Raw genomic sequence first — 55,630 nt, 5'->3', positions numbered from 1 at the left:
TCCCTCGGCGCCTACGTGGAGCTCGACGGCACCAACCGCATCAAGTACGTGCCGGACAACGCCCGCGTCAACCTCATCAAGACCCTGGGGGACAAGGGTTACGGCAAGCAGATCCTGCTGGGCACCGACTCCGGCAAGGCCTCCTACCAGAAGGCCTACGGCTCGGTCTCCGGCATCGACTACGACCCGGCCGTCTTCTGCCCGCGCCTCATCGACGACGAGGGGGTCGACCCCGCCTACGTCCAGGACCTCCTGGTGAACAACGCGGCGACCTTCTTCGCCTTCGAGCCCCTCGCCGGCTGAACGGGGGAGAGAACCATGTCACCTGCACCCGGGCTGCAGATCGCCCTGGATACCTTCGACCTGCCCAGCGCGCTCGGGCCGCTTCAGAAGGCGGCGCCCCACGTCGACGTCATCGAGTGCGGCACCATCCTCGTCCTCGCCGAGGGATTCCACGCCGTCAGGGCCGTGCGGGCCCTCTTCCCGGACAAGGAGATCCTCGCCGACGTGCGCATCGCGGAGGCCGGCTCCAAGATCGCCCGCATGGCCTTCGAGGCGGGAGCCTCACTGGTCAGCTGCGTCGCGGGGGCCTCCATGGCCACGATCGAGCAGGTCTGCGCCGGCGCCGCCGAGTTCGACGGCGAGGTCCAGGTCGAGCTCGCTGACGAGTGGTACGACGCCGACCGCGCCCGCGCCTGGCGCCAGGCCGGGGTCCAGCACGTCATCGTCAAGCGCTCCCGGGACCGCGAGGCCGCCGGGAATCTGTCCTGGAAGCCCGAGGACCTGGGGCGTGTCGATGAGCTCGCCGGCATGGGATTCACCGTGACGATCACCGGCGGGGTCACCCCCACCGACCTTCCGGCCTTCGCCGGCCACCCGGTCGGCATCGTCATCGCCGGGCGCTCCATCGTGGCCGCCGCCGACCCCGCCGCCGCGGCGGCAGAGCTCAAGCGGGCCATCGAGGAGGTGTGGCCATGAGCGCGAGCATTCTGGCGCCGTCGGCGCCCTCGGTCGGCGGCTCCAGCGCCGCGCGGCCCAACGGCTCGCCCCGAGCCGACGATCCCCTGGCCGAGGGCCTCATCCTGGGGATCTACGAGAAGGCCCTGCGCGGCCCCGCCCCCGTCACGCCCCCGCAGTGGCGGGACTTCCTCACCCAGGTCGCGCAGGGCGGATTCTCCTTCCTGGACCTGTCCATCGATGAGTCCCCCGAGAGGGAGGCCCGCCTGGACTGGTCCCCCGAGCAGTGGCGCGCCGTGCGCCGCGCCGCCGAGGACGTCGGGGCGATGATCGGCGGGATCTGCCTATCCATCCACCGGCGCATCGCGCCGGGCTCCGCGGATCCTGCCACGCGACGGCGCGCCCGTGAGGTCATGGCCCAGGGCCTGCGAGCCTGCCACGAGGTGGGCGCCCCGGTCCTCCAGATCGCCGGCTACTACTGCTTCTACGAGGAGCCCGGACCGGATTCGGCGCGCTGGTACACCGATCTCCTCACCGACTCCGTCCCCCTGGCCGCCCGGCTCGGGGTGGTCATGGGCATCGAGAACGTCGACGGTGTCGGCGTCACCTCCATCACCCGCGCCATGGAGCTCGTTGAGGAGATCGACTCCCCCTTCCTCCAGATCTACCCGGACCTCGGCAATATCGCCGAGCAGGGCCTTGACCCGCGCGTCGAGGTCCCCGCAGGGCGCGGCCATATGGTCGCCATGCATGCCAAGGACGTGCGCCGAGGGGAGCCGCGCCGCGTCGACATGGGCACCGGGATCGTCGACTGGGACCTCTCCCTCTCCCTCCTGGCCGACCAGGGCTGGGCCGGGCGCCTCATGATCGAGATGTGGAACGACGACGCCCCCGACTCCGTTGCCAGATGCATGGCAGCCCGGGCCTTCATCGAGGAGCGGGCCCGCGCGGCGGGCATTGCCATCATAGGGCCCGAGGCCTCCTGACCCTCCGAGCCGATCGGCCCGGAGCCCTTCCACCAGTCCCTGCTCATACGCGGTCAGCACCGCACGACCCCATCACTCTCACGATTCGTACCACTGCACCACCCGGGCCGGACCCTGGCCAGCCCGGAGAACGAAGGAGATCGCCATGACCTATGACCTATCAACCATCGGTGAGGGGCAGATCCGCCTCACCTGCGAGCGGGGCGACCGGCTCATCACCGCCCGCACCCTGCGCATGACCGCCGCCGGCTCCGAGGCCAACGTGGCCGGCCTGCTCTCCGAGCTCGGCCGCTCCACCACCTGGGCATCCAAGCTGCCGAAGGGGGAGCTCGCCGACCGCATCGCCCTGGAGTACTCCGCCGTCGGCGTCGATATGAGCCATGTGGTGCTCACCGAGGAGGGACGGGTGGCGCTCTACTTCCTGGAGCCCGGCGAATTCCCCCTGCCCGGCAAGGTCACCTACGACCGGCAGTACACGCCCTTCCGCTCCATCACGCCCGCCGACTTCGACTGGGACAGTCTGCTCGATACCCGAGTCGTCTTCCTCACCGGCATCACGGCGGCGCTCACCCCCGAGACCGCCGGCGTCGTGCGTCACTTCGCCGATGCCGCCCGCGAGCGCGGCGTCGATATCGCCCTCGACGTCAACTTCCGCTCCCTTCTGTGGAGCGGGGAGCAGGCGCGCGAGGTCCTCGAGCCCATCGCCAGAATGTCGTCGATCCTCTTCTGCTCGTGCACCGACGCCCGCATCGTCTTCGGCATCGACGGCGAGGGCGTCGAGGCCTGCCGCAACCTGCGCGAGGCCATGGGCGTGCCCACCGTGGTCTCCACCGATGGGCGCGCCGGCACCTACCTCTCCTCCGAGAGCGGTGAGAGGGTCTTCGACATCAAATCCGTCACCGTCGTCGACCGCCCCGGCGCAGGCGACTCCTTCGTCGCCGGCACCCTCCACGGCTGGCTCGACGGCGACGTCGTCGCCGGCATCGAGATGGGCACGCGGGTGGCCCAGCTGGCCCTCACCCACCACGGCGACCTCACGCACGTGCGTCCCGGCGAGCTCGCCCTGCTGGGCGGCTCCGACATCCTCCGCTGAGGCGCCCCGGGGCCGGGCGGGCCCCGGGCCTGAGCGCCCGGCTCCGGCGGCGCCTCCCACACGCATCGGTTCAGCAAGGTACAGATAGGTTCAATGATGAGCGCATCGACTCCCACCCCTCCGCGCGGGGCCACTGCCGCGGAGCAGATCGACAACCACCGCCTCACCGGCCATCAGAAGTCCCTCATCTCGATGGCGATCGTCGGCAACGTGTCGGAGTTCTTCGACATGTTCCTCATCGGCTTCATCATCAACATGCTCTCCAGCGCCCCGGGCTGGAACCTGACGGGGATCCAGTCCGGCATCATCCTGGCCGGGGCCGGCCTGGGAACGGTCCTCGGCGCGATCATCTGGGGGCGCCTGGCGGACAGGATCGGCCGCAAGCAGTCCTTCATCTGGTGCATCGTCGTACTCGTCATCTTCACGGCGGCCTCGGCGCTCACCCCCGTCAACGGCTGGCTCCTCCTGGCCGTCCTGCGCACCGGCGTGGGATTCGGTGTCGGCGGCCTCAACATCACTTCCGTGCCCTACGTCCAGGAGTTCGTTCCCGCCAAGCAGCGCGGGCTCCTGTCCGGCTTGACCAGTGTGTTCATCCCGGGGGGCATCCTGCTGGGCAGCCTGGTGACGAAGTACTTCGGGGACGACCTGGGCTGGCGCGGCCTCATCGCGGTGGGCTGCATCCCCATCGTCCTGCTCGCCTGGACGCGAGTGGTGCCTGAGTCGCCGCGCTTCTACCAGACCCACGGCCGTGAGGCCGAGGCGCGGCAGGCCTACGCCTGGGCGATGGAGATCCCCGTGGAACAGGTGGCCGCCCTGCCGGAGATCCCCCAGGGGACCTCGGTGGCGTACTCCACCATCCTGAGGCGCTACCCGCGCCAGCTGCTCGTCGTGTCGCTGGGCTCCTTCTGCTTCATCCTGGGCTCGTTCACCGTGCAGTCCTGGGGACAGACGCTGCTCGGGCAGTCCTTCAAGTTCGACGGCGGGATGGTGGCCACCCTGTTCATCCTCGTCTCGCTCGGCGACCTGCTGGGGCGCCTGGGCTCCGCGTGGATCTCCGACCGCATCGGACGGCGCCTGACCATGCTCGGCTGCGGCATCATCGGCGGCAGCGGCGCTCTCATCGCGGCGCTGTCGACGAGGATGGGAGGCGACGGCGGCGCCGCGAGCGCCGGTTGGGTGTTCTTCATTGGGATCCTCATCATCATGACCTTCGGCGACGGCGCTTTCGGGATCCTCAACGCCTTCGGCGGCGAGCAGTTCCCGACATCCGCGCGCTCCACCGGCCTGGGGCTGGGCTACGGGATCGGCGCGATCGCGAAGGTGGCGGGGCCCTACCTCGTGGGAGCCCTCATCGGTGGGGACAGACCCACCAGCGCCGACGTCGTCTTCGTGCCCTTCCTCATCTTCGCCGTGCTGCTCGTGCTCGGCGGGGTGACCTACATGTTCGCCACCGAGACCAAGGGCGCCTCCCTCGACGACATCTGACCTCTCTCCCCTCCCCCCTCGCCGAGACCGGTCGAAAACAAGAACGAAACCGGTCGGGGACTCCGTATGGAGCGCTCCCGACCGGTTTCGTTCGTCATATCGACCGGTCTCGCATATTAGAAGGGGTGATGGGTCAGTGCTGGCCGTAGACGTTCTGGTAGCGGTCGTTGAGGCTGTCGATGGCCGCCCGGTCGATCGGGACCGGGGCGCCGCCGTCGCGTGCGATGTGAACGGTGCGCGCCACCTCTTCGCACATCGCCGCGGCCTTGACCGCCGCCAGCCCATCGGTGCCGATGGTGAAGGGGCCGTGGTTGGCCATGAGCACCGCCGGCGAGCGCGATCCCGACAGCGTCTCCACGATGCCCCGGCCGATCGAGTCATCCCCGATGAGTGCGAAGGGCCCCACCGGGATCTCGCCGCCGAACTCGTCGGCCATCATCGTCAGCACGCAGGGGATCGGCTCGCGCCTGGCCGCCCATGCCGTCGCGTACGTCGAGTGCGTGTGCACCACCCCGCCCACGTGCTCCATGTGCCGGTAGACGTAGGCGTGTGCGGCCGTGTCCGACGACGGCGAGAGCGAGGCGGGAGTTCCGTCGTCGATCTTGGTCCCATCCAGGGAGCACACGACCATCGTCTCGGGTGAGAGCCGGTCGTAGGTGACGCCCGAGGGCTTGATGACGAACAGGTCCGTCCTCTCCGGTCCGTCGCCGCGATCCACGACCACCCTCTCGGAGACGTTGCCCGCTGTCCACACCACGAGGCCCCATCGGGGCAACTCGGCGTGCAGTGCGGCCACCCGTTCCCGGGTGGCGGCGACGGCGGAGCGCAGCTCCTCATCCAGCTCGGCCAGGACGATCCGGTGGCCTGGGGGGGTGTTCGATGGCGTTGTCGGCATGTCGGTTCTCCTCACTGAGATAACTGGTGGGCCGGTGGGGACGCGGGCGCCCGGTGACGGCCCGGTCGGGGTTCGCGAGTCTGCTCACATGCTGATTCGGTACTTTCCCTGACGGCTGCCGATTGTCACACTGATGGGGAGGGGATCTCATCGCGCGGAGCGCACATCGGTGCAGGCACGCGCACGATCGCCGTGAGGCGCAGCGACGCGTTCGCCGTGCAGTCCCACTCATCCAAGGGAGAAGAGTCCATGACTTTGGTTGCTGGTGTTGATTCGTCGACGCAGTCGTGCAAGATCGTTGTTCGTGATGCTGATAGCGGTGTTCTGGTGCGTGAGGCGAGGGCCTCGCACCCTGATGGCACCGAGGTCCACCCTGATCAGTGGTGGCGGGCTCTGGGACAGGCGGTGGACGCTGCTGGTGGGCTCGCTGATGTGGCGGCCCTGAGTGTGAGCGGCCAGCAGCACGGCATGGTGCTGCTCGACGCCGGTGGTGAGGTGATCCGCCCGGCCCTGCTGTGGAATGACACCCGCTCGGCGGGCGCGGCGGTCGATCTGATCACCGAGCTGGGCGGCGGCGACCGGGCCGCCGGGCGCGCGGCGTGGGCCCGGGCGGTGGGGTCGGTGCCGGTGGCCTCGCTGACCATCACCAAGCTGCGCTGGGTGGCCGATCACGAACCCGAGGCGGTCGCCCGCATCGCCGCCATCTGCCTGCCCCATGACTGGCTGACCTGGCGCCTGCGGGGCACAGGGCGCTTGGAGGACCTGGTTACGGATCGCTCCGATGCCTCAGGCACGGGCTACTTCGATCCGGTGTCCAACACCTACCGGCGCGATCTGCTGGCCCTGGCCCTGCACCGCAGCCAGGAGGACGTCGAGGCCATTATCCTGCCGCGCGTGCTGGGGCCCCACCAGAGCGCGGGCCGGGGCGGGGCGGATGGCGCGGGCCGCGACCTGTCCCACCTGGTGCTGGGTCCGGGATGCGGGGACAACGCCGGGGCGGCCCTGGGCCTGGGCCTGGGGGTGGGGCAGACCAGCGTGTCCCTGGGCACCAGCGGCGTGGTCGCGGCGGTCTCGAGCGCGCCCACCCACGACCCCACGGGCCTGGTGACCGGCTTCGCCGACGCCACCGGGGCGTTCCTGCCACTGGCGTGCACGCTCAACGGTGCCCGGGTACTGGACGCGGCCAAGACGGTGCTGGGCGTGGGCTACGAGGAGTTCGATGCCCTGGCCCTGTCCGCCGCCCCCGGGGCAGGCGGCCTGGTGCACGTGCCCTACCTGCAGGGCGAGCGCACCCCCAACCTGCCCGACGCCACCGGGATCCTGACCGGCATGACCCTGACCAACCTGACCCCGGCCAACTACGCGCGCGCTGCCGTGGAAGGCCTTTTGTGCCTCATGGCCGACGCCCTGGACGCCGTGCGCGCCCAGGGCGTGGACATCGCAGAGGTCACCCTGACCGGCGGTGGAGCCAAATGGGCCTGCGCCAAGACCCTGGCCCCCGCCATCCTGGGCCTACCGGTGGACGCCCCCGCCCCGGCTGAATACGTCGCCAACGGCGCCGCCAAACAAGCCGCCTGGACCCTCACCGGTGCCGACCACCCCCCCACATGGATCTCCACCATCCCCGACCGCCTCACCACCACCGCCCAACCACACATCCGCACCGCCTACAACAACGCACGGAGACTCCTGGAACGAGGGATGAGAGAGGAGGAGTGAGGGAAACGGGGCGGGCCGAGCGCGCCCGGGGAGGGTCGGCCCGGGGCGGACGCGGGCAGGTCCCAGGGCCCGGGGCGTCGAACCGATAAGACATCTGATGATCAGCCGTCGGCTGAAGGCGCGGGCCACGTGCTCACCCCTGTGCCGCGCGGCCCGGGATCGCGCCGAATCCACCTGCGCGTCGGGCATGGGAGGAGTAGCGTCAGCGTTATGAAGAAACTCATCAACGCCGTTGACGCCGTTGTCCCTGAAGCCCTGGCCGGAATGGCCGCCGCCCACCCGGGTCTGCTCCGGGTCGATCCCGAGCACCGCGTGGTCTATCGCGCTGCCCCGAAGGCCGAGGGCAGGGTCGCGCTCGTCTCCGGAGGCGGAAGCGGCCACGAGCCCCTTCACGGGGGCTTCGTCGGCACCGGGATGCTCGATGCCGCCTGCGCCGGGGAGATCTTCACCTCTCCCGTTCCCGACCAGATCGTCGCCGCCACCACCGAGGTCGACCGCGGTGCCGGGGTCCTGCATATCGTCAAGAACTACACCGGCGACGTCATGAACTTCGAGATGGCCGCTGAGATCGTGGATATGGAGTCCGGCATCGAGGTCGCCACCGTCGTCACCAACGACGACGTCGCCGTCGAGGACTCCCTCTACACCGCCGGGCGCCGCGGCGTGGGCGTGACCGTCCTGGTGGAGAAGATCGCCGGCGCCGCCGCCGAGGAGGGCCGGCCGCTGGAGGAGGTCGCCCGGATCGCCGGCGCGGTCAACGCCGCGGGTCGCTCCATGGGCATGGCCCTGACCTCCTGCACCGTCCCCGCCAACGGCAAGCCCTCCTTCGATCTTCCCGAGAACGAGATGGAGATCGGCATCGGCATCCACGGGGAGCCCGGACGCCACCGCGAGCCCATCGCGCCCGCCGCCGAGATCGCCAAGAGGCTCGTCGAGCCGGTCATCGCCGAGCTGCCCGCCGCCGATGGCGAGGACCGGGGCGTCATCGCCTTCCTCAACGGCATGGGCGCCACGCCCCTGCTCGAGCTCTACCTCATGTACGGCGAGATCGCGAAGCTCCTCGATACCGCCGGCATCACCGTGGCGCGCAGCCTCGTGGGCGACTACATCACCAGCCTCGACATGGCAGGGTGCTCGCTCACCCTCGTGCGCGCCACCGACGAGATGCTGCGCCTGTGGGACGCCCCCGCCATCACCCCCGGTCTGAGGATGGGCGCATGAGCGCCATTCCCGCCGGATCCTCGGGGGCGGCCGCTCCCGCCGCCCCGCTGTCCCGGCTCACCGTGGAGGAACTGAAGTCCTGGGTGCGGGTGACCGCGGCGCGCATCGCCGAGCGCGCCGATGAACTCACCGAGCTCGACGCCGCCATCGGCGACGCCGACCACGGCGCCAATATGCGGCGGGGCATGGCCGCCGTCGTCAAGGCCATCGATGCGGCGAACGGGGTCGACGGCGCCCCGGCGCTCACCACCATCGACGCGCTGCTGAAGAAGACCGGCATGACGCTCGTTTCCTCGGTCGGCGGGGCCTCCGGCCCCCTGTACGGCAGCTTCTTCATGCGCATGGGCGCTTCCCAGGCGGGTGCCACCGAGCTCGGCGCCACCGAGCTCTCGGATGCCTTCGACGCCGGGGTCGCCGGCATCGTGGCCCGCGGCAAGGCGAGAGCTGGGGAGAAGACCATGCTCGACGCCTGGTACCCCGCCCTGGAGGCCCTGCGCGCCCAGGGCGATGACCTGGTCGCGGCGACGGCCGCCGCCGCGAGCGCCGCCGCCGAGGGCCGCGAGGCCACCAAGCCGATGATCGCCACGAAGGGCCGCGCCTCCTATCTGGGCGAGCGCTCGCAGGGGCATATCGACCCGGGCGCCGCCTCGACGGCGATCATCCTGGGGGCGCTGGCCGACGTCGTCGCCGGGACTGCCGAGGCCCCCGGGGCTGAGGCCACGACGCCAGTGGTGCAGCCGGTCCCCGCTCCCGCCGCTGAGGAGGGGGGCGGCGCCGTCGGCGCCGGTACGGCGGGCGCCGTCGGCATCGTCCTGGTCTCGCACTCCCGAGCCCTGGCCGAGGCCGCCCGCGACCTGGCCACCGGGCTCATGGCCTCGGTGAGCGCGCCGATCGGGATCGCCGCTGGCCTGGAGGACGGAGGGCTTGGAACCGACGCCGCGGTCGTCGTCGCCGCCATCGAGCGCTTGGCCGCCCAGCCGGGCAATCAGGGCGTGCTCGTCATCGCGGATCTCGGCAGCGGCATCATGAGCGCCGAGGCCGCCCTGGAACGGCTCGGCCCGGATACGGCCTCCCGCGCCCGCCTGAGCCCGGCTCCCTTCGTCGAGGGGCTCATCGGCGCCTACGGCGCCGCCGGGATCGGCCTCGACCTGGAGGCGGTGGCCGCTGAAGCCGCCAAGGCCGCCCCCGCCAAGGCCGCTCAGATCTCCTGAGCCCCGCCTGGATCATGGCCCGCCCCGGCAGTGCCTGTGTCTCCGCCTACGGACCCGCCCCGCCAGCATCTGCGGCGTGCGCCTTCAAGCCGCAGAAACCGTCTCAGCCCGCCCTTGCGCCCTCAAACTACGAGAATGAGGGCGCAAGGGCGGGCTGAGACGGTATATCGGGGGTGAGGGCGCAAGGGGGTGAGACGGTGGGGAACGGACGAGACCCCTGCTCGCGCGCCGACGACTGCATGATCCTGCGTAGGATGGGAGGCGACCGGCGCGCGGAATGCAGCGGCACATGCGGGGAGGAACACCGATGATCAACGGAGAGCTCATCGACGTGCGGGCGGGCGATTACACCGCGCGCATCGCCACCGCGGGGGCCACCCTCGTCAACGCGCGCCGTGGAGGCCGCGACCTCGTCCTCCCCTTCGACGCGGCCTCCGAGCTCCCCCCGGGCTGGCAGGGCAAGACCCTCGCCCCGTGGCCCAATCGGACTGCCGGCGCCGCTTACGCCTACGGGGGCACCGACTACCTCCTGCCCCGCAATGAGCCGGGGACGGACTCCGCCCTCCACGGGCTGGTCGGCTGGCTCGACTGGCAGGTGGCAGGGATCGCCGAGGACTGCGTCACCCTCGAGGTGCTGCTGCCCGCCTCCTACGCCTACCCCTGGGCCCTCGAGCTCTCCAGCCGCTGGGAGCTCGACGCCGAGGCCGGCCTCACGATGACGCTCACCACCACCTGCGTCGGCGCGGCGCGGCCCTCCGACGCCGTCGTCGGCGCCCCGCTGGCCGACGGCGCCCTCCTCCCCGCCCCCTACGGCGCTGCCTTCCACCCCTACCTCCTGCGCGGCGCGGGCGCCGACGACTGCACTCTCACGGTCCCGGCCGCCGCGGTGCTCATGGCCGATGAGCGGATGGTGCCCAGCGCCCTCGCGGACGTGGCCGGCACCGACTGGGACTTCCGCGCCGGGCGCCCCATGGCCGGCGTAAGCGTGGACAACGCCTTCACCGGCCTTCCCGAGGGCACCTGGCAGGCGCGCGTCGAAGGGGAGGGGGGCGCCGTCGTGCTGACCTCCGACGCCCCCTGGGCGCAGGTCTACACCGACGACGGCCTCGGCCGCCGCGCGATCGCCGTGGAGCCGATGACCTGCCCGCCCAACGCCCTCAACTCCGGCGACGGCCTCCTCACCCTGGCCGTCGGCCAGTCCCACGCCCTCGCCTGCTCCCTGCGCGAGGAGCGCTGAGGGACGCGCTCGGAGATCGCGCGGGGGCGCCGCGCTCAGGAGCGCGGGCTCGCCGGTGGAAGCACCCGCATGCCGGAGCGGCGGCGCACCACGGGACCGGTGGGGATGAGGACGGCGAGCGCGGCCGGGGCGAGCAGCGTCCGCCCCGGCGCCCGCTGTCAGGCCCGGTTGGCGAAGCGCTCCAGGAGGCTGGCGTCCCCGCCGACCACGAGCACGTCATCGGCGGAGACGAGGGTATCGGTGCGGGCGTATTCGAAGGGCTCGCCGGGGCTCATGAGGCCGAAGACCGTCACCCCGTAGCGGGAGCGGATGCGGGCCTCGCCGATGGTGAAGCCGTGCAGCTCGGCCGGTGGGCGCATCTTGACGATCGTGAAGCCGTTCTTCTCCATCTCGATGTAGTCGAGCATCCGGCCCGAGACGAGGTGCGCGGCGCGCTGCCCGGCGTCGAACTCGGGGTAGACCACGTGGTGCGCGCCGATGCGGCGCAGGATGCGGCCGTGCGCCCGGGAGATCGCCTTGGCCCAGATCTGGGGGGTCTCGAGGTCGACGAGGTTGCCGGCGATGAGCACGGAGGTCTCCACTGAGGAGCCGACGCCGACGACGGCCGTGCCGAACTCGGTGGCGCCCAGCTGCTCGAGGGCCTCGGCATCGGTGGCGTCGGCCTCGACCAGGGGAATGCGGCCGGTCCACTGGCGCACGATGCCCGGGTCGCTCTCCACGGCCAGGACCTCGCGGCCCAGACGATCGAGGGTGGCGGCGACGGCCGAGCCGAATCGGCCCAGGCCGATGACGAGGGTTGAGTCCGTTCGTGAGGCGGCGGGTGCCATGTCTGCTCCTGAGGAAGATCGTCGGCGGGATGCCCTGCCCGCGTCCCACGTTAGCGGCTCAGCCGATGAGGGGGCGCTCCTCGGGCATGCGGATGACGCGCCTCCGCTCGCGCATGGCCAGGGCGGAGGCCGCCGTCATCGTCCCGACGCGCCCCACGAACATGAGCGCGATGATGACGTACTTCCCGCTCGGCGGCAGGATCGGCGTGATGCCCGTGGACAGCCCCACCGTCGCGAAGGCACTGATGACCTCGAACAGCACCCGATCCAGCGACAGCCCCGTGATCTCCAGCAGCAGCAGGCAGGCCAGGCCCACCAGGCACGAGCCTATGAAGGCCACGGCCACGGACAGGCGCACGGCCTGCGGGGCGATCCGCCGGCCGAAGATCTCGATGTCCTCATCGCCCCGGGCCTCGGCGACGATCGCCATGAGCAGGATAGCGAAGGTGGTCACCTTGATGCCGCCCGCCGTTGACGCCGAGCCCCCGCCGATGAACATGAGCGCGTCCTGGAGGAACCAGGTGGCCTCGCGCATGTGGTCGGTGCTGACGAGGCTGAGCCCCGAGGAGCGCGAGTCCACCCCCATGACCAGGCCGTTGAGGATCTTGCTCCCGATGGGCAAGGGCCCGAGCGTACGGGGATTGGCCCACTCGAGGGCGGTGAGCGTGATCGCCGATCCAGCGGTCAGCAAGGAGTAGGTGGCGAGGGTGAGCTTGGTGTGCAGCGTCCACTGCCGCGGGCGACGGCGGCGCCGGACCATGTCGAGCACCACGGGGAAGCCGAGCGCGCCGACGAAGGTGCCCACCACGATCGGCAGTCCCATCCACCAGTCCGAGGCGTAGGGCGCCAGTCCCTCGGGCATGATGACGAATCCGGCGTTGTTGAAGATCGACAGGGACATGAACACCGAGTGCCACAGCGCCCTGGGGAGGGGCTCTCCCAGCGTGAGGAACCGGGGGAGCAGCACGATGGCGAGGACCGCCTCGGCCCCCAAAGCTGTGATGATGACGGCGCGCAGCAGCGCGGCGACGTCGCCCAGCCGGGACTGGTTCTCGTTGGCGGCGAGCATGCGCTGGGTCAGGCCCACGTGGCGGTTGACGGCGAAGGACAGCAGCGAGGCCAGGGTCATGACGCCCAGGCCGCCGATGGCCGCGCCCAGGATGATGACCGCCTGGCCGAAGGTGGACCAGTAGGTGGCGGTGTCCACGGTGGTCAGTCCGGTGACGCAGACCGCCGACGTCGCCGTGAACAGCGAGTCGACGAAGCTGGCCGCGTGCCCCGATGCCGTCGAGATCGGCAGGGTGAGGAGGGCTGCGACCGCGCCGATGATCGCGGCGAAGATGATGACGGCGAGCCGTGCGGGGGAGAACCGGGCCGCTCGCGCCAGGCGGTCGTAGAGCCCCAGGCGCACCAGCAGGCCCCGCAGTCCGGTGGTGGGACCGCGGTCGGGGGGCATGAGGGCCGCGTCCTCGGGCGCGGTGCTCAGCGCGGAGAGGGGGCCCTGGGGCTGCCGGGGCGACTTGCTGGATGAGGGCACGGGCACATTGTGTCCCCTTCGGCGGGTCTCGCGCGCGATCGCGGCGTCGCTGCCCCGCCCGCGACCCCCGGCGTCATTGTGACCGAAATGTGATCTACAACGAGTGGTGCGTTTGAGAATGCGATGGACGTGTGCGTCTGGTGGGACAGGCGTTATATTGAGCTCAGTCCTGCGCGGCGCCGACCGTCCGAGCGGGAGGGCGCATGCCTCGCGAGTCCTCAGCGCTTTCCGTCGTCCGGGACCGATCGCTGCGCACATATCCGAACCTGACTGACGGGATCCGCATCCATGGCACCTGCCCTTCCCAGTCCTGCCGCCTCCGGCGCCCCCTCCTTCCTCACGGTCGCGGAGGTCGCCGCCATGCTGCGGGTCTCCAAGATGACCGTCTACCGCATGGTCCACTCCGGCGATCTGCCCGCCATGCAGGTGGGGCGCTCTTTCCGGGTCCCCGAGCGCGCGGTGGCCGAGTACCTCTCCGCCGGCCTGGGTGACTGGGGCCACGAGGAGACGGAGGCCTCGGGGTCCTGAGACCCGCTAGACTCGCCGAGTCACATGAGTGGCCGGGTCGAGACATCCCATGAGGGCCCGTTACCGCCCTCGTCATCGCCCGACCATCAGGCCCGTCCGGCCGCGCGCCGGCCCGTCTCCGGATCCCGGGGCGCGGTCGGGCCCCGGCAAGTAAGACTGTGAGGAATGCCCATGGGTTCTGTCATCAAGAAGCGCCGCAAGCGCATGGCCAAGAAGAAGCACCGCAAGCTGCTCCGCAAGACGCGTCACCAGCGCCGCAACAAGAAGTGACGCGCTCCCCGGAGCCCAGTGAGGCTCCCGCCCCGGGCGTGCCCGCGCGCGCCCGGGCGCTGGGCGGCCAGGCGCCGTCCTCCCTCGCCGAGCTCACCACCCTGCGCATCGGCGGCCCCCTGGGCCACTATCTCGAGGCCTCCACGGAGGAGGAGCTGATCGAGGCGGTCCGCCGGGCCGATGCCTCGGGGACGCCTCTGCTCGTGGTTGGAGGCGGCTCGAACATCGTGGCCTCCGACGCCGGTTTCGACGGCCTCGTCCTGCGCGACGGCCGCGAGGAGGTCCGCGTCGTCTCCGAATCCGCCTGCGGCGGCGTCGAGATCACTGCCACCGGTGGCGTCGCCTGGGACGATCTCGTCAGCCGGGCGGTGGTCAGCGACTGGGCCGGATTCGCCCCCCTGTCCGGCATCCCCGGCAGCGTCGGGGCCGCCCCCGTGCAGAACATTGGGGCCTATGGCGCCGAGGTCGCCGAGCTCCTCGCCTCCGTGCGCGCCTGGGACCGCCTCACCGGCCGCATCGTCCACTTGCCGCTGGCGGACCTGCGCCTGTCCTACCGCGACTCCGCGATCAAGCGCTCGCTCACGGACGCCGCCACCGGCGGCGGGCGCATCTGGGGCCCGACGGGCCGCTGGGTGGTGCTCGCCGTGGGCTTCCACGTCCGCCTCGCCAGCCTCGCCGCCCCCATTGCCTACAGCCAGCTCGCCTCCGCGCTCGGGACCGAGCTCGGCGCGCGCGTCCCCGCGGTCGACGTCCGCCAGGCCGTCCTCGGCCTGCGCCGCTCCAAGGGAATGGTCCTCGACGACACCGATCACGACACGTGGTCCGCCGGCTCGTTCTTCACCAACCCGATCCTCACCGCCGAGCAGGCCGCGGGCCTGCCCGACGACGCCCCCCGCTTCCCTGTCGCCGACCACTCCCGCCCCACCGACACGGTGCTGGGCGCCCCCGTCATCGAGGGCATGGTCAAGACGAGCGCCGCCTGGCTCATCGACCACGCCGGTTTCCCCAAGGGCTTCGCCCTGCCCGGCGCGCCGCGCGCCTCACTGTCCACCAAGCATGTCCTGGCCCTGACCAACAGGGGTGGGGCCAGCGCCGCCGACCTCGTCGCCCTGCGCGACGCGGTGGTCGACGGCGTGCGCGAGCGCTACGGCGTCACGCTCGTTCCCGAGCCCGTCCACGTCGGCTGGTGAGCCAGCCAGTCGTCCACCTCGGCCAGCCAGCGCCGCTTGGATGACTCCTCGGCCAGGCTCGCCCGGATCGAGCCGCGCGCCAGTTCCGCCAATGCGTCGTCGTCGAGCCCCTGCGAGCGGGCGATCTCGTACTGGTCCGTCAAGCGCGAGGAGAACAGCAACGGGTCGTCCGCGCCCAGCGCGACCTGCGCCCCGTGGTCGATAAGCGCCCCCAGCGGCACATCCTCGGTGCGGTGGTAGACCCCGAGGCACACATTCGAGGCCGGGCACACCTCCAAGCTGATGCCCGCCGCCACGATCGCGTCCAGCAGGGCCGGGTCCTCGCCGGCCCTGACGCCGTGGCCCAGGCGGTGGGGGCGCAGGGCGGAGACGACGTCGCGCACGTGCTCCGGCCCCAGCAGCTCCCCGCCGTGGGGGAGGGAGGCCAGGCCCGCGCGCCGCGCGATGGCGAAGGCGGGGGCGAAGGCGGAGGTCTCCCCGGCCCTCTCGTCATTGGACAATCCGAAGCCGACCACCTGGCCCGGCCCATCGCCCGCATGCCGTGCGGCCAGTCTGGCCAGGGCTCGGGCATCGAGGGGGTGGCGGATGCGGGAGGCGGCCACGATGATCGCCACCTCCACGCCGGTCAGGGCGGTGGCCTGCGCCGCGGCGTCGAGGATGATCTCCAGGGCCGGCGTGATCCCGCCGACGAAGGGCGCGTAGGAGGTGGGGTCCACCTGCATCTCCAGGCGCCGCGAGCCCTCCGCGGCGTCGTCGAGCGCGGCCTCCAGCACGAGGCGGCGCATGACCCCCTCGGAGTCCACGAGGTGGCGGGCGGTGTCGTAGGCGCGCTGGAAACGGAACCAGCCCCGGTGGTCCGCCGGGACGCGCAGGGGATCGCCGTCCAGGAGCGAGGAGGGCAGGCGCGTGCGCGACGTCGAGGCCAGCTCGGTCAGGGTGCCCAGGCGCATGGAGCCCGTGAAATGCAGGTGGAGGTGCGCCTTGGGCAGGGCGGCGAGATCGCGCTGGCCGGTACCGGGGGGCCGGGCGCCGGTCGGCCCATCGGTGGAGGCGGGCGCCCCCATCGCGGCGGATGCGGTGGGCGCGGTGGGCGCGCTCGGCCCGGGGATCGCTGTGGGCACGGAGGCGATTCTCCCACGAGGACCGCCCGGTGATCGGATGTGCGCCGGTGCTGAGTGCGGCAGACTTATCGGCATGAGTCCATCGTCGGCATCCCGCGAGCCCGAGGAGGTCGCGCTCCTCACCGGGCCCCGAGCGGCCTCCGTCCTGTCCGCGGCCCTCGCCCCCGCGGGCAGGCGCTTGGACTCCTGGGAGGTCCATTCCGTCCACCACCGCCCCGGTGCGGGCGTGTCCGTGGGCTACACCGCCGTCGTGCTATCCGCGGATGGGCGACGCTCCACCGAGTACCTGTGCGCGACGACGGCGCGACTGACCAATCCGCAGGCGCCGGGCCTGACCCGCGTGGCGCCCACCGGCGGGGACGGGCCGGCCGTCCACGTGTGGCGCCACCCCGGGGACCCCGAGCTCCCCGCCCTCCCCGTGGCCTGCACGCCCTCCCTGCTCTCCCAGCGCTTGGGGTCCCCGGTCAAGGCGATGATGGTGGCTTACCGGCCCACGCGCCGCGCGGTGGTCAAGGTGACCTTCGCCGATTCCTCCACCGCCTACGCCAAGGTGCTGCGCCCCTCCCAGTCGAGGGCCCTCGCCCACCGGCACCGGATGCTCACCGCGGCCGGGGTCCCCGCCCCCGAGGTGCTGCGGGATGACCCCGATGGCCTTGTTCTGCTGTCCACCGGCAAGGGGAGGTCCCTGTCCGGGCTGCTCAGCCGAGGTATGGATCCCGAGCAGGCCACCCGTGTCTTCAACAACCTCACCGGCCTGCTCGACGCTCTTCCGCGGGCCTGCCTGGACCTGCCGGTACATCCGGCCTGGTCCGACCGCGCCCGCCACTACGCCCACGCCGCCGCCACCGTGCTGCCCGAGCACGCCTCGCGCGCCCGGGCCATCGCCGACGGCGTCGCCCAGCTCATGGCCACCTCGGACCCGGGCCCGGTGGCGCCGGTTCACGGCGACTTCTACGAGGCCAACGTGCTCATGGATGGCGAGTCCGTCTCCTGCCTGCTCGACGTGGACTCCCTCGGGCCCGGGCGGCGCGTGGACGACCTCGCCTGCCTGCTCGGGCACGTCAGCGTCCTCGACCACCTCGCCCCCGCCTCCTACCCTCGCCTGCGCCCGGCCCTGGAGACCTGGACTCGCCTGGCCGAGAAGCGGGTGGATCCCGTAGCGCTGCGGGCGCGGGCCGCCGGCGTGGTGCTGTCCCTCGTGGCAGGCGCCCGGCGCGAGGATGGCGGCCCATGGCGCTCCGACGCCGAGGGACGCCTGGCCCGCGCCGAGACCTGGCTCGCCCAGGCCCGCGAGCTCCAAGCCCGCCGCGGCCCCCACTGACACCGCCCCTCCTTCCCCCTCACCGAGACCGGTCGAAAACAGCGCCGAGACCGGTTCACATGGCGCACAGGAGCGTGCGCTCATTCCGGCTCGGGCGCCTCCGAGGGGTGATCGGGCGGCGCCGGCGGCCTGCTGCCTTCCGCGCAGGGAAACCCGTCCGGCGGACGGGTGCTCAGGCGACCTCGGCCAGAAGCGCCTGGAGGCGCCCCACGCCCTCGGTGATCGCGTCGTCGCTCGTGGCGTAGGACAGGCGCAGGAATCCGGACGGGCCGAAGGCCTCACCCGGCACCACCGCGACCTCGGCGTGCTCGAGGGCGAGCGAGGCCAGCGTGGCGGAGGAGTCGATGACCGTCCCGCGCAGGGACTTCCCGATCAGCGCCTCGATGCTCGGGTAGGCGTAGAAGGCGCCCTGCGGCGTCGGGACGGCGAGTCCGTCGATGGCCGAGAGCATCTCCACCATGACCTTCCGACGACGGTCGAAAGCCTCCCGCATCCGCGCCACGGCGGACAGGTCCCCGGCCACCGCCGCGAGCGCGGCCCGCTGGGACACATTGGCGACGTTGGAGGACAGGTGCGACTGGAGGTTCGTGGCGGCCTTGATGACGTCGCTCGGGCCGATCATCCAGCCCACGCGCCAGCCCGTCATGGCGTAGGTCTTGGCCACGCCGTTGAGGACGATGGTCTGATCGGCCAGCTCGGGGACGAGCGCCACGATGTGGGCGGGCTCGGCGTCGTCGTAGAGGAGGTGCTCGTAGATCTCATCGGTGATGACCCAGATGCCGTACTCGAGGGCCCACTGCCCGATGGCGGTGAGCTCAGCGGGCGTGTAGACCGAGCCGGTGGGGTTCGACGGCGAGCACAGGAGCAGGAGCTTCGTCCGCTCGGTGCGGGCGGCCTCCAGCTGCTCGACGGTGACCTTGTACTCCTGGTCCGCGCCGGCGAAGACCTCCACCGCGATGCCGCCGGCCAGGGCGATGACCTCGGGGTAGGTGGTCCAGTAGGGGGCGGGCAGGAGGGCCTCGTCGCCTGGGTCGAGGATGGAGGCGAAGGCCTGGAAGACGGCCTGCTTGCCACCGTTGGTGACGAGGATGTCGTCGGGGGAGACCTCGTATCCGGAGTCGCGCAGAGTCTTGGCGGCGATGGCCTCGCGCAGCGCGGGCAGGCCCTTGGCGGGGGAGTACTTGTGGTTGGCCGGGTCCTTGGCGGCGGCGATCGCGGCTTCGACGATGTAGTCGGGGGTGGCGAAGTCGGGCTCGCCGGCGCCGAAGCCGATGACCGGCCGGCCGGCGGCCGTGAGGGCCTTGGCCTTGGCATCGACGGCGAGGGTGGCGGAGGGGGCGATGGCGGACAGGCGCGCGGAGACGCGGCGCGCGGAGGAGGTGCTCACTGTGCTCACAGCACCCATGCTCCCATGGGCCGTGTTATCCGCATGTCACGCGCTCCCTCCCGCCCTCTCGCGAGACCGGTCGATATTAGGAACGAGACCGGTCGATCAGCACGGCAAGATTTGCGCTCGAGATGCCGCCAACCCGCCCCGCGCCTTCATGCCAGGGACATGAAGAGCTTCTCCAGGCGCGTGGCGTCCAAGGTCTGGCCGGACGGGTCCTCCGCGAGGCAGGCGCGCATCCCGGAGGCGATGATGGCAAGCCCCGCGCGGTCCACCGTTTTGCTCACAGCCGCGACCTGCACGACGACATCCTCGCAGTCACGGCCCTCCTCCAACCATGCGGATGACGGCGTCGAGCTGCCCGCGCGCCCGCTTGAGGCGGGTCAGCGCGGGACGCAGGTCCGTGGGGTCGAGCGCGATGCCCATGGTCATTCCTCCTTCATCGAGGGCGCTGCGGCGTCGTCCCGAGTGCCGGCCCCGCCAGCCGCGGACCAGGTGCGGTAGCCGCCGTCGAGATTGCGCGCCTCACGCCCCTCTTGAAGGAGGATACGGGTCGCGACGCGGCCGCGCAGGTCACCCCGCAACCTGCCGCCGGTTCCCCCATCGAGACCGGTCCGAGAACCGGTTTCGGCCAGGATTTCGACCGGTCTCGCTCCTATTTTCGACCGGTCTCGGCGATAAGAAGGGGTGATCGGTTAGATGCGGGTGGCGTCGAGGATGTGGGTGAGGAACGACAGGCGCTGCTCGGGGGCGGCCTCGGTTGGGACCTGGCACTTGGCTCCGAGGTAGGAGACCGGGGCGATGTTCTCCTCGGGGCCCTCGATGGGCTCCAGTGCGGCCAGCGCGCAGGCGCGCACATCCTCAGCGCTCATCACCGAGCCCGGCTCGTCGACATCGAGGGGCAGATGCCCATCCATCCAGGCCTTCGCGTAGCGGGTATCCGCAGGGCCGGCCCCGGAGAACATGACCCCCTCCAGCATCCCGGCGGCGCGGGCGAGGCGCACATGCTCCAGGGCGGTGGCAGCGTCGCGAGCCTCGAGGGCCGAGCGGCCCCAATTGAGGGACATGCGCGCGCGGGGGTGGTTGAGGACGTGCAGGACCTCCAGCTCCTCGTCGATCCCGAGCAGCTGCTTCTCTCCCAGGTCGGGCGCCACGAAGGCGTCGCAGTGCTCCACCAGGAGGAGCGCGCCGCCCCAGTCGTAGTCGATGATCTGCGACAGCGACTCCCCGAAGGCCTCGGCGCTGTGCGCCACCCCGGGCTCGCCCGAGGGCGCGGAGTGGACCTCGACGGCGGCCACGACGTCGCGACCGGCCGCCTCCCGCAGCGCCTCGACGCCGTCGCGTACCGAGCGGGTGAAGGCGAGGGCTGCGGCGCGGCCCTGGCGATCGGTCGAGGCCAGGCCGAAGGTGCCGGTGGTCCACACGCGCATCATGGTCCCGGGAATCGCGGTGATGATGTTGCGGTCCCAGTGGGGTGCGAGCTGGGAGGCCAACCAGGGCAGGCCGGCCGTCCCGCCGAGGTCGTCCCTGAAGGGGATCTCGAGCCCGCGGACGCCCGGGATCCGCGCCAGGAGCCGGTAGTACTCCTCCTGATCCTCCTGGGGCTCGGGCAGTGAGGCGTAGGCGCCGAGGATCGCGTCTGGGGTGGGATGCGATTCGCCGGGCGCCCCGGCTATCGGGAGGGTTGTGGCGGTGTTCCGGGCGGTGGTCATGGCGGCTTCCTCTTGCGAGGTCGAGTGGGGCCGGGGCGGTTCGGGCGCGGTGCGCGGGGGGGGGGTGCGGTCACGAGCTGCCAGCGGTACCTATCGTCGGATATCAGACAACGGTGGCTATAGTACCGGATTTCTCCAGGTTGTATCGCGTTGTCCCAGGTTTTGGAGAGGTGGCAGTGGTGCAGCCCACCTCCGCGCTGTTTCCACTCCCGAGGGAACCTGTGGCAGGATGGGTCACCGCTGAAGGGCAGTGGCGCAATTGGTAGCGCACCGGTCTCCAAAACCGGCGGTTGTGGGTTCGAGTCCCGCCTGCCCTGCTGAGAACGGCGGATCTGTCGGGAGATCCCGTCGGTTCGTCTTCTCATCCCGTCAGGGATGGTAAGGATTCGGACCGTCGAGCCCCCGAGGATCGTGAGAATGAGCGAGAGTGCCGCCAAGGATGCATCCACGCGCAGTGGCAACCCTATCAAGCGTGTCATGCGATTCATCCGCCAGGTCATCGACGAGATGCGCAAGGTCATCTGGCCCACGAAGAACGAGCTGTGGACCTACTTCGTCGTCGTCGTGGTCTTCATCGTCGCGATCATGGCCTTCACCGGTATCCTCGACACCATCTTCGACCGCCTGGTCCTGTGGGGCCTCGGCTGAGTCCCGCCGCGCCCAGCGCCCACCCGTCAGCCTGAAGAAGCCAGTGGAAAGCAGGTACACCGTGTCCGAAGAGACGCTCGAGGAAACCGCTGTCGAGGAGAGCGGTGGGGCCGCCAGCGCCGCCGCCAGCGCCGCCGCCCGGGAGGCCGCCGAGGGGTCCGCCGCCGCGCCCGGGGCCGTCGACGACGCCCCTGTCGTCGACCCTTTGGAGGACTTCCGCAAGGAGATGTCCTCCCTGCCCGGCCAGTGGTACGTGCTGCACACCTACTCCGGCTACGAGCGCCGCGTGGCCGCGGACATCAAGGCCCGCGCTGAGAACTTCGAGATCGAGGACTACGTCTTCGACGCCGTCGTCCCCATGGAGACGGTCATCGAGATCAAGGCCTCCAACAAGAAGAAGGAGGTGTCCCGGGTCCGCATCCCCGGCTACGTGTTCGTGCGGATGGACCTGGACGACCCGGAGACCTCCGACCACGTCTGGCGCACCATCAAGGACACCCCGGCCGTCACCGGCTTCGTGGGGGACCGCTACAACCCGGTGCCGCTGACCTTCGAGGAGGCCGTCTCCCAGCTCGGCCCCACCCCGGAGGAGGTCGCCGCCAAGCGGGCCGCCAGCTCGAATGCGAACCCCGAGGAGGGCGCTGCCGCGCAGGTTGTCGCCGGCGGCCAGGTCTACGAGGTCGCCTTCTCCGTGGGCGAGTCGGTCATCGTCACTGACGGCCCCTTCGAGTCGCTGCCGGCCACGATCTCCGAGATCCACCCGGACACCCAGAAGCTCCAGGTGCTCATCTCCCTGTTCGGCCGCGACACCCCGGCAGAGCTCTCCTTCACGCAGGTCTCCAAGATCTGAGGCAGGCCGCCTCGCCGCCCCCGCGGCGAGCAGCGCCGGTGCCCGGTATCACAGCGCGAATGCTTGTGATGCCGGGCACCGGGCGTGATCGGGGTGCCGCGCGGGAGCTAGGATGGGCCCTCGTGCGCCCTCCTGCGCACCGCCGTGCGGCAGGCGCGCGGCATCCGGACAAGAAAGACCCATACACATGGCACCCAAGAAGAAGGTCTCTGGGCTCATCAAGCTCCAGATCCAGGCCGGCGCCGCGAACCCCGCGCCGCCGATCGGCCCCGCGCTCGGCCAGCACGGCGTCAACATCATGGAGTTCTGCAAGGCGTACAACGCCGCCACGGAGTCCCAGCGCGGCAACGTCATCCCCGTTGAGATCACCGTCTACGAGGACCGCTCCTTCACCTTCGCCCTCAAGACCCCTCCGGCCGCCGAGCTCATCAAGAAGGCCGCCGGCGTGGCCAAGGGCTCCTCGACGCCGCACTCCGCGAAGGTCGGCTCGATGACCGCCGCCCAGGTGCGCGAGATCGCCGAGGCGAAGATGGCCGACCTCAACGCCAATGACGTCGAGGCGGCTTCCAAGATCATCGCCGGCACCGCCCGCTCGATGGGCATCACCGTCGAGGCCTGAGGCCCCGGCACCCCGATCAAGACCCCGTGGAAGGGCCATGCGCGGCCCGTTCACCACGACTGCCAAGGAGAAGCAGATGACCAAGCGCAGCAAGGCCTACCGCGCCGCCGCCGAGAAGATCCAGTCCGGGATCCTCTACACCCCGGCCGAGGCCGTGAAGCTGGCCAAGGCCACGTCCGTGACGAAGTTCGACTCCACCGTGGACGTCGTCCTCCGCCTGGGCGTGGACCCCCGCAAGGCCGACCAGATGGTGCGTGGCACCGTGTCCCTGCCGCACGGTACAGGTAAGACCGCCCGCGTCATCGTCTTCGCCCAGGGCGAGCGGGCCGAGCAGGCCCTCGCCGCGGGCGCCGACGAGGTCGGCGGCGACGAGCTCATCGAGAAGGTCGCCAAGGGCTGGACGGACTTCGACGCCGCCGTCGCCACCCCGGACCTCATGGGCAAGGTCGGCCGCCTGGGCCGGGTGCTGGGCCCGCGCGGCCTCATGCCGAACCCCAAGACCGGCACCGTGACGATGGACGTGGCCAAGGCCGTCACCGACATCAAGGGCGGCCGCATCGAGTTCCGCGTGGACCGCGCCGCGAACCTCAACTTCATCATCGGCAAGTCCTCGTTCACCGAGGCCCAACTCGAGGACAACTTCAAGGCCGCCCTCGAGGAGGTTCTGCGCCTCAAGCCGTCGACGTCGAAGGGCCGCTATATCCTCAAGGCCACCATGGCCACGACGATGGGCCCGGGCATCCCGATGGATATCACCAAGGCCTGAGCGCCTGACCGACCGCGTACGCCGGCCGTCCCCCACCGGGGCGGCCGGCGTCGTCGTCGGTACGCGCGCCGGGACCCCGGGGTAGCCTTGCGACGCCACCGCCCCGAAGGACCCCCCCCATGAGCGAGGCACCCCGCAACGACGCCCGCAGGCTGGGCAGCTCCTACGTCCTGGACTCGCGCATCGGCTCCGGGGCGCAGGGGGAGGTCTGGCGTGCGCACGCGGTCACCGCCCCCACACGAGCCCCTGGCCGTCAAGCTCCTGCGTGCGGACCTCGCCGCCGACGAGCGGGTCCTCGAGCGCTTCCTCAAGGAGCGCGCGACCCTCATGCGCGTGCGCTCTCCTTACGTCGTCGGTGTGCGGGACATGGTCGTCGAGGGAGCCACCTTCGCCATCGTCATGAGCTACGTCGGCGGCGGGATCTGCGGGGCTGCTGTCCACCACCGGACCGCTCGTGCCGGCTGACACGGCGCGCGTGGGCGCGCCCGCTTCGTGCCGCGCCTGGCCGACTTCGGCGTCGCCCGCCTCTCGCAGACCGTCGGCTCCTCCCACACGGCCGCGGCGGTCGGCACACCCTTGTACATGGCGCCGGGGGTCCTCGGACCGCAGGCGCCGACCTCGGCGGCCGACGTCTACTCGCTGGGCGTCGTTCTGTACGAGATGTCCTGCGGCATCACCCCTTTCGTCGGCTTGCCCGGCCAGGTGCTGGCCCAGCACGCACGCCGCGACCCCGGCCGCCCGGACGGGCTGCCCGAGCCGTTGTGGGCCCTGCTCACGGCGGTGCTCGCCAAGGACCCGGCGGCCAGGCAGAGCGCCGCCGCCGAGCGTGAGGGACCGCATAGCGGCAAAGGCGGCGGAGTCCTTCAGCGTGCCGGCCGGCGCATAGGCTGTGACGCGCGGGTCCTGGTCGCCCGCCTCCTCCCAGGTGAAGGGGTTGACGATGACATCGAGGAGGCCGAAGTCGTCGTCCTTGTAGTACAGCCAACGGGTCTGACCGTTCTTGGTGCTGGCGGCGGCGACGGCGGCGTTGGGGCGCTTCCCCTCCGGTGGTGCGTTGGCGATTACGGGTCATACGGATGATGTGGATTCTGAAGCGCATAATCAGCAGTTGTCTGAGCGTCGTGCTCAGGCTGTGGGTGACCGGTTGGCGCAGTTGGCTGATCTGTCGGGGTGGCAGGTGTCGCTTGCGGGTAAGGGTGAGTCTGAGCCTCGTGTTGCTAATGACTCGGATGAGAAGCGGGCGGTCAACATGCCGCCCAGGTGGCAGAGATACTGGGGCATTGGCGCTACGAACGCCTGCTCCCTGTCCCTGCTCAACGGGGCGACTCGTTACCTGCCGATGCAGAGAGTTGGTGGCTCGGGTGTGGTGTGGCCGATGACCAACCGGTCCGTGTTCCCCGTGCGGGGCCGGACGCCCCTGTCCTCGTGCCCGTCGTGTGGCCCGATACCGGTCAGGACACGGTGACGCTCGACCTGCCCGGCAACGGCAAGGACGAGAAGGCTATCGCCCTGCGCCTCACCGACATCCCCGTGGTCGAGGAGTGAGAGACGCCGGACGCAGGACCCGCTCCTGCCTGCTTACGCTCTGTCACCGCGCACGTGACGAGGACGGCGCCGCCATGACCAGCGTCATCGTCACGATGATCATCGGCCTGCGGCTCACACGACCGCGAGGGCCCACACGGTGAGGGCGCCGACGATGAGATAGGGGCCCATCGCGATCATCGTGTCCCTGCGTGCCCGGCGCACCGCCATGAGCACGATCGCCACCGTGCCCGCGAGGAACAGGCCGAGGACGGCGCCGACGACGGGCACCGCCCAGCCGAACCGCCCGAGCCACAGGCCGACGAGTGCGAGCAGCTTGACGTCCCCCATGCCGAGACCGGAGGGCACGAGGGACAACAGCAGCCCCACCCCTCCCAGAGCGGCGGCGGCGCCCAACGAACCGACGACTGGGGCCAGCACCCGCGCGCTCTCGCCGCCGGCGGCCAGGGCGAGGCCGACGGCGGCGGCGATACCGACGCCGGCCCCCACCGCCGCCAGGCCCAGCAGGACATTGGGCAGACGGTGGCAGACGGCGTCCGTGCTCCCCGCGACCGTCAGCGCCGCCACCACCGGCAGGGCGAGGGCCGCCTCATACCACTGTCCGGCCACGAGCGCGACCGTGCAGGCCAGGCCCCCGACGACGAGGAACAGGACCGTCTGCGGTGCGCTGAGCAGGAGATGATGCCGGCGCACGGCGCCGGGCACGATGGGGTCCACCGGCTGCCCGCTGCCCGTCACCGCCTCGGTCAGCAGCTCGCCGACGTAGTGGCGAGCGATCCGGGAGACAGGGCCGTGGACGGCGACGGTGCACACGGCGAGGGCGGCGAGGACGACGACGGACGTGAGAACCACGCACGACACTGTCTCACGACCCCGCCGCGCAGCACCGGCACGGGCGCCCCGTCGTGCGGGGCGAACGCCCCTGGTCGCAGGTGTGGAGCCGCCGGTAGCGCGCTGTGCGCCCAGACTGTCCCTCGGCAGCCCTACTGTGCCCCCACAGTCCTGTGAGGAGCCCCTATGCCACTGTCGCGACGTCTCCTGCTGTGGTCCTGCGGCAGCCGCCGCGCTCACCGCGGCCGGTGCGTACGTCCTCGCCGGCTGCTCCGACGACGGCTCGGGCGGCGGTGGGCAGGCCCAGGTCCCCGAGGACTGGGCGCAGGAGGTCATGGAGCCGCTGACGATCCCGCTGCCGGCCGCGATGAGCCTCTTCGCCCAGGAGAGCAGGTCCACCGACTTCTACTGGGACCGCTGCTGGACCACCTCCGCGACCGAGATCCCCACCTCCGACCTCGTCCTCGCCCGCCTGTGGGGGCCCGGCGCTGAGGACAACGCCTCCGTCACCCTCGGCGTCGCCTCGCTCGGCCAGATCGTCGGCGGGGATGTCACGGTCGGTGAGGTCAAGGAGAACGACGGCGGCTCGCGTCAGTCGCTGACGTCCTCCGCGGGCGCGGGCAGCGGTGCCGTGTGGTCGCTCACCAACGGTTTCACCGCGGCCGTCGTCGTCCTGTTCGGCCCGTCGGTGGACGAGGACATGATCGCCTCCTTCGACGCGGGCCTGACCCTGGCCGATGAGCCAGCGCTCGCGGCACCCGCCGAGGGCTGGCAGCGCCGTCAGGCCGCCGGCCTGTCGCTCCTCGTGGGCGAGAGCTGGAACGACGTCGGCCGGCCGGAGGAGCGCAACGGAGCCAACCCCTGGACGAGGGCGTGGACCAACCGTATCCCGACCGAGCCCCAGTGCGCCGTCATGGCCGGGGACGGGCTCACCGGTGCCTCACTGTCCGAGGCCGTCACGGGCTTCCTCAACGACCCGGGGTTGACTGCACTGCGCGACTCGGCGGTCTCGGCCTTCTCCAACGACTCGCTGGAGGGCCAGCGTGTCGACTTCCTGTGGAGCTGGGAGGGCGACTTCCCCGGCTGCATGTGGGTCGTGCGCGACGGCGACGTCAACCGGGCGGTCATCCTCATGCGCTGGGAGGCCTCCGGCGACCTTGCGCAGTACCGCGCCGCCGTCGAGGCTGGGCTCACCCTCCTCTAACGCCCGTCGCCCCGGCGCCCGCCGGGGCGACGGGCAGCACGCTGCCGGGTGCGATCCCCGCCTCCCGCGCTGCCCCCGCGGGCATCTCGACGACGGCGGTGGCGGTCGGTCGGCGCCCCGAGGCGACCTGGCCGGATGGTGCGCCCCGCGCGTGTGCGCGCCCGGATACGTGACCGATCGCACTGTGCAGGCCCGACCGCAGCGCTTGCGGTGCCCGGGAGCGTGACCGGTAGTGTGGCACCTGCCAAAGACCGCAGGTCTCCCGCGCGAGCGGGACCAAGTCCGCCATGGGCGGGGCCGGCGCAGGTGAGACGAGACCGCTCCAGCATCGCTGGGCCGCGAGCCCCGTGCCCACCGGCGCGGGGCTTCTTCCGTGAAGGGCGCTGCGGCAGACCACGGAAGGAGGGCCCATGGCACGGCCTGACAAGGAAGCGGCTGTTGCCGAGCTCGCGGACAAGTTCCGCGACTCCGGCGCCGTGCTGCTGACTGAGTACCGCGGGATGAGCGTCGCCCAGCTGAAGACGCTGCGCCGCTCGCTCGCCGGCAACGCCGAGTACACCGTGGTGAAGAACACGCTTGCCGCGATCGCCGCCCGCCAGGTCGGCTTCGAGGCATTCGCGGAGGACCTCAAGGGCCCCACGGCCCTGACCTTCGTCACCGGTGAGCCGGTGGAGGCCGCGAAGGCCCTGCGTGACTTCGCCAAGGACAACAAGGAGCTCGTCATCAAGGGCGGTGTCATGGACGGCTCCGTGCTGTCCGCCGACGGCGTCGACAAGCTCGCATCTCTTGAATCCCGCGAGGTTCTGCTCGCCAAGGCCGCGGGCGCTATGAAGGCGTCCCTGTCCAAGGCCGCGTACCTCTTCGCCGCGCCGGCCTCTAAGGCCGTGCGCACCGTCGACGCCCTGCGCGACAAGCAGGAGGCCGCGGCCTGATCCGGGCCGCGCGCGTCATCCCCCATCCTGCCCGCGCAGGAACCACTTAACCAGGAAGGAACGCCCATCATGGCGAAGCTGACCACCGACGAGCTCATCGAGGCCTTCAAGGAGCTCACCCTCATCGAGCTGTCCGAGTTCGTCAAGGCCTTCGAGGAGACCTTCGACGTCACCGCCGCCGCCCCGGCCGCCGTGGCCGTGGCCGCCGCTCCCGGCGCTGCCGCCGCCGGTGGCGAGGCCGCCGAGGAGAAGACCGAGTTCGACGTCATCCTCGAGGCCGCCGGCGACAAGAAGATCCAGGTCATCAAGGAGGTGCGCGCCCTGACCTCCCTCGGCCTGAAGGAGGCCAAGGACCTCGTCGACGGCGCTCCGAAGCCCGTCCTCGAGGGCGCCAACAAGGAGGCCGCCGAGAAGGCCAAGGAGCAGCTCGAGGGCGCCGGCGCCACCGTCACCCTCAAGTGAGCCCATCCCCGACGTCGGCGCGCGGCCACGCGGCCTGAGCTGACGCGGGGACTCACTGATCGCCCTGGGCCCCGGCCACCGTCTGGTGGCCGGGGCCCAGGTGCGTGCTGCCACGTCAGCCCCTGCCGTTCCCCGGTGGGTCTCAGATCCCGTCGATGACCGCGTTGAGAGCGGCACTGGGGCGCATGACGGCGGCGGTGAGGTCGGCGTCCGGGTGGTAGTAGCCGCCAATATCCGCGGCGTTTCCCTGGACAGCGAGCATCTCGGACTGGATCGTGCCCATGACGGCCTCCAACTCCTCGGCGACGGGGCGGAAGACGTCGGCCAGCTCGGGGTCCTCGGACTGGGCGGCCAGGGCACGCGCCCACTCCAGGGCGAGCCACGCGGAGGAGCCGCGGTTGTCGATCTGGCCGCGCTTCCGGCCCGGGGAGCGGTCGGCCTCGAGGAAGGCGGTCGTGGCGGTATCGAGAGCATTGGCGAGGATAGCGGCGGCCGGCTTCCCACCGCGGTCGGCCACGTGGCGCAGGGCCTCGGCCAGGGCCAGGTACTCGCCCAGGGAGTCCCATCGCAGGTGATTCTCCGCCAGCAGCTGGGCGACGTGCTTGGGGGCCGAGCCGCCCGCGCCCGTCTCGTACAGGCCCCCGCCGCTCATGAGGGGCACCACGGAGAGCATCTTGGCGCTCGTGCCCAATTCCAGGATCGGGAAGAGATCCGTGTTGTAGTCGCGCAGGACGTTGCCGGTCACGGAGATCGTGTTCTCGCCCCGGCGTGCCCGCTCCAGTGACAAGCGCGTGGCCGCCACCGGGTCGAGGATGCGGATGTCGAGCCCTGCGCCATCCGCCGAGCCCTCCACGGGGTCGTCATCGCCGTCGGCCCTCTCAGTGCGCTTATCGGCGCCGTCGCCGCCCTCGGTGAGGGCCAGGCCCTCCTCGGCCAGGTAGCGCGTGACGAGCGAGATGAGGACGGCGTCGTGGGCGCGATCCGGGTCGAGCCAGAACACTGCGGGAGCCCCGGTGGCGCGGGCGCGGGCGATGGCCAGGCGCACCCAGTCGCGGATGGGGGCGTCCTGCGTCGTGCAGGCGCGCCAGATGTCCCCGGCCTCGACCTCGTGGGAGAGCAGCACGGTGCCGGGCTCCACCCCCGCTCCCTCGATCGCGACTACCTCCACGGTGCCGGCGGCGTCCATGATGAAGGTCTTGTCGTGGCTCCCGTACTCCTCGGCCTTGCGGGCCATGAGCCCCACGTTCGGGACCGTGCCCATGGTGGTGGGGTCGAGGGCGCCATGGGCCTTGCAGTCCTCGATGACGGCCTCGTAGACGCCCGCGTAGGAGGAGTCGGGGATGACGGCGAGGGTGTCGCGCAGCTCGCCGTCGGCATCCCACAGGGTCCCCCCGCGGCGGATCATCGCCGGCATGGAGGCGTCGATGATGACATCGGAGGGCACATGGAGGTTGGTGACGCCCTTGTCCGAATCGACCATGGAGATCGCGGGGCCATCGGCCAGCTCGGCGGCGATCGCCTCGCGGATCGCCTCCCCGCCCTCGATCTCCTCGAGCCCGGCGAGGATCGAGGCGAGCCCGTCCTCGACCCGCAGCCCGGCGGCGGCGAGCGCGTCCCCGTGCTCGGCCAGCGTCCTCGGGATGACGGAGGCGACGGCGTGCCCGAAGATGACCGGGTCGGAGACCTTCATCATCGTGGCCTTGAGATGGACCGACAGCAGCAGACCCTCCTCCTTGGCGGCGGCCGCCTGCGCGGCCAGGAAGGAGTCGAGGGCGGCGGCGCTCATGCGCGTGGCGTCAACGACCTCGCCCGCCGTGACGGCCAGGTGGTCGCGCAGCACGCGGGGCTCGCCACCGCCCGTGGGCACGAAGCGGATCTCCAGGGCGCCGTCCTCGCCGACGACGGTGCTGCGCTCGTTGTGCTTGAAGTCGCCCTCGTCCATCGTGGCCACGCGGGTGCGCGACTCAGGGGACCACTCGCCCATGGAGTGCGGGTGGGAGCGCGCGTAGGCCTTGACGGAGGCGGGGGCGCGCCGATCGGAGTTGCCCTGGCGCAGCACGGGATTGACGGCGCTGCCCTTGACCGCGTCATAGGCGGCGCGGACCTCCTCCGCCAGGGGCGAGGCCGGGGCGTCCGGGTACTCGGGGATATCGAAACCCTGCTCCCGCAACTCGGCGATTGCGGCCTTGAGCTGAGGCAGTGAGGCGGAGATGTTGGGGAGCTTGATGATCGTGGCGCTCGGGCAGGACGTGAGGCCCCCCAGGCGGGCCAGGTCGTCGTCAGCCAGCCCGAAGGCCGCCAGGATGCGCCCCGCCAGGGAGATATCGGCGACGCCGACGCTCACCCCCGCCGCGCGCGTGTAGGCCTCCACGATCGGCAGGAAGGAGGCCGAGGCCAGCATGGGGGCCTCATCCGTGCGGGTCCAGACGATGTCGGGCTCGGCGGCGGTGGTCTGGTGGTCGGTCACTGGAACGGCTCCTCGGGTCGGCGCAGCGGCGGTGGACGTAAGACGGGGCGGTGCGAGCCGGCGCTGGACAGCGCCGACCCATGGGATGGTTCAGGCGGAGGCGCCCTCATAGCGCTGGCGCACCGCGGCCTTGGCGGCCTGGATCGCCCGGCGCTGCTCCCGCTTGTTCGCGGCGCGCCAGGCCAGCGAGGGGCGGCCGGCGCGGTCCACGGAGGCCAGCAGGAGGCCCGCGCCCAGCGCGCCCCGGCGCAGGAGCCCGGAGACGGCGTCAAGGCGCGCCTCCCTGCCCTTGACCGCCCACACCGGGTGGTTGACGACGGCGAGCGGCACGTTGATCGCGGCCAGCACGGCGGCGCTTGTGCGCGGCGCGCGGCCAGTGGCCAGGCCTAGGCCCGCGGCGACGCTCACGGCGCCGAGGGCGCGGGCGGCCAGGGCGGCGTCGGAGTCCATCACCGGCGGGACGCCCACGCGCTCCAGGGCGGGCGTCACCCTCCTCATCCTCTCGACATGGCGCTTGGGGCGGGCGATCGCGTCGATGCCATCGACGACGAAGCTCGCGGCGAGCAGGGGACGGGCAACGGCGCGCAGAAGATCCATGCCCTTATCCTGGCCCACCTCGGCGGCGCGGGCCAGGCTCAGGGCCCCGCGAGTCCGCGCCACGCGCGCAGCGTTCCGCGCAGACCAGGCCGCACCCCGCCCCGCCAGCAGGCCGGGGAGCCGTCGGGCTGGGGGCGCCGCCCGGATCGTGGGGCCATAACCGCTCATCGGGGCCTCAACCTCGCGCTCGGCCCTTAGATATCGGCTACGGCGTTCTCGATGGCGCCCGGGGCCCGCTCCGCGCGGGGCGCCTCGACCGCCGTGGCCGGCACGCGGACCGCCACGAGGAAGGCGACGGCCCCGCCATTGACAGGCACACGATGATCGCCAGCCACGCCCGGCGGCCCAGGGCGAAACGCTCCTCGGGGGTTGTCCACCATCGCCGCAGCGCCGCGACGAGGAGACGGACGATCTCGATCGTCAGCGCGCTGGCCAGTGCCGCAACTGTCGTGCTGCTCGGGACTACTCCTGGCCGCTCGCGGTGGTGGTCCTCACGGCGCGGCGGATCGCGGCCCGGGTCGCGGCGATGGCGAGGCCCGTGGCCGCGGCGGTCGCCCCGACGACGACCGCCGCCTGCTGGGCGCGGCCGACCCGTCCCCGTGCTTGGAGGGCGCCGGCGATCCCTGCGCCGGTGAGCAGGAGCGAGGTGGTGGCGTGGCCGAGGCGCTGCGGGAGGTGCGCGTCGAGCGCGAGGTCTACCGCGCCCAGCGCGGTGGCCGCGAGCACGGCTGGCGCGAGGCTCGACGCTGATGTCGCCCGGACCCTCGGCGGAGCGCTCCTGCTAACGGCACCGGCGCCAATGGCCGCTCCCGCGGCGAGCGCGGCCGGCGCCAGGCTGAGCGCGCTCATGCCCGCCGGGCCCAGGCGCAGGTCATCGCCCAGGTCATCCGGGTTGGTCCAGCCCGCCCTTGCCGCGAGGGCCCCGAGATTGAGGTCCCAGCCGATGCCCCAGGCGCGCGGCACGAGGAGGGGGGGGCGGTGGGGGAGTAGTGGCGGGCGGCCCGCTCGCGCAGACCGCGGGGATCGAGCGAGATGGGGATCCCGAGGATCCTGGGGGCCTCGGCCGGTGCGGCGTCGTCCCACTCGGCGTCCTCCCATGAGGTCGGCATGTCGGTGCCCGGGGTCCGGGTAGGCGAGAGCGCGGCGCGCGATTCAGCGGTGCTCACGAGTCTTCTCCTTCGTCGTTCTCGTCGTTGCCTGTGGGGATCTCGTGGGGTGGCCGGGCTGCGCGGACCTCGTGGATCGTGCGGGGCGATCGGGGCGCGTGGTGCCGCCCAGGAGGGCGGTCATGTCGCGACTCAGGGCCAGCCATACCCGGCGTTGTGCGGCCAGGCGCTCGCGCCCGGCCTGTGTGAGCAGGTAGTAGCGCCGAGGCGGCCCGCTGGGGGATTCCTGCCAGGTGGTCTCCACGACCCCGACTGCGCGCAGGCGGGACAGGAGCGGGTAGACGGTCCCCTGCGGGGCGGCGAGGGCGGGAAAGGCGGCGAGCTCCTCGATGAGGGCGCCGCCATAGATGCCGTCGGGCTCGGCGCGCTCGACCAGTGCCAGGACGGCGAGCTCGAGCGCGCCCTTGCGCAACTGTGGCTCCGCGGTGCCAGCCGCGGTCGTCTTCGAGGCTCTCGCTGGTCCGGTCATCCCCCGCTCAACTCCTCCGCCCCGTCTTCCTGGTCCCGCCATATATCTTGCAATGCAAGGTACCTGGTGTCAGCATCTCCATGAGGTCGTCGCGGGCGTCGGCCCGGCCTGCTCCGGCTTGGCCCCACCGCGTGTCGTCGGACTCGGATGTGCGCCCTGAAGCCGCAGAAACCGTCTCGACCCGCTCTTGCGCCCTCAAACGACGAGAATGAGGGCGCAAGAGCGGGTCGAGACGGTATATCGGGGACGAGACCGCGGTTGCGGCGCGCCGCCGGACCGGGAACAAGTGAGCCCGGACCGGGAACAAGCGCGTCGTCGTCGTCGTTGGAGGAGGCGATGACTGTGATGACCGAGACGGCCGCGCTGCCTAGCCCTGTGGCCCTGATGACCCCTGTTCTCGCCTCCCTGACGGGCGGAGCCCCGCGCCGGCCTTCCCGCGCCGCGCGGCGCATCGCGCTAGGCTCGCCGGTGATGACCCACCAGCAGACCCAGCGCGGCGAGCGCTCCGTGAGCACGATCGACCACGAGGACCGCCTCACCGGCGAGTCCTCAGCCGCACCGACTCCTGCGGACTCCGGGAGCGTCATCCTCGACGACACCCAGGAGCTCGGGGACCACCGCGACACTCCGATGCGAGCCCCCGCCGAGGAGGACGCCGAGGCCCGTGCCGCCCGATTCGAGGCCGAGGCCCTGCCCTACCTCGACCAGCTCTACGGCGCCGCCCTGCGCATGACGCGCAACCGCTCCGACGCCGAGGACCTCGTCCAGGACGCCTACGCCAAGGCCTTCGCCTCCTTCCACCAGTACCGCCCCGGCACCAACCTCAAGGCCTGGCTCTACCGGATCCTGACCAACACCTTCATCAACTCCTATCGCAAGAAGCAGCGCGAGCCCCTGCAGTCCGACGCCGACGCCGTCGAGGACTGGCAGCTCCACCGCGCCGCCTCCCACGATTCCGTCGGGCTGCCGAGCGCGGAGTCCCTCGCGCTGGACGACATGCCTGACGAGGAGATCAAGGCGGCCTTCAATGAGCTGACCGAGGAGAGGCGCCTGGCTGTCTACCTCGCCGACGTCGAGGGCTTCGCCTACAAGGAGATCGCCGAGATCATGGGCACCCCGATCGGCACCGTCATGTCCCGCCTGCATCGCGGGCGCCGTCAGTTGCGCGAGCTGCTGGCCGACCACGCCCGCCAGCTTGGCTACCTCCCCGGCGACGACGAGGAGGGCGAGTGATGGGCGCGCCCGATGCCAGCGCCGCCGCTCGCGGCACCGCGACCGGTGAGACCGAGACGCCCTCGTCCCCGGAGAGCGGCTGTATCTCCTGCGAGGAGATGATCGCCCACCTTCAGGCCTTCCTCGACCATGAGTGCGAGCACTCCGTCGCCGAGCGCCTGGTGCGGCACGTGGCCGAATGCGAGCACTGCGCCCAGATCGCCGACGCCGAGCAGCACCTGCGCGCCATCATCCGCTCGCGCTGCGCCGAGCAGGCGCCGCCCGAGCTCCGCGCCCGGGTCCTGGGGCGCCTCGCCGTCCTGCGCGGGACGAGCGGCGTCGCCTCCGTGTCCCGGACGACCTCCACCATCGTCTCCAGGGATGGCTCCCGGGTGACCGTCACCCGGACGAGCTCGATGCGCATCGAGAGGGACTGAGCCCAGGAGCCCGCGCTGGTTCGCGGTCCTCGCGGGCGTGCGCGCTCGTCCTGTGGCCAGGCGCACGCCGACGGGGCCGCATCCGATTGGTCGGGCCTTGGTGCGGTGTGGGAGGATGGTGCGCGTTCCTTGCCCCCTCGTGGGGCGGATCCGACACGAGGAGGCAACCATGAGCAAGCGCGGTCGCAAGCGCAGGGCCCGGGCCAAGAGCGGGGCCAACCACGGCAAGCGCCCCAACGCCTGAGCCGGGCGGTCACGCCCCGAGCATCGAACGGCGGCGGCCGACCACCCTTGTGATCGGCCGCCGCCGTGCTGCGGCCATCCTCCAGGGCGCCGCTGCGCCCCGGCCTTCGGGCGGAGCACGACGCTGATCCCCTGGCGGTCCCCGCGAGGCTCCAGGTCCCTTGGCCCGCCGTCGAACGATGGGCCGACCGCTAGCGGGCCTGCAAGCCCATGACGGACCGTTCGTCGCGGTCCCACCGCAGCCCGAGCAAGAACACCACGATGCCGCAGGCCTCAGGCGGGGGCCTCAACCCCCAGCCACTCGTACCAGCCGCGGTGCAGCACCAGCCAGGCCATGAGACCGTAGCCGGTCTGGGCCGGGTGCCCGGCGCCCCCGGCCACGTCCGTGAGCCACTGGTCATGGTGGCGCAGCGGGTCGAAGACCTCCACGTAGGGCGTGGAGCGGCGCCGGCACACCTCGGCCGACGCATGCGACAGCGCCGCCGTCGCATCGGTGTCCGCGTGGGGGAGCGGCGGCGGGCCGACGACGAAGCAGGGCCGGTGCTCGCTGGAGGCCTTGTCGAGGATATTGGCCAGGGCCAGGCGCGACCGCGCGGCGGACATGCCCGCCAGCACATCCCCGACGCCGATGCCGATGACGAGCCGGTTGGCCCGGGTGTGGGTGGAGCGCGGCACCACCTCGGCGTGCCAGCGCTCGGCGAGCTGGGCGAGGGTCTCCCCGGGGATCGCCAGGGTGGAGGGGAGCAGGTCCGCCTCGCGGGGTGTGCGCGCCAGGACGCGGCCGGTCCAACCCAGCGCCCGGGCATCGCCGTATCCGGCGACGATCTCATCTCCGATGAAGTGGATCCTGTTGGCGTCGGCTGCTCCAGGGACGGCTGCTGCGCTCATTGACGGTCTCCTGTTCGTGCGGGAGTCCTCCCGACCAATGGCCCCAGACTACCGATCCGGTCCTCCCGAGCCCGGCGGCGCGCTGCGGGCGCGGCGTCCGCGCCCCGGGGCCGGCGCCGTCAGGAGCGGTCGAAGGCGGCCGTCACCAGCGCCTCCTGCTGGCGCTTGTACAGGCCCGCCGTGCCGGGCGCGGGGGAGGCCGCCGCCGGGCGCGACACGCAGTTGGCCGCGCCGTCGTCGAGACCGCCCCGATGGCCCGCGGGCCAGAGGCGCCGGGCCAGCCCGGCGGGGGCGGCGAGCGCCAGGAAGGGCCAGACGCCCAGGTTCCTCGGCTCGTCCTGCACCCAGACGACCTCCGCGCCGCGGAAGGGCGCCAGCGCCGCCTCGATCGCCTCGCCGTCGAGCGGGTAGAGCTGCTCCAGGCGCACGATCGCCGTGGAGGCGTCCCCACGGCGCTGCCTCTCGGCGACGAGGTCGTAGTAGACCCTGCCCGAGCACAGGAGCACCCGGTCCGCGCCGCCCCCGCGCGAGATCGCCGCGTCGGTCTCCCCGATCACGGGCCGGAAGGCACCGGAGGTGAAATCCTCCACCGGGCTCGTGGCGGCCTTGAGGCGCAGCAGCTGCTTGGGGGTGAACACGATGAGCGGGCGGCGCGGCCGGGAGTAGGCCTGCTCGCGCAGCAGGTGGAAGTGGTTGGCCGGCGTCGACGGCATGACCACGCGCATGTTCTCCTGCGCGCACATCTGCAGGTAGCGCTCGATGCGCGCCGAGGAGTGGTCCGGTCCCTGGCCCTCCTGCCCGTGGGGGAGGAGCATGACCAGGCCCGAGCGCTGCCCCCACTTCTGGGTCGCGGAGGTGACGTACTCGTCGATGACCGACTGCGCCCCATTGGCGAAGTCCCCGAACTGGGCCTCCCACAGCGTCAGCCCCTCGGGCCGCTCCACCGAGTAGCCGTACTCGAAGGCCAGGGCCGCGTACTCGCTGAGCAGGGAGTCGTAGATCTCCAGGGGCGCCTGGCCGGGGGTCAGGAAGTTCAGCGGCGTCCACTCCGCGCCCGTGCCGTGGTCGTGCAGGACGGCGTGCCGCTGGGCGAAGGTGGCGCGGCGCGCGTCCTCCCCGGCCAGGCGCACCGGCACGCCCTCCATGAGCAGCGAGCCCAGGGCGATGAGCTCGGCGAAGGCCCAGTCGATGCCGCCGTCGCGGCTGGAGGCCTGGCGGCGGCGCAGCATCGGCTCCAGCCTGGGGTGGACGGTGAAGGTCTCGGGCCAAGCCACCTGGGCATCCCCGATGCGCTCGACGACGCCCGGCTCGACGGCGCTCGTCCAGCCGATCATCATGCCGGCGCCGGCCTCCTGGGAGGCCGGGACCCCCAGGCCGCCGGGGAATCGGCCCACCGTCGTCGGGTCCGCCAGCGAGGCGTCCTCGCCCAGGAGCGGGGCCGGCGGAGCGGCCTCGGGCCCGCCCCGCGCCTGGGCGCGCGTGGAGGCGAAGATCCGCTCCAGCTCGTCGTGGAAGGAGGACTCGATCCGCTCCGCCTGCTCGGCGGTGATCTCCCCGCGCCCCAGCAGGTCGGTGGTGTAGACGGCGCGCGTGGAGGGCAGTGAGTCGATGAGCCGGTACATGACCGGCTGGGTCATCGAGGGGTCATCGCCCTCGTTGTGCCCGCGGCGCCGGTAGCAGATGAGGTCGATGATGACGTCCTTGTGAAAGGCCGCCCGGTACTCGTAGGCGTGGCGCACCGCGCGGGCCACCATCTCGGGGTCATTGGCGTTGATATGGAAGATCGGCACTTGCAGACCCTTGGCCAGATCCGTGGCGTAGTTGGTGGAGCGCGCCGAGGCCGCCCCCGTGGTGAAGCCGATCTGGTTGTTGACGATGATGTGCACCGTCCCGCCGACGCGGTAGGCGGGCAACTGGCTCATGTTGAGGGTCTCGTAGACCACGCCCTGGCCCGCGAAGGCCGCGTCGCCGTGCACGAGCACCGGCATGACCGTGTACCCGCGCTCGCCCAGGCCGATCCGATCCTGCTTGGCGCGCACGATCCCCTCGACGACGCCGTCGACCGTCTCCAGGTGGGAGGGGTTGGCGGCCAGCGACACCCGGATGCTCACGCCGTCGGTGCCCGAGAAGACGCCCTCCGTGCCCAGGTGGTACTTCACATCCCCGGTGCCCGCCCCCACGATGACGCCGTTGCCCTCGAACTCGTCGAAGACCTGGCCGTAGGACTTGCCGGCGATATTGGTCAGCACGTTGAGGCGCCCGCGGTGCGCCATGCCGATGACCACCTCGTCCAGGCCGTCGTGGGCGGCGGCGTCCAGAAGACGGTCGAGGGCCACGATGAGGGACTCCCCGCCCTCGAGACTGAAGCGCTTCTGCCCGACGTACTTGGTCTGCAGGAAGGTCTCGAAGGCCTCCGCCTGGGCGAGCTTGGCCAGGATCCGGTGGCGCTCATCGGCGCTCATCGGCGCGCGGGGGCCCTCGAGCCGCTCCTGCCACCACGCCCGCTGGGCCGGGTCCTGGATATGCATGTACTCGATGCCGGCGGTGCCGCAGTAGGCCTCGCGCAGCAGGGACAGGATCTCGCGCAGCGTGGCCCTCCCAGCCCCTCCCAGCCCCCGGGTGGGGAAGGATCGGTCCAGGTCCCACAGGCTCAGCCCGTAGGCGGTCAGGTCCAGGTCCGGATGGTGGCGCTGACGGTAGGTCAGCGGGTCGGTGTCCGCGGCGAGGTGCCCGCGCTGGCGGAAGGCGTGGATGAGCTCGGCCACGCGCGCGGGCTTGCCGGTCTCGAGCTCGGGATCGTAGGTGGTGTCGCGCTGCCAGGCGACCGGCTCGTGCGGGACGCGCATTGAGGTGAAGGCGCGGTCCCAGAAGCCGTCGAGCCCCATGAGCTTGCGCTCCACCAGGCGCAGGAACTCCCCGCTCGTGGCTCCCTGGATGACGCGGTGGTCGTAGGTGGAGGTCAGGGTGAGGACCTTGCCGATGCCCTGTCTGGCCAGGGTCTCCTCGCTCGCCCCGGCGAAGGCCGCCGGGTAGGCCATCGAGCCCACGCCCACGATGAGCCCCTGGCCGCTCATGAGCCGGGGCACCGAGTGCAGGGTGCCGATCATGCCGGGGTTGGTGAGCGTCACCGTGGTGCCGGCGAAGTCCTCGACGCCCAGCTCCCCGGCGCGCGCCCTGCGCACCAGCTCCTCATAGGCGGTGATGAACCCGGCCAGGTCCATCAGGTCCGCCTCCTTGATGGAGGGCACGAGCAGCCGCCGCTCGCCCTTGGACGACGGCGCATCGATCGCCAGCCCGAAAGCCACATGCGCTGGGGAGCGCAGGGTGGGGCGGCCGTCGTCGTCGAGCCGGTACGAGACGTTCATCGCCGGCATCTCCGCCAGCGCCTCCACCACGGCCCAGCCGATGAGATGGGTGAAGGAGGCCTTGCCGCCCCGTGTGCGCGCCAGGTGGGCGTTGATGATCGCCCTGTTCTCGATGAGGACCTTGGCCGGCACGGCGCGGGCCGATGTCGCCGTGGGGATCGCCAGCGAGGCCTCCATGTTCCTGGCCGTCCGGGCCGCCGCGCCCTTGAGGCGGATGTCGGTGTTCGAGGCCGGGACCTCCTGCGGGGAGCGGGGGCCGGCCGCCAGGCGCTGGGCGTACGGGGATGTCGGTGGCTCCGTGCTCGACGGCGGGGCCGGGGGCAGGTCCGAGCGCGTGACGTCCTGCAGCGCCCCGGAGGACTCCGGCCCGGGCCCGCCGACGGGGCCGGCCGCCTCGAAGAAGTCGCGCCACGGTGCGCTCACCGAGGAGGAGTCGGCCAGCCAGGCCTCGCGCTTCTCCTCCACCATCCACTCATTGGCGCCGAAGTCTGCGGTCTGCGGGGTGGTCACGGCTCATCTCTCCTGATAGAGGGGACGGCGGCGCCGGGGCGCGATACGCGTGGTACCGGCCGGGCTCCGGCTCAAGTCTACGGGCTCATGAGGCTTTGGTCCCGGGAAACGGTGGGCGAGCCGGGATCGCGCCGGCATGCGATGCGACTGCCGGATGAGAACCGTCCCCCGCGCCCCGCCCGGGCGAGCACCGGGCGCGGTGGTAGCGTGCGGCCCACCACCACAGGAAAGGGAAGACGTGCGCGACGCGCTCATGATCCTTGTCGGCATCCTCCTGACCGCGGGCACAGCGGTCTTCGTCGCCGGGGAGTTCTCCCTCGTCGCCCTCGACCCCTCCACCGTTGAGACCCGCGCCGCCGCGGGCGACCGCCGCGCCGAGAGGGTCCGTCTCGCCCTGGGGCGCCTGTCCACGCTCCTGTCCGGCGCGCAGGTGGGCATCACGCTGACCACGATCCTGCTGGGCTACACGATGCAGGACGCCCTGGCCAATATCCTCGACGGCCTCCTGTCCGGCTGGCCGGCCCGGTCCGTGGCCGCCGGCGCCGCCGTCACCCTCGCCCTCATCCTCGTCAACGCCTTCTCCATGCTCGTCGGCGAGCTCATCCCCAAGAACGCCACCCTGTCCGACCCCCTGCGCGCCGCCGGCCTGGTCACCCCGCTGCTGTCCGGCTTCACCACGATCCTGTCCCCGGTGATCCGCGTTCTCAACGGCACGGCGAACATCGTCCTGGGCTGGTTGGGCGTCACCCCCGCCGAGGAGCTCAGCGGCGCCCGCTCCGCCGGCGAGCTCGCCGCCCTCGTGCGCCACAGCGCCCAGGAGGGGGCGCTGGACGCCTCCACCGCCACCCTGCTCACCCGCTCCATCCGGGTGGCCGACCTGAGCGCCGTCGACGTCATGACCGACCGCGGCCGCCTCCACACGCTGCCCGCCGACGCCACCGCCGCCGACGTCGTCGACCTTGCCCGCGCCACCGGGCACTCCCGCTTCCCCGTCACCGGGGACGACGTCGACGACATCCTGGGAATCGTCCACCTGCGCCGCGCCATCGGCGTGCCCTACGCCAAGCGCGCCGAGGTGCCCGCGGCCTCCTCCTCGCTCATGACACCCGCTCCCCGCGTGCCCGAGACCATGCCCCTGGCCTCCCTGCTCGTCGAGCTGCGCGCCCAGGGCGCCCAGATGGCCGTCGTCGTCGACGAGTACGGCGGCACCGCCGGGGTGGTCACGCTCGAGGACGCCGTCGAGGAGATTGTGGGCGATGTCGCCGACGAGCACGACCGGCGCCGCGGGGGCGCCCACCTGGAGGCCTCCGGGGACTGGATCGTCCCGGGCTGGATGCGCCCCGACGAGCTCGCCACCCGCGCGGGCGTCCACGTCCCCGACGAAGGGCCGTACGAGACCCTCGGCGGCCTGATCATGACCGAGCTGGCCCGCATCCCCGCCATCGGGGATCGCCTCGTCCTGCCGCGGGCCGAACTCGTCGTGGAGGCCATGGAGGGGCGCCGGATCACCCGCCTGCGCGTGCGGCCCACGGAGCCGGCCGCCGGCTCCGGCGAGGAGCCCACTGAGCGGGGGGCCCGCGCATGAGCACCCCCCTCGCCCTCGCCATCGCCGTCTCCCTCCTGGTGGGCAACGCCTTCTTCGTCGGCGCCGAGTTCGCCGTCACCTCCTCCCGTCGCGCCGCCCTGGAGCCCCTGGCCGAGGCCGGCGACGTCCGCGCCCGCACAGCCCTGTGGGCCCTCGAACACGTCTCCGCCATGCTCGCCACCGCCCAGCTCGGTGTCACCCTGTGCTCGACGGGACTGGGCGTCATCGCCGAGCCCGCCCTGGCCCACCTGCTCGCCGGGCCCCTGCTTGCCGTCGGCGCGGGAGAGTCCGGCGCCCACGCGGCCGCCGTCGTCGTGGCCCTCGTCATCGTCGTGTTCCTGCACGTCGTGGCCGGTGAGATGGTCCCCAAGAACCTCTCCATCGCCGCGCCCGAGTCCGCCGTGCGCTGGCTCGCCCCGCCGCTCGTGGCCCTCTCCCGGCTGTTCGGGCCCGTCATCACCGGGCTCAACGGGATCGCCAACGGGGTGCTGCGCGCGCTCGGCATGGAGCCGCGCGACGAGGTGTCCGCCGTCTACACCGTCGAGGAGGTCGCCGCGATCGTCGAGCGCTCCACCGCCGAGGGCGTTCTCGACGACGACTCCGGCCTGCTGAGCTCCACGATCGAGTTCTCCGAGGAGACCGCGCGCTCGGCGATGGTGCCCCTCGGCGAGCTCGTCACCCTGCCCCCGGACTGCACCCCGGAGGACGTCGAGCGCCAGGTCGCCTCCACCGGATTCTCCCGCTTCCCGATCACCCGGGCGGCCGGGCCCGACGGCGCCGCGGCCGCCCGCGAGGAGGCCGCCGATCCGATCATCACCGGATACATCCACCTCAAGGACATCCTGGGGGCCGAGGAGCGCGAGCGCCGCGAGCCCGTGCCCGCCTGGCGCTCGCGGGCGCTCGTGCCGGTGCGCGCCGACGACGAGGTCGAGGACGTGCTCGCCGCCATGCAGCGCACCGGTGCGCACCTCGGGCGCGTGCTCGAGCCGGCCGGGCAGGGGCGCGGTGAGCGGACCATCGGCGTGGTCTTCCTGGAGGACATCCTCGAGGAGCTCGTCGGAGAGGTGAACGACGCCATGCAGCGCGAGGAGCACCAGCGCAGGGACCGGGATCGACCGCGGCTCAACGCCGTAGAGGATGAGTGATCGCCTTACTGAAGCGGTATTGGCCTGCCCGGATACGCTCGTGCCATACCCCATGTGGCGCTCGCGTCGTCGGCTCGCTAAGGTGAATGAGGCCGAGCCGATCGTCGGCCCGACCCGATCTCTGCCGCCCCCCGGTAGTGACCGGGGATGTCCCCGAAACGATCTGGAGAATCCCGCGTGAGCCAGCCTCCCCTGACACGCCGCCAGCGCCGCGATGCGGAGCGGGCTGCCCAGGCCGCGCTCGCGGAGGCCGCGGGGAGCGGCCGGGTCGAGGGCGCCATCCCCGACGCGGGCGGCTCCCATCGCGCACCCATGGCGTCCCCCTCCCGGGTGCCAGCGGCGCCTTCCCCCGGCGTCCCCACTCTCACCGCCGCCTCCGGGCCGAGCGCTCCAGCCCATGCCGCCGCGACGCCCCGGGCCCCTCTCACCCGCAGCGAGCGCCTGCGCCAGGCGCGTCTCCAAGCCGAGCGGGAGGCCGCGAACGGAGCCCTCAGCGCCGCGGGCGCACTCCGCACCGCGCGCACCGCCGACGTCGCCCTCCAGTTCCCGGACCCGCCCCCGCACGTCGGCGCGATCGGGCCCGTCGCGGCGCTGCCCGAGAGCGCGATGCCCCGGGCGAGGGGGCCCGTCGCGGCCGAGCCCGCGTCGCCCGCCCCCCGGGCGCTCGAGCACGAGGCGCCGGAGCTCTGGGATCGCGGTGCGGAGGTCGAGCGCCCGAGCCGACGCTCGCTGTCCGCTGTCGCCGACGCCCCCGCGATGGTCGTCCACAACGATGCCCGCGAGTCCACTGCGCACGAGGTGCTCAAGCCCTTCGGCGAGCCCGCCGCGGATGCCGGGGTCGCCATCCCCGAGACCCCCGCGCCGCGCCCGCGCCGCGGCTCCGATGGGCCCACGGTGGAGATCCCCGCCTCCGAGCAACCCACCCCCGCAGATTTCGACACGGACTCCGAGGGCGCTGAGGCGATCGTCGCGCCAGCGCCCGCCCGCCGCCGCACCTTGCGCGGTACCACCAGCCGGGTCGCCGTGCTCGCCGTGCTCGCCGTCGCCACCGTTGTCGCGCCCCTCCAGGCCCGTGTGCTCGGCAATGGGGACGGGCCCTCCTCCGCCTCCGCGGCGGCCTCCACCTACGCGGGCACCGCGATCGGCACGCCGTCCTCCGTCTCCGCCGGAGTGCTGGGCTCCGACGCGGGCTTCGAGCCCGGCACTGACGCCGGGCTGTCCAACGCCCCCGACGCCGCCACCCTGGCCCGTATCCGCGAGGCCTACGACAACGCCGCCGTCACCTGCGCCGCCCGGTCCTCCGGCGCCTCCGGGAACACCAGCGCCTTCACCAAGGCTCCCGAGCTCTTCTACCCGATGGTCTCGGGGACCTACGAGCTGTCCTCCGACTACGGCTACCGCATCCACCCGACCCTGGGCTACCAGAAGCTCCACGCGGGGCAGGACATGTCCGCCCCGGTCGGCACGCCCATCTACGCGATCGCCTCGGGAACCGTGGTCGAGGCCGGCATGGTGGACGGCACCGGTACCGTGACCATCGAGCACAACATCAACGGCACCACCTGGTACTCCTCCTACCTGCACATGTACGGGGACGGGATCTACGTCAAGAAGGGAGACACCGTCGGGGCCGGCAAGCTCATCGCCGGCGTGGGCTCCACCGGCTACTCCACAGGACCGCACCTCCACTTCGAGATCCGCACCAAGAACGACACTGCGGACTCCTCCACCGTCAACCCGTGGACATGGCTTCAGGGCAACACGGCCGCCGAGCTCACCACGAACTGCTCGTGAGAGCTGCCCGTCGGCGCCGCTGCGCCGTCATCGCCCACCGGGGAGGGGGCGGGGAGGTCCCGGAGAACACCTGGTCCTCCCTGGAGTACACGGCCGGGCTCGGATTGGACTGGATGGAGACGGACCTGCGCGCCACGGCGGACGGCGTCGTCGTCCTGTCCCATGACCCGGATCTGGAGCGCACCACGGGCGACCCCCGTATGGTCGGGCAGACCCGTTGGGCGGACCTGGCCATGACCGACGCCGGTGACGGGCGCCCGCCCGTGCGCCTCGACGAGGCCCTCGAGGCGCACCCGGGCCTGTTCCTCAACACCGATCTCAAGGACGACCGCGTCGTCGAGGCGGCGATCGCTACGGTGAGGCGCGCGGGTGCGCTGGAGCGAGTGCGCTTCTCCTCCTTCTCCTCGCGCAGGCTCGACCGGGCCCGCGCCCTGGAGCCCTCCATCCGCTCCTCCCTGGGAATGCGGGACATCATCGCGCTGCTCCTGTCCGCCGAGGCCTCCCCGCCCAGGCGGCTGCTCCAGCGCGCGCTCCTCGAGCGCCTCTCCCACGGCGGCCGGGTCGACGCCGTCCAGATCCCCGTCGCGCAGTGGGGTGTGACCGTGGTTACCCGTCGTCTCATCGCCGCCGCTCACGCCGCGGGCATGGAGGTTCACGTGTGGACCGTCGACGAGCCGCGGGAGATGCGGCGACTGGCGGGTCTCGGCGTGGACGCAATCATCACCGATCGCCCCGCCCTGGCTCTCCACTCCCTCTGATCAAGACCGGTCGAAAACAGCGCCGAAACCGGTCGAAATGAGGAGTGAGACCGGTTCACTCTCCACTGGCAGGGCGCTCAGCCCCGCGTGAGACGCCTGTGGTCCCGCGTCCGGGCGCCACTGGACGCGCCCGTCGCCACCCGCCGTCATTTCCCAGGCGCTTCCCAGTGCAACAGGGGGTGTGCTCCCAGGTCCGGCGAGTTACATAGTGACTGCCGCCGAACGGTGCGGGGCGTGAGGGTTGGGGAACCCGGTGACCGCTTCGTATCGAGATCGGTGCGGGTTTTAGGGAGCCCGTTCCGGTCGCTTCGGTGAAGGGGGACCGCTCCTCCCTTGTCATGGGAACCGGGGGAGTCGAGCGGCCTCGTGAGCGAAGGGCCCGTGGGCCCGGGTGAGAGCCCGGGCCCACGGGCCCTCGACTCTTCTCTCGCCCGTCGCCCTGCCCGGCCTCCGGTGGGCAGGGCAGGGGGTTGACAGGTGTCCACGCCACCTTCTCTAATACAGGCATTGCTCCCCACCGCCTTCACGGGTTGGTGGGGGATTTTTTTCAACCCAAGGAACCCCATGCGCCAGGCCATACCCTGTCCGCCGTCCTCGTCATCGACTACCAGAACGTCCGCCTCACCGCCCGCGACATCTTCAACAAGAGCGGCGAGACCCACGACTCCCTCATCCACCCCAGCACTTCGCCGAGACGGCCATCAGGGTCCGCAACGAACGACGGTGTCGATCTAACGGGCCTGATCCGCTCACTTCGACCGCGCGGTGCAGTACCGCGCTATCCGCTACGGGCAGGGTCTGGGCGAGGCCGACGCCGTGGCCATGGTCGGCTCCACAGGCGACTCTTACGACAACGCGATGGCTGAGGCCCTCGACTCCCTGTACAAGGCCGAGCTGATCCGCAACCGCGCTTACCCAGACAGCCCGGCCCTGGCAGGGTATCGACGCCGCTCGTGATCGCCACCACCGAAGCGGGCCCGCTGCTGCAACACCATGCGTCCTCACCCCGCCATCGCCATGCACACCCCTATCGAGCGCGAGAGCGCCCGGCAACCGGCCGCCGGCAAGCAGACCACCAACCACCCCCAGCCGACAACCACCGACATCAGACAAAACCCCACCAAACCCGGGGCTTGACACAGGATGTCCCGGGCTCGCTCGACGAGGCCGTGCGCGGCCAAGAGGTTCCGGCAGCCGTGATCCCACAGGGTGTCGATCGACTCGATCCACTCCGCTACCGGCGCCGGCGCCAAGTACTGGGGCCGGCTGTCACCGGTCGGAGCCAGGTCGTACCGGAGACGCCCATCGGTGGTGATGCCGAACGTCGCAGGCCCTGAGAAGGCCTCGCTCGCGAATGGGCTGGGAGGACGCCTCAACCCATCGAGATAGGCCCGCAGCTCCTCGGGCAGGGGCTGATCGCAGCGATCATCCCACCACCTGCGATCCAATGACAGATCGCGGTACTCCAGCGCGACTCAATCGGCGTGCTCAGCGATGTCGTTGTCCATGTCTGCCTCCTCTGTGACGGTCCCGATGTGACGGTCCCGACGCCGGGGCCTGTCGTCGTTGTCGTGGGGCGTGTGAGCACGTCGGCGACCGGGGCAGGAGGCTGGCGGAGCCACGCGCGAAGAGAGGGGCTGTCCACCATTCATGGTGGCCGGTCTCTGTCGCTCGGGATTGTGGCGCGGGGGTCGGTGGTGTCTGCGCGCGGTGGACAGTGCGGTGGCCGGGATGCTCCAGGAGCGTCCGACGCGCAGGGCGGGCAGGGAGCCGGTGCTGATGCGGTGGCGCACGCCCTGGGGGGCGATGCCCAGGCGCTGGGAGGCCTGGGCGACGCTGCCATCTACACCGGGCGCGCCCGTGCCCTGAGCGAGGCGGATATCGAGCGGGCCAGGGCGCGCGTGGCCGCGGGCGTGCCCAAGGCGGTTGCGGCCCGCAATCTGGGCGTGCACCGCTCCACCCTCCACCGGGCACTCAGCCGGCAGGCCGAGTGAGGGCTGCGGAGCCGGTTGGCGAGGCGGTGAGGCGAGTCAGGCGCTGGCGAGGTAGGCCTCGACGGCGTCGCGGATGACGGCGCTGGGGGTGGTGGAGTGGGCGGCGGCGTAGTCGTCGAGGGCGGTGTTGAGGTGCTCGGGCAGGCGGACCTGGCGTCGGGCGGAGGCGCCGGCGCCGGTGGCGCGCGGGGAGCCGAGGTTGGGGCGCCCGCCCATGATCGCTCGGAGTTCGTCCTCGTCGGCGATGTCGCCTCCGCCGAGCGGCTGGCCGATAGGGCGCAGGGCGTCGAGCTCGTCATTGGTGGTGGTACGGGTCATCGTTCCTCCCATTCGGTGTGGCCGGGCGCGTACTCGATGTCCTGGTGCGCGATGCGGTGCTTGTCGGCGCTACTCGGTGTAGTGGATGGGCATACCGGTATTGTGCTACAGAACTTGGGGTGGTGGGTTATTCGGGGGCGTCGTCGTTGGCCCCGTGGCCTCTGCTAACGCGACTAGTGATGGTGGTGATGCTAGTCGCGCGAGTGGTGCTGTGCCCGGTCTGGTGGGGGCGCGGCGCGCTCGCACCAGACCGGGCGGGGCTGAGTGGAGGGCCGTGATGGCGGCGCATGAGGGTCTGGACGATGCGGCTTTCGGCGCCGGCAGTGCGCCGGGCGGGGGCTCGGTGGTGCCCCGGACAGGATTCGAACCTGCGACCTTCTGCTCCGGAGGCAGACGCTCTATCCACTGAGCTACCGGGGCCCGCTGCGCGACTGTACCAGCGCCCGGCCTCGGGGAGAAACCGACGGGCGGCTCGTGGCTCTCCTGGCCCGCCGACCGGTGTCGGCTCATATGAACGTCAGGACGATAAGGGCCCCGTTGAGCGCGATGATGAGCCCGGCGATGGCGCGGGAGGACCAGCGCAGCGCTGCGCCATCGCGCCAGGGGCCCATGACCTCCTCCGAGCCGGTCAGTCGCATGAGGGGCACGATCGCCAGTGGGATGCCGAAGGACAGCAGCACCTGGCTGAGCACGAGCGCCCAGGTGGGCTCGGCCCCCGCGCCGATGATGAGCAGCGAGGGCGCCAGGGTGATGGCGCGCCGGGCGAGCAGCGGGACCCGCAGCCGCAGCAGCCCCGCCATGATCTCGCTGCCCGCGTAAGCGCCCACCGACGTCGAGGCCAGGCCCGAGGCCAGCAGGCCGACGGCGAAGACCGCGCCGACCACGGGCCCCAGGTTGGCGGCGATGGCGGCGTGCGCCCCCTCGATGGTGTCGGTCCCCCGCTCGCCCGCCAGTGCCGAGGCGGCCAGGAGCAGCAGGGCGATGTTGACCGTCCCCGCCACGGCCAGCGCCCATACAACGTCGATGCGTGTGGCGTGGATGAGGCGGTGCGTGCGGGGGCCGCGGTTGGGGCCATCGTCCGCGCCGGTCAGCGCGCGGTTGTGGTCGCGCACCAATGAGGAGTGCAGGTAGATCGCGTGGGGCATGACGGTGGCCCCCAGCATGGAGGCCGCCACCAGCAGGCTCCCGCTTCCCTCCAGGCGCGGAACGATCCCCGTGGCCGTGGCGCCCCAGTCTGGCGGCGCCACTACCAGTCCCCCCATGAAGCCGATGGTCACCAGCGCCAGGAGCCCCACGACGACGCCCTCGAAGGTTCGCTGTCCGCGCCTGTCCTGGAGGGCGAGCAGCGCCATGGAGACCGCGCCGATGCACACGCCGCCGACGAGGAGGGGCATCCCGGTGAGCAGGTGGAGGGCGATGGCCCCGCCGATGATCTCCGCGAGGTCCGTGGCGGCGGCCACGAGCTCGGCCTGCGCCCAGTAGGCCAGGCGGGCGGGGCGCGGGAGCCGGGCGCCCAGGAGCTCGGGCAGCGAGCGCCCGGTGACGATGCCGAGCTTGGCCGACTGGTACTGGATGAGGATGGCGGCGGCGTTGGCCGCCAGGAGCACCCACACCAGGAGGTAGCCGTAGCGCGCTCCCGCGGTGATATTGGCGGCCACGTTGCCGGGGTCCACGTAGGCGACCGCCGCGACGAAGGCAGGGCCCAGCAGGGCCAGGAGCCGGTGGCGCGCCGCGATCGCGTCGACGGCGTTATGGCCCACCGCGACGCGCGCGGCCGCAGCGGGCAGGGCGGTGCGGTTGGTCGGGTCGGGGGGAGTGCGGATGTCCATCGTGCGCCAGAAGGGGTTTCGGTTCTCCGAAAGTCTACTCGGATCGGCGCGCTCGGGCGCGTCCCCGCTCAGGTCCCGGTTCTCCCGGGGGCGCCCGGACTCGGGTCCGGTACTCTTGCGGCCGTGACCCCAGAAGAGCTCGCCGCAGCAATCCGCACAGTCCTCGCCTCCGCCGTCGACGACGGATCCCTGGCCCTCGCGCCGGAGGACATCGGGTTCCCCAAGGTCGAGCGCCCGCGCAACCGCGACCACGGGGACTGGGCCACCAATGTCGCCATGCAGCTGGCCAAGCGGGCCGGGACCGGCCCCCGCGCCCTCGCCGAGCTCCTCGCCCCCCGCATCGAGGCCCTCGACGGCGTCGCCTCCGCCGAGGTCGCCGGCCCCGGCTTCCTCAACATCCGCCTCGACGCCGCCAGTGCCGGCGAGCTCGCCCGCACGATCGTTACCGCGGGCGAGGCCTACGGCCGCAATGAGACGCTGGCCGGCCAGCACATCAACCTCGAGTACGTCTCCGCCAACCCGACCGGCCCGGTGCACCTCGGCGGCGCCCGCTGGGCCGCCGTCGGCGACTCCCTGGCCCGCATCCTCGCCGCCTGCGGTGCCTCAGTCACCCGCGAGTACTACTTCAACGATCACGGGACCCAGATCGACCGCTTCTCCCGCTCCCTGCTGGCCTCGGCCCGCGGCCAGGAAACCCCCGAGGACGGCTACGGCGGCGCCTACATCGCCGAGATCGCCGAGCGGGTCACCCGCTCCGAGACCGCCGCCGGCCGCCCCGCGCCCGCCGGCCTGCCCGACGCCGAGGCCGCCGAGGTCTTCCGCTCCCGCGGCGTCGCCTTCATGTTCGACTCCATCAAGGCCGAGCTCCACGCCTTCCGCTCGGACTTCGACGTCTTCTTCCATGAGGACTCCCTGCACGCCTCCGGCGCCGTGGGCCGCGCCATCGAGCGCCTGCGCGAGCGCGGCGTCATCGACGACCACGACGGCGCCGTCTGGCTGCGCACCACCGACTTCGGCGACGACAAGGACCGCGTCCTGATCAAGTCCGACGGCGACGCCGCCTACTTCGCCGCGGACCTGGCCTACTACCTGGACAAGCGCGAGCGCGGCGCCGACTGCGCCATCTACCTGCTCGGCGCCGACCATCACGGCTACATCGGCCGCATGATGGCCATGTGCGCGGCCTTCGGGGACACGCCCCAGGTCAACATGCAGATCCTCATCGGCCAGCTCGTCAACCTCGTGAGCAAAGGGCAGCCGGTGCGCATGTCCAAGCGCGCCGGCACGATCGTCACCCTGGAGGACCTCGTCGACGCCGTCGGCGTGGATGCCGCCCGCTACGCCCTGACCCGCTCGTCCATGGACTCGATGATCGACATCGACCTGGACCTGCTGGCCTCCTCCTCCAATGACAACCCGGTCTACTACGTCCAGTACGCCCACGCCCGCACTCGCAATGTGGCTCGCAACGCCGCCGAGCACGGGGTCGCGCGGGAGGCCGGCTTCGATCCCGCCGCCCTCGACGATCCCGCCGACGCCGCGCTCCTGGGCGCGCTCGCCCAGTACCCGGCGGTGGTCGCCCAGGCGGCCGAGCTGCGCGAGCAGCACCGCGTGGCCCGCTACCTGGAGTCCCTCGCGGCCGCCTACCACACCTGGTACGGCGCCACCCGCGTCACCCCGCGGGGGGATGACGCCATCACCCCCGGCCACGTCGCCCGGCTGTGGCTCAACGACGCCGTCAGCCAGGTGCTCGCCAACGGCCTCGCCCTCCTGGGCGTCAGCGCACCGGAGCGGATGTGAACGCCCCCGCCCCCGGCTCCCAGGAGGCCGTGGTGCCCGCTGCGTCCGGCCGGACCCCAACCCCCACCGGGCGGCCCGCCCCCGGCCGGAGCCTTGTGCCCGCCGGTGAGCCGCCCCTGGGCGCCCTCGTCGCCCCCGAGCCCGCCGAGCGCCCCGATCTGTGGCCCACCACCGCCCGCCGCGGCGACGATGGCCAGCTGGTGGTCGGCGGGCGCTCTGTGTCCGAGATCGTCGCTGACGCCCCCACTCCCGTCTACGTTCTCGACGAGGCCGATATGCGCGGGCGCGCGAGCGTGTGGGCCTCCGTCATGGCCGAGGAGTTCTGGCCGGACTACGGCATGAATGGTGGCGATGCCTTCTATGCCGGCAAGGCCTTCCTCACCACTCGCGTGGCCCGGTGGATGCTCTCCGACGGCCTCGGCATCGACACCGCCTCGCGCGTCGAGCTCGCCATCGGCCTGGCCGCCCTCACCGGGGAGGGGGACGGTTCCGAGTCCTTCCCGCCCTCGCGCCTGGGGCTGCACGGCAATGGCAAGACCGCCGCCGAGGTCGCCATGGCCGTCCAGCAGCGCCTCGGGCACCTCGTCGTCGACTCCCCCGAGGAGATCGCCTACGCCGCCGAGGCCGTGCGCCGCCTGCGCGCTGAGGGGATCTACGGCCCCGATGAGCGCGCCGGGCTCATGGTGCGCCTGACCACCGGCATCCACGCCGGCGGGCATGAGTTCATCTCCACGGCCCATGAGGACCAGAAGTTCGGCCTGTCGGTCCACACCGGCGCCGCCCGCGCCGCCATCGACGCGATCATCGCCGCGCCCGAGCTCGAGCTGCGCGGCCTGCACTCCCACATCGGCTCACAGATCACCGATCCCGCGGGCTTCGAGGCCGCCGCCGAGGCGGTCCTGCGCCTGCGCCACGAGGTCGCGGCCGACACCGGCGTGCTGTGCGAGGAGATCGACCTGGGCGGCGGGCTCGGCATCGCCTACACCGGCGCCGACGCCCCCGCGCCCTCGCCGGCGGCGCTCGCCCGCGCCCTGGCCGCCGTGGTGCGCCGCCTGTGCGACGAGCTCGGCGACGCCATCCCGCATGTCTCGGTGGAGCCCGGCCGTTCCATCGCCGGCCCCGCCCAGGTGACCCTCTACACGGTGACCGGCCTCAAGCGCGTCGAGTTGGGGCAGGGCGCGAGCCGCCTCTACGTGAGCGTCGACGGCGGCATGAGCGATAACCTGCGCCCGGCCCTCTACGGCGCCGACTACACCGCGCTGCTGGCGGGCCGCCGCCCCGACCCCGCCGTCGGCCTCGTGCGCTCCCGCCTGGTCGGCAAGCACTGCGAGAGCGGGGACATCGTCGTGCGCGACGTCGACCTTCCCGCCGACCTCGCCATCGGTGACGTGCTGGCTGTGCCCGCCACCGGCGCCTACGGGCGCTCGATGGCCATGAACTACAACCTGTTCACCCGCCCCGGTGTCGCCTGGGTGCGTGACGGACGCCAGGGATGGATCCTGCGCCCGGAGACGGTGGAGGACCTCATCGCCCTCGAGGGGGAGTAGCCCCTCCACCGCCCCTGCCGCAGCAACGGCAGGGGCGCATGGGCAAGGGCTGTCCCCCACAGGGCCCGCCATGCGCCGGGACGGCCGCGCGGCACCTGGGCGGCCCCGTCTATGCTGACCCTGCCCCGCCCGCCGCACGAGAACAAGGTGGTCCCATGACCCAGCAGGCTCCGCCCGCAGCCCCCGCTTCCCGGGCCGCGCACCCCGTCCTCAAGGTCGGCGTCCTCGGCTCCGGAACCGTCGGCACGCAGGTCGTGCGCCTGCTGGGCGAGCAGGCGGAGGAGTTCGCCGCCCGCAGCGGCGCCCGCCTGGAGGTCACCGGCATCGCCGTGCGCGACCTCGACGCCCTCCGCGACCCGGCCGTGCCCCGTGAGCTCCTCACCGACGACGCCACCGCCGTGGCCACCGGCAACGACCTCGTCGTCGAGCTCATCGGCGGCATCGAACCGGCCCGCACGCTCATCCTGGCCGCCTTCAGGGCCGGCGCCTCCGTCGTCACCGGAAACAAGGCCCTCATCGCCGCCCACGGACCCGAGCTCTACGCCGCCGCCGCGGCCGCCGGCACCGACTTCTACTACGAGGCCGCCGTCGCCGGCGCCATCCCCGTGGTCTACGCCCTGCGCGAGTCCATGGCCGGGGACCGCGTCACCTCCGTGCTCGGCATCGTCAACGGCACCACCAACTACATCCTCGATGAGATGAGTACCAAGGGCCTCGGCTTCGAGGAGGCCCTCGCGGCCGCCCAGGCCCTCGGGTACGCCGAGGCGGACCCCACCGCCGACGTCGACGGCCTCGACGCCGCCGCCAAATGCGCCATCATCGCCTCGCTCGCCTTCCACACGCGGGTGGGCATCGATGACGTCGACGTCACCGGCATCCGCTCCATCACCGCCGACGACATCCGCGAGGCCCGCGCCTCGGGTTGCGTCCTCAAGCTCCTGGCCGTCGCCCAGCGCCGCGAGGACGATCACGCCAACGGCGTCTCCGTGCGCGTCCACCCCGCCCTCGTCCCGGCCGACCACCCCCTGGCCGGCGTCCACGGCGCCTTCAACGCCGTGCTCGTCGAGGCCGAGTCCGCCGGCCGCCTCATGTTCTACGGTCAGGGCGCGGGCGGGGCGCCCACCGCCTCCGCCGTGCTCTCCGACGTCGTCGCCGCCGCCTTCCACCGCATCGGCGGGGGGCAGGCGCCCCGCGAGCTCGCCTACGCCGACCTGCCGATCCTCGGCCCCGAGTCGGCGCTGACCCGCTACCAGGTCCAGCTGCGCGCCGTCGACGCCCCCGGCGCGCTCGCCGCGATCATGCGGGCCATGGCCGACCACGGCATCTCCATCAACTCCGTGCGCCAGGCCTCTTATGTCTCCGACGGCGTCGACCCGCTCGTCACGATTGTCACCCACCCGGCCGCCGTCCTTCACCTCGACCGGGCGGTTGAGGCCCTGCGCGGCATGGAGCAGGTCCGCGAGGTCGTCTCCGTCCTGCGCGTCGAGGGGGAGTGACGATGCGCATCGCCCACGAGGAGGCGCGGGTCCGAGTCCCCGCCACCACCGCCAACATGGGGCCGGGCTTCGACTCCTTCGGCATGGCCTTCCGCTTCTACGACGAGGTCAGCGTCCGCCCCATCATCGGCGTCACGAGCGTGCGCGTCGAGGGTGTGGGCGAGGGCGTCGTTCCCACGGATGACGACAACCTCGTCGTGCGGGCCCTGCGCGCCGGGCTCGAGGCCGCAGGCGCCCCCCAGGCGGGCTTCGAGATGCGCTGCATCAACCGCATCCCCCACGGCGGGGGGCTCGGCTCCTCGGCGAGCGCCGCCGTCGCCGGCCTCATGCTCGCCCGAGGCCTGCTCTCGGACCCCCGGGCCCTGCCGCTTGACTCCGTCTTCTCCCTGGCCACGAGCTTCGAGGGGCATCCGGACAACGTCGCCCCCGCCGTCTACGGCGGCGCCACGGTGGCCTGGATCGAGGCCGACGGGAACCCCCGCTCCGCCCCCATGCCCGTGGACGGCTCCCTGCCGGTGACGATCCTCGTGCCGCCCCCGGCCACGCGCCTGTCCACCGAGGAGGCCCGCAGGGTCCTGCCGAACTCGGTGCCCCGCGCCGACGCCCTGTTCAACACCTCCCGGGCCGCGGTCCTCATGCTGGCCCTCGCCGGTCGCCCCGACCTGCTCATGGCCGGCACCGAGGACCGCCTCCACCAGGAGTACCGCCGTGACGTCCTGCCCGGCTCCATGGCCGTCATGGACTCCCTGCGCGAGCAGGGCTACCCGGCGGTCATCTCGGGGGCCGGCCCCACTGTGCTGGTCCTGGCGCGCCTGGCCGATCAGACCCGCTTCACCCTGGAGCAGCACGGCTGGCGGGTCCTGGTCCCCGGCATCGACACCCAGGGCGCCCGTCTCCTGTGACCGGCCCCGTCGCTGACCGCGCTCGGGACCCTCCTCCCCCCCGATCGAGACCGGTCGAAAACAGCGACGAGACCGCCCGCGCTCCGGCACCGGATGCGCTTCGGCATCCTCGCCGTCGGCGAGATCGTCGCCGTCCACGCGGGCCCGTCGAAGGCGCCGACCCCCGCGAAGTCGCCGAGCGCCTCGTGGAGGCCGCGCCTCCCCATCCCCATGGGGTACCGGGGCGGTGCGGGGCAGTCGGTCCCGGCCCGCCGTGTGTCGGCGGTCGCACTGGGGAAGGTCGTGGATCCCTGCTATGCTGCATGCAGCGGCCGAGCAGTAGCGCCTCCCCGTGGCGACGCAGCCAGCCCGCCGCGAGCACTGAACCACCGGACCGAGGGAGCACCCTGGCGCCGCGCAGTGCAGCACCTCTCCCGTGAATGAATCCGGGTTTTTCCCCATCCGCGCGCAGTCATCGCGCGCGCCACACCATGAGGACACTCGTGACTGAAACTTCCAGCGCCCCCGCCCTGACTGCCATGCGCTTGGCCGAGCTGCAGCGGCTCGCCTCCTCC

General features: G+C 72.0%; 55 protein-coding genes, 2 tRNA genes and 1 pseudogene (2 of these 58 cut by a window edge). 39 read left to right on the top strand and 19 right to left on the bottom strand.

Annotation, left to right across the window (positions count from 1 at the left end; all coding sequences use genetic code 11):
* The 5 genes from B1H50_RS04320 to B1H50_RS04300 all read left to right on the top strand — a co-directional run.
* Positions 1-303 carry the final stretch of a phosphotriesterase family protein gene (locus B1H50_RS04320; RefSeq protein WP_080462542.1) on the top strand. The gene continues 690 nt to the left of window position 1, outside the view, so 303 of the gene's 993 nt are visible here — the last part of the coding sequence; its start codon lies beyond the left edge, outside the window; the stop codon is at positions 301-303.
* A gap of 15 nt (positions 304-318) precedes the next feature.
* Positions 319-978, top strand: a complete 660-nt coding sequence (locus B1H50_RS04315; RefSeq protein WP_080462541.1) for a 3-dehydro-L-gulonate-6-phosphate decarboxylase — start codon at positions 319-321, stop codon at positions 976-978.
* Positions 975-1,943, top strand: coding sequence for an L-ribulose-5-phosphate 3-epimerase (locus tag B1H50_RS04310; RefSeq protein ID WP_080462540.1), 969 nt, complete (start codon positions 975-977; stop codon positions 1,941-1,943). The genes B1H50_RS04315 and B1H50_RS04310 overlap by 4 nt, the downstream gene beginning before the upstream one ends.
* A 145-nt stretch (positions 1,944-2,088) precedes the next feature.
* Positions 2,089-3,036, top strand: coding sequence for a sugar kinase (locus tag B1H50_RS04305; RefSeq protein WP_080462539.1), 948 nt, complete (start codon positions 2,089-2,091; stop codon positions 3,034-3,036).
* A 96-nt stretch (positions 3,037-3,132) separates the two neighbouring features.
* Entirely contained in the window at positions 3,133-4,521 is a 1,389-nt protein-coding gene (locus B1H50_RS04300; RefSeq protein WP_080462607.1) for an MFS transporter, read from the top strand.
* A 133-nt stretch (positions 4,522-4,654) separates the two neighbouring features.
* Here the strand turns inward: B1H50_RS04300 and B1H50_RS04295 are convergent, their stop codons facing one another.
* A complete protein-coding gene (locus B1H50_RS04295; protein WP_080462538.1) occupies positions 4,655-5,416 on the bottom strand; it encodes an L-ribulose-5-phosphate 4-epimerase in 762 nt (253 codons plus the stop codon).
* Positions 5,417-5,665: 249 nt separating this feature from the next.
* Between B1H50_RS04295 and B1H50_RS04290 the strand changes: the two genes are divergently transcribed.
* From B1H50_RS04290 to B1H50_RS04275, 5 genes and pseudogenes are all read left to right on the top strand, one after another.
* Positions 5,666-7,135, top strand: coding sequence for a xylulokinase (locus B1H50_RS04290; RefSeq protein WP_080462537.1), 1,470 nt, complete (start codon positions 5,666-5,668; stop codon positions 7,133-7,135).
* A 210-nt stretch (positions 7,136-7,345) separates the two neighbouring features.
* Complete coding sequence (gene dhaK / locus B1H50_RS04285) at positions 7,346-8,356, top strand: dihydroxyacetone kinase subunit DhaK (protein ID WP_080462536.1); 1,011 nt, start codon at positions 7,346-7,348, stop codon at positions 8,354-8,356.
* Positions 8,353-9,054: pseudogene (dhaL, locus tag B1H50_RS09820) on the top strand (dihydroxyacetone kinase subunit DhaL); the annotation flags it as partial. The gene dhaK and the pseudogene dhaL, both read left to right, overlap by 4 nt.
* Positions 9,055-9,084: 30 nt before the next feature.
* A complete protein-coding gene (locus B1H50_RS09815; protein ID WP_308421839.1) occupies positions 9,085-9,567 on the top strand; it encodes a PTS-dependent dihydroxyacetone kinase phosphotransferase subunit DhaM in 483 nt (160 codons plus the stop codon).
* 307 nt (positions 9,568-9,874) lie between these two features.
* The gene (locus B1H50_RS04275) at positions 9,875-10,804 is read left to right on the top strand and encodes an aldose epimerase family protein (RefSeq protein WP_080462534.1); all 930 of its coding nucleotides are present in this window, start codon (positions 9,875-9,877) and stop codon (positions 10,802-10,804) included.
* Positions 10,805-10,962: 158 nt separating this feature from the next.
* On the opposite strand, the gene B1H50_RS04270 is transcribed toward B1H50_RS04275, so the two are convergent.
* On the bottom strand, positions 10,963-11,631 hold the full coding sequence (locus B1H50_RS04270) for a potassium channel family protein (RefSeq protein ID WP_080462533.1): 669 nt from the start codon (positions 11,629-11,631) through the stop codon (positions 10,963-10,965).
* A gap of 58 nt (positions 11,632-11,689) precedes the next feature.
* The gene (locus tag B1H50_RS04265; RefSeq protein ID WP_229657962.1) at positions 11,690-13,087 is read right to left on the bottom strand and encodes a TrkH family potassium uptake protein; all 1,398 of its coding nucleotides are present in this window, start codon (positions 13,085-13,087) and stop codon (positions 11,690-11,692) included.
* 369 nt (positions 13,088-13,456) lie between these two features.
* Here B1H50_RS04265 and B1H50_RS04260 point away from each other — a divergent pair, with 369 nt between their 5' ends.
* The 3 genes from B1H50_RS04260 to B1H50_RS04250 all read left to right on the top strand — a co-directional run bounded on the left by B1H50_RS04260 (position 13,457) and on the right by B1H50_RS04250 (position 15,156).
* On the top strand, positions 13,457-13,696 hold the full coding sequence (locus tag B1H50_RS04260; protein ID WP_073451475.1) for a helix-turn-helix domain-containing protein: 240 nt from the start codon (positions 13,457-13,459) through the stop codon (positions 13,694-13,696).
* Between the two features lie 171 nt (positions 13,697-13,867).
* Complete coding sequence (locus tag B1H50_RS04255; protein ID WP_003792170.1) at positions 13,868-13,966, top strand: 30S ribosomal protein bS22; 99 nt, start codon at positions 13,868-13,870, stop codon at positions 13,964-13,966.
* Positions 13,963-15,156: a UDP-N-acetylmuramate dehydrogenase gene (locus B1H50_RS04250; RefSeq protein WP_080462531.1), complete on the top strand. Its 1,194-nt coding sequence runs from the start codon at positions 13,963-13,965 to the stop codon at positions 15,154-15,156. The genes B1H50_RS04255 and B1H50_RS04250 overlap by 4 nt, the downstream gene beginning before the upstream one ends.
* Here the strand turns inward: B1H50_RS04250 and B1H50_RS04245 are convergent.
* Entirely contained in the window at positions 15,111-16,220 is a 1,110-nt protein-coding gene (locus B1H50_RS04245) for an adenosine deaminase (protein WP_080462606.1), read from the bottom strand. The two genes, B1H50_RS04250 and B1H50_RS04245, sit on opposite strands and share 46 nt — an antisense overlap.
* A 130-nt stretch (positions 16,221-16,350) precedes the next feature.
* Between B1H50_RS04245 and B1H50_RS04240 the strand changes: the two genes are divergently transcribed.
* A complete protein-coding gene (locus B1H50_RS04240) occupies positions 16,351-17,598 on the top strand; it encodes a phosphotransferase (protein ID WP_080462530.1) in 1,248 nt (415 codons plus the stop codon).
* Positions 17,599-17,770: 172 nt separating this feature from the next.
* Here the strand turns inward: B1H50_RS04240 and B1H50_RS04235 are convergent, their stop codons facing one another.
* From B1H50_RS04235 to B1H50_RS04225, 4 genes are all read right to left on the bottom strand, one after another.
* Positions 17,771-19,003 carry a pyridoxal phosphate-dependent aminotransferase gene (locus B1H50_RS04235; protein ID WP_080462529.1) on the bottom strand — a complete coding sequence of 411 codons (1,233 nt, stop codon included), beginning with the start codon at positions 19,001-19,003 and terminating at the stop codon, positions 17,771-17,773.
* A 137-nt stretch (positions 19,004-19,140) separates the two neighbouring features.
* Complete coding sequence (locus tag B1H50_RS10160; RefSeq protein WP_229657951.1) at positions 19,141-19,287, bottom strand: metal-sensitive transcriptional regulator; 147 nt, start codon at positions 19,285-19,287, stop codon at positions 19,141-19,143.
* Positions 19,288-19,303: 16 nt separating this feature from the next.
* Positions 19,304-19,417 (bottom strand): metal-sensitive transcriptional regulator, encoded by a 114-nt coding sequence (locus B1H50_RS10155; RefSeq protein WP_229657950.1) that lies wholly within the window; start codon positions 19,415-19,417, stop codon positions 19,304-19,306.
* Between the two features lie 263 nt (positions 19,418-19,680).
* Positions 19,681-20,697 carry a DUF4862 family protein gene (locus B1H50_RS04225; protein ID WP_080462528.1) on the bottom strand — a complete coding sequence of 339 codons (1,017 nt, stop codon included), beginning with the start codon at positions 20,695-20,697 and terminating at the stop codon, positions 19,681-19,683.
* A gap of 244 nt (positions 20,698-20,941) precedes the next feature.
* On the opposite strand from B1H50_RS04225, the gene B1H50_RS04220 reads away from it, so the two are divergent.
* From B1H50_RS04220 to B1H50_RS10105, 8 genes are all read left to right on the top strand, one after another.
* Positions 20,942-21,014 (top strand) — tRNA-Trp (locus tag B1H50_RS04220).
* A 100-nt stretch (positions 21,015-21,114) separates the two neighbouring features.
* Positions 21,115-21,345 (top strand): preprotein translocase subunit SecE, encoded by a 231-nt coding sequence (gene secE / locus B1H50_RS04215; RefSeq protein ID WP_073451469.1) that lies wholly within the window; start codon positions 21,115-21,117, stop codon positions 21,343-21,345.
* Positions 21,346-21,406: 61 nt separating this feature from the next.
* A complete protein-coding gene (gene nusG / locus B1H50_RS04210) occupies positions 21,407-22,195 on the top strand; it encodes a transcription termination/antitermination protein NusG (protein ID WP_080462527.1) in 789 nt (262 codons plus the stop codon).
* A 187-nt stretch (positions 22,196-22,382) separates the two neighbouring features.
* Positions 22,383-22,814, top strand: a complete 432-nt coding sequence (rplK, locus tag B1H50_RS04205; protein WP_080462526.1) for a 50S ribosomal protein L11 — start codon at positions 22,383-22,385, stop codon at positions 22,812-22,814.
* A gap of 76 nt (positions 22,815-22,890) precedes the next feature.
* Positions 22,891-23,580, top strand: coding sequence for a 50S ribosomal protein L1 (rplA, locus tag B1H50_RS04200; RefSeq protein WP_080462605.1), 690 nt, complete (start codon positions 22,891-22,893; stop codon positions 23,578-23,580).
* Between the two features lie 213 nt (positions 23,581-23,793).
* Complete coding sequence (locus B1H50_RS09945; protein ID WP_229657949.1) at positions 23,794-24,045, top strand: protein kinase family protein; 252 nt, start codon at positions 23,794-23,796, stop codon at positions 24,043-24,045.
* A 27-nt stretch (positions 24,046-24,072) separates the two neighbouring features.
* Positions 24,073-24,660, top strand: coding sequence for a protein kinase domain-containing protein (locus B1H50_RS09940; protein WP_229657948.1), 588 nt, complete (start codon positions 24,073-24,075; stop codon positions 24,658-24,660).
* Entirely contained in the window at positions 24,584-25,045 is a 462-nt protein-coding gene (locus B1H50_RS10105) for an OmpA family protein (RefSeq protein ID WP_308421838.1), read from the top strand. Before B1H50_RS09940 ends, B1H50_RS10105 begins: the two co-directional genes overlap by 77 nt.
* 194 nt (positions 25,046-25,239) lie before the next feature.
* Here the strand turns inward: B1H50_RS10105 and B1H50_RS04185 are convergent, their stop codons facing one another.
* Complete coding sequence (locus B1H50_RS04185) at positions 25,240-25,977, bottom strand: A24 family peptidase (RefSeq protein ID WP_080462524.1); 738 nt, start codon at positions 25,975-25,977, stop codon at positions 25,240-25,242.
* A gap of 136 nt (positions 25,978-26,113) precedes the next feature.
* On the opposite strand from B1H50_RS04185, the gene B1H50_RS04180 reads away from it, so the two are divergent.
* The 3 genes from B1H50_RS04180 (at position 26,114) to rplL (ending at position 28,554) form a co-directional block, all read left to right on the top strand.
* Positions 26,114-27,160, top strand: a complete 1,047-nt coding sequence (locus B1H50_RS04180; RefSeq protein ID WP_143231761.1) for a hypothetical protein — start codon at positions 26,114-26,116, stop codon at positions 27,158-27,160.
* Positions 27,161-27,570: 410 nt separating this feature from the next.
* Positions 27,571-28,092, top strand: coding sequence for a 50S ribosomal protein L10 (gene rplJ / locus B1H50_RS04175; RefSeq protein WP_080462522.1), 522 nt, complete (start codon positions 27,571-27,573; stop codon positions 28,090-28,092).
* A gap of 69 nt (positions 28,093-28,161) precedes the next feature.
* A complete protein-coding gene (rplL, locus tag B1H50_RS04170; protein ID WP_073451464.1) occupies positions 28,162-28,554 on the top strand; it encodes a 50S ribosomal protein L7/L12 in 393 nt (130 codons plus the stop codon).
* Between the two features lie 142 nt (positions 28,555-28,696).
* On the opposite strand, the gene B1H50_RS04165 is transcribed toward rplL, so the two are convergent.
* The 5 genes from B1H50_RS04165 to B1H50_RS04150 form a co-directional block, all read right to left on the bottom strand.
* A complete protein-coding gene (locus B1H50_RS04165) occupies positions 28,697-31,021 on the bottom strand; it encodes an NADP-dependent isocitrate dehydrogenase (RefSeq protein WP_080462521.1) in 2,325 nt (774 codons plus the stop codon).
* Between the two features lie 90 nt (positions 31,022-31,111).
* The gene (locus tag B1H50_RS04160) at positions 31,112-31,618 is read right to left on the bottom strand and encodes a DoxX family membrane protein (RefSeq protein WP_080462604.1); all 507 of its coding nucleotides are present in this window, start codon (positions 31,616-31,618) and stop codon (positions 31,112-31,114) included.
* A 194-nt stretch (positions 31,619-31,812) separates the two neighbouring features.
* A complete protein-coding gene (locus B1H50_RS10080; RefSeq protein WP_268237222.1) occupies positions 31,813-31,935 on the bottom strand; it encodes a hypothetical protein in 123 nt (40 codons plus the stop codon).
* Positions 31,936-32,080: 145 nt separating this feature from the next.
* On the bottom strand, positions 32,081-32,581 hold the full coding sequence (locus tag B1H50_RS04155; RefSeq protein WP_080462520.1) for a hypothetical protein: 501 nt from the start codon (positions 32,579-32,581) through the stop codon (positions 32,081-32,083).
* A 189-nt stretch (positions 32,582-32,770) separates the two neighbouring features.
* Positions 32,771-33,253 (bottom strand): PadR family transcriptional regulator, encoded by a 483-nt coding sequence (locus tag B1H50_RS04150; RefSeq protein ID WP_080462519.1) that lies wholly within the window; start codon positions 33,251-33,253, stop codon positions 32,771-32,773.
* Between the two features lie 630 nt (positions 33,254-33,883).
* On the opposite strand from B1H50_RS04150, the gene B1H50_RS04145 reads away from it, so the two are divergent.
* The 3 genes from B1H50_RS04145 (at position 33,884) to B1H50_RS10130 (ending at position 35,146) form a co-directional block, all read left to right on the top strand.
* Positions 33,884-34,486, top strand: a complete 603-nt coding sequence (locus B1H50_RS04145; protein WP_167370992.1) for a sigma-70 family RNA polymerase sigma factor — start codon at positions 33,884-33,886, stop codon at positions 34,484-34,486.
* Positions 34,486-34,902 (top strand): mycothiol system anti-sigma-R factor, encoded by a 417-nt coding sequence (gene rsrA, locus B1H50_RS04140; protein ID WP_080462517.1) that lies wholly within the window; start codon positions 34,486-34,488, stop codon positions 34,900-34,902. Before B1H50_RS04145 ends, rsrA begins: the two co-directional genes overlap by 1 nt.
* Before the next feature lie 169 nt (positions 34,903-35,071).
* Entirely contained in the window at positions 35,072-35,146 is a 75-nt protein-coding gene (locus B1H50_RS10130) for a 50S ribosomal protein bL37 (RefSeq protein WP_373284822.1), read from the top strand.
* 272 nt (positions 35,147-35,418) lie between these two features.
* Here B1H50_RS10130 and B1H50_RS04135 read toward each other — a convergent pair whose 3' ends face one another.
* Positions 35,419-36,033, bottom strand: a complete 615-nt coding sequence (locus B1H50_RS04135; protein WP_080462515.1) for a GDSL-type esterase/lipase family protein — start codon at positions 36,031-36,033, stop codon at positions 35,419-35,421.
* A 119-nt stretch (positions 36,034-36,152) separates the two neighbouring features.
* Positions 36,153-39,866 (bottom strand): multifunctional oxoglutarate decarboxylase/oxoglutarate dehydrogenase thiamine pyrophosphate-binding subunit/dihydrolipoyllysine-residue succinyltransferase subunit, encoded by a 3,714-nt coding sequence (locus tag B1H50_RS04130; RefSeq protein ID WP_229657959.1) that lies wholly within the window; start codon positions 39,864-39,866, stop codon positions 36,153-36,155.
* Between the two features lie 280 nt (positions 39,867-40,146).
* On the opposite strand from B1H50_RS04130, the gene B1H50_RS04125 reads away from it, so the two are divergent.
* The 6 genes from B1H50_RS04125 (at position 40,147) to B1H50_RS04095 (ending at position 47,184) form a co-directional block, all read left to right on the top strand.
* The gene (locus tag B1H50_RS04125; protein ID WP_188640731.1) at positions 40,147-41,493 is read left to right on the top strand and encodes a hemolysin family protein; all 1,347 of its coding nucleotides are present in this window, start codon (positions 40,147-40,149) and stop codon (positions 41,491-41,493) included.
* Positions 41,490-42,638: a hemolysin family protein gene (locus tag B1H50_RS04120; protein WP_080462513.1), complete on the top strand. Its 1,149-nt coding sequence runs from the start codon at positions 41,490-41,492 to the stop codon at positions 42,636-42,638. The genes B1H50_RS04125 and B1H50_RS04120 overlap by 4 nt, the downstream gene beginning before the upstream one ends.
* Before the next feature lie 177 nt (positions 42,639-42,815).
* Complete coding sequence (locus tag B1H50_RS09930; RefSeq protein WP_229657947.1) at positions 42,816-44,432, top strand: peptidoglycan DD-metalloendopeptidase family protein; 1,617 nt, start codon at positions 42,816-42,818, stop codon at positions 44,430-44,432.
* Positions 44,429-45,190, top strand: a complete 762-nt coding sequence (locus B1H50_RS04110) for a glycerophosphodiester phosphodiesterase family protein (protein WP_332881107.1) — start codon at positions 44,429-44,431, stop codon at positions 45,188-45,190. Before B1H50_RS09930 ends, B1H50_RS04110 begins: the two co-directional genes overlap by 4 nt.
* A 765-nt stretch (positions 45,191-45,955) precedes the next feature.
* Positions 45,956-46,147, top strand: coding sequence for a hypothetical protein (locus B1H50_RS04105; protein WP_080462511.1), 192 nt, complete (start codon positions 45,956-45,958; stop codon positions 46,145-46,147).
* A gap of 827 nt (positions 46,148-46,974) precedes the next feature.
* Positions 46,975-47,184, top strand: coding sequence for a helix-turn-helix domain-containing protein (locus B1H50_RS04095; RefSeq protein WP_080462508.1), 210 nt, complete (start codon positions 46,975-46,977; stop codon positions 47,182-47,184).
* Positions 47,185-47,220: 36 nt separating this feature from the next.
* Here B1H50_RS04095 and B1H50_RS04090 read toward each other — a convergent pair whose 3' ends face one another.
* From B1H50_RS04090 to B1H50_RS04080, 3 genes are all read right to left on the bottom strand, one after another.
* Positions 47,221-47,502 (bottom strand): ribbon-helix-helix domain-containing protein, encoded by a 282-nt coding sequence (locus B1H50_RS04090; protein WP_188640730.1) that lies wholly within the window; start codon positions 47,500-47,502, stop codon positions 47,221-47,223.
* Between the two features lie 344 nt (positions 47,503-47,846).
* Positions 47,847-47,922, bottom strand: a tRNA-Arg gene (locus B1H50_RS04085).
* An 86-nt stretch (positions 47,923-48,008) separates the two neighbouring features.
* Positions 48,009-49,331, bottom strand: coding sequence for an Nramp family divalent metal transporter (locus B1H50_RS04080; protein WP_080462507.1), 1,323 nt, complete (start codon positions 49,329-49,331; stop codon positions 48,009-48,011).
* 123 nt (positions 49,332-49,454) lie between these two features.
* On the opposite strand from B1H50_RS04080, the gene argS reads away from it, so the two are divergent.
* From argS to rho, 5 genes are all read left to right on the top strand, one after another.
* The gene (argS, locus tag B1H50_RS04075) at positions 49,455-51,131 is read left to right on the top strand and encodes an arginine--tRNA ligase (protein WP_080462506.1); all 1,677 of its coding nucleotides are present in this window, start codon (positions 49,455-49,457) and stop codon (positions 51,129-51,131) included.
* A 95-nt stretch (positions 51,132-51,226) separates the two neighbouring features.
* Positions 51,227-52,678, top strand: coding sequence for a diaminopimelate decarboxylase (gene lysA, locus B1H50_RS04070; protein WP_080462601.1), 1,452 nt, complete (start codon positions 51,227-51,229; stop codon positions 52,676-52,678).
* A gap of 155 nt (positions 52,679-52,833) precedes the next feature.
* Positions 52,834-54,174, top strand: a complete 1,341-nt coding sequence (locus tag B1H50_RS04065) for a homoserine dehydrogenase (RefSeq protein ID WP_080462505.1) — start codon at positions 52,834-52,836, stop codon at positions 54,172-54,174.
* Positions 54,175-54,176: 2 nt separating this feature from the next.
* A complete protein-coding gene (gene thrB / locus B1H50_RS04060) occupies positions 54,177-55,076 on the top strand; it encodes a homoserine kinase (protein WP_080462503.1) in 900 nt (299 codons plus the stop codon).
* 482 nt (positions 55,077-55,558) lie between these two features.
* On the top strand, positions 55,559-55,630 hold the start of the coding sequence (gene rho / locus B1H50_RS04055) for a transcription termination factor Rho (protein ID WP_080462502.1). It continues 1,884 nt past the right edge of the window; 72 of the gene's 1,956 nt are visible here — the first part of the coding sequence; the start codon lies at positions 55,559-55,561; its stop codon lies off the right edge, out of view.

This window comes from Actinomyces gaoshouyii, from assembly GCF_002072175.1.
GTDB lineage: Bacteria > Actinomycetota > Actinomycetes > Actinomycetales > Actinomycetaceae > Actinomyces > Actinomyces gaoshouyii.
This window is presented reverse-complemented; position numbering and strand designations above follow the sequence as displayed.

Coding starts and splice junctions, on each gene's coding strand:
- B1H50_RS04315 (WP_080462541.1), top strand. CDS start 319: ATGTCACCTGCACCCGGGCTGCAGATCGCCCTGGATACCTTCGACCTG.
- B1H50_RS04310 (WP_080462540.1), top strand. CDS start 975: ATGAGCGCGAGCATTCTGGCGCCGTCGGCGCCCTCGGTCGGCGGCTCC.
- B1H50_RS04305 (WP_080462539.1), top strand. CDS start 2,089: ATGACCTATGACCTATCAACCATCGGTGAGGGGCAGATCCGCCTCACC.
- B1H50_RS04300 (WP_080462607.1), top strand. CDS start 3,133: ATGAGCGCATCGACTCCCACCCCTCCGCGCGGGGCCACTGCCGCGGAG.
- B1H50_RS04295 (WP_080462538.1), bottom strand. CDS start 5,416: ATGCCGACAACGCCATCGAACACCCCCCCAGGCCACCGGATCGTCCTG.
- B1H50_RS04290 (WP_080462537.1), top strand. CDS start 5,666: ATGACTTTGGTTGCTGGTGTTGATTCGTCGACGCAGTCGTGCAAGATC.
- dhaK (WP_080462536.1), top strand. CDS start 7,346: ATGAAGAAACTCATCAACGCCGTTGACGCCGTTGTCCCTGAAGCCCTG.
- B1H50_RS04275 (WP_080462534.1), top strand. CDS start 9,875: ATGATCAACGGAGAGCTCATCGACGTGCGGGCGGGCGATTACACCGCG.
- B1H50_RS04270 (WP_080462533.1), bottom strand. CDS start 11,631: ATGGCACCCGCCGCCTCACGAACGGACTCAACCCTCGTCATCGGCCTG.
- B1H50_RS04265 (WP_229657962.1), bottom strand. CDS start 13,087: ATGCCCCCCGACCGCGGTCCCACCACCGGACTGCGGGGCCTGCTGGTG.
- B1H50_RS04260 (WP_073451475.1), top strand. CDS start 13,457: ATGGCACCTGCCCTTCCCAGTCCTGCCGCCTCCGGCGCCCCCTCCTTC.
- B1H50_RS04255 (WP_003792170.1), top strand. CDS start 13,868: ATGGGTTCTGTCATCAAGAAGCGCCGCAAGCGCATGGCCAAGAAGAAG.
- B1H50_RS04245 (WP_080462606.1), bottom strand. CDS start 16,220: ATGGGGGCGCCCGCCTCCACCGATGGGCCGACCGGCGCCCGGCCCCCC.
- B1H50_RS04240 (WP_080462530.1), top strand. CDS start 16,351: ATGAGTCCATCGTCGGCATCCCGCGAGCCCGAGGAGGTCGCGCTCCTC.
- B1H50_RS04235 (WP_080462529.1), bottom strand. CDS start 19,003: ATGGGTGCTGTGAGCACAGTGAGCACCTCCTCCGCGCGCCGCGTCTCC.
- B1H50_RS10155 (WP_229657950.1), bottom strand. CDS start 19,417: ATGACCATGGGCATCGCGCTCGACCCCACGGACCTGCGTCCCGCGCTG.
- B1H50_RS04225 (WP_080462528.1), bottom strand. CDS start 20,697: ATGACCACCGCCCGGAACACCGCCACAACCCTCCCGATAGCCGGGGCG.
- secE (WP_073451469.1), top strand. CDS start 21,115: ATGAGCGAGAGTGCCGCCAAGGATGCATCCACGCGCAGTGGCAACCCT.
- rplK (WP_080462526.1), top strand. CDS start 22,383: ATGGCACCCAAGAAGAAGGTCTCTGGGCTCATCAAGCTCCAGATCCAG.
- rplA (WP_080462605.1), top strand. CDS start 22,891: ATGACCAAGCGCAGCAAGGCCTACCGCGCCGCCGCCGAGAAGATCCAG.
- rplJ (WP_080462522.1), top strand. CDS start 27,571: ATGGCACGGCCTGACAAGGAAGCGGCTGTTGCCGAGCTCGCGGACAAG.
- rplL (WP_073451464.1), top strand. CDS start 28,162: ATGGCGAAGCTGACCACCGACGAGCTCATCGAGGCCTTCAAGGAGCTC.
- B1H50_RS04160 (WP_080462604.1), bottom strand. CDS start 31,618: ATGGATCTTCTGCGCGCCGTTGCCCGTCCCCTGCTCGCCGCGAGCTTC.
- B1H50_RS04150 (WP_080462519.1), bottom strand. CDS start 33,253: ATGACCGGACCAGCGAGAGCCTCGAAGACGACCGCGGCTGGCACCGCG.
- B1H50_RS04145 (WP_167370992.1), top strand. CDS start 33,884: ATGCGAGCCCCCGCCGAGGAGGACGCCGAGGCCCGTGCCGCCCGATTC.
- rsrA (WP_080462517.1), top strand. CDS start 34,486: ATGGGCGCGCCCGATGCCAGCGCCGCCGCTCGCGGCACCGCGACCGGT.
- B1H50_RS04135 (WP_080462515.1), bottom strand. CDS start 36,033: ATGAGCGCAGCAGCCGTCCCTGGAGCAGCCGACGCCAACAGGATCCAC.
- B1H50_RS04130 (WP_229657959.1), bottom strand. CDS start 39,866: ATGGTGGAGGAGAAGCGCGAGGCCTGGCTGGCCGACTCCTCCTCGGTG.
- B1H50_RS04120 (WP_080462513.1), top strand. CDS start 41,490: ATGAGCACCCCCCTCGCCCTCGCCATCGCCGTCTCCCTCCTGGTGGGC.
- B1H50_RS04090 (WP_188640730.1), bottom strand. CDS start 47,502: ATGACCCGTACCACCACCAATGACGAGCTCGACGCCCTGCGCCCTATC.
- B1H50_RS04080 (WP_080462507.1), bottom strand. CDS start 49,331: ATGGACATCCGCACTCCCCCCGACCCGACCAACCGCACCGCCCTGCCC.
- B1H50_RS04065 (WP_080462505.1), top strand. CDS start 52,834: ATGACCCAGCAGGCTCCGCCCGCAGCCCCCGCTTCCCGGGCCGCGCAC.
- thrB (WP_080462503.1), top strand. CDS start 54,177: ATGCGCATCGCCCACGAGGAGGCGCGGGTCCGAGTCCCCGCCACCACC.